Annotated in this window: 47 protein-coding genes and 1 tRNA gene (2 of these 48 running past the window's edge); 22 read left to right on the top strand and 26 right to left on the bottom strand. The window is 40.5% G+C overall.

Going from position 1 to position 57,671, the window contains the following annotated elements; all coding sequences use genetic code 11:
* Both ORI98_RS03805 and rmuC read right to left on the bottom strand, forming a co-directional pair.
* Positions 1-768 carry the start of a transglycosylase SLT domain-containing protein gene (locus tag ORI98_RS03805; protein ID WP_306134304.1) on the bottom strand. Its footprint begins 1,170 nt before the window's first position, so 768 of the gene's 1,938 nt are visible here — the first part of the coding sequence; its start codon is at positions 766-768; its stop codon lies beyond the left edge, outside the window.
* A gap of 114 nt (positions 769-882) precedes the next feature.
* Positions 883-2,373, bottom strand: a complete 1,491-nt coding sequence (gene rmuC, locus ORI98_RS03800) for a DNA recombination protein RmuC (RefSeq protein ID WP_306134303.1) — start codon at positions 2,371-2,373, stop codon at positions 883-885.
* A 179-nt stretch (positions 2,374-2,552) separates the two neighbouring features.
* Between rmuC and msrP the strand changes: the two genes are divergently transcribed.
* On the top strand, positions 2,553-3,587 hold the full coding sequence (msrP, locus tag ORI98_RS03795) for a protein-methionine-sulfoxide reductase catalytic subunit MsrP (RefSeq protein ID WP_306134302.1): 1,035 nt from the start codon (positions 2,553-2,555) through the stop codon (positions 3,585-3,587).
* Positions 3,587-4,189: a protein-methionine-sulfoxide reductase heme-binding subunit MsrQ gene (gene msrQ, locus ORI98_RS03790; protein WP_306134301.1), complete on the top strand. Its 603-nt coding sequence runs from the start codon at positions 3,587-3,589 to the stop codon at positions 4,187-4,189. The genes msrP and msrQ overlap by 1 nt, the downstream gene beginning before the upstream one ends.
* 39 nt (positions 4,190-4,228) lie before the next feature.
* Here the strand turns inward: msrQ and ORI98_RS03785 are convergent, their stop codons facing one another.
* The 6 genes from ORI98_RS03785 to ORI98_RS03760 all read right to left on the bottom strand — a co-directional run bounded on the left by ORI98_RS03785 (position 4,229) and on the right by ORI98_RS03760 (position 11,733).
* Positions 4,229-4,573, bottom strand: coding sequence for a hypothetical protein (locus tag ORI98_RS03785; protein WP_261298541.1), 345 nt, complete (start codon positions 4,571-4,573; stop codon positions 4,229-4,231).
* A gap of 351 nt (positions 4,574-4,924) precedes the next feature.
* The gene (locus ORI98_RS03780; RefSeq protein WP_306134300.1) at positions 4,925-5,167 is read right to left on the bottom strand and encodes a hypothetical protein; all 243 of its coding nucleotides are present in this window, start codon (positions 5,165-5,167) and stop codon (positions 4,925-4,927) included.
* A 158-nt stretch (positions 5,168-5,325) separates the two neighbouring features.
* A complete protein-coding gene (locus tag ORI98_RS03775; protein WP_306134299.1) occupies positions 5,326-8,523 on the bottom strand; it encodes an HD domain-containing phosphohydrolase in 3,198 nt (1,065 codons plus the stop codon).
* Between the two features lie 885 nt (positions 8,524-9,408).
* Positions 9,409-9,485, bottom strand: a tRNA-Pro gene (locus tag ORI98_RS03770).
* A gap of 177 nt (positions 9,486-9,662) precedes the next feature.
* On the bottom strand, positions 9,663-11,456 hold the full coding sequence (locus ORI98_RS03765) for a DUF3413 domain-containing protein (protein WP_306134298.1): 1,794 nt from the start codon (positions 11,454-11,456) through the stop codon (positions 9,663-9,665).
* A gap of 64 nt (positions 11,457-11,520) precedes the next feature.
* Positions 11,521-11,733 carry a YejL family protein gene (locus ORI98_RS03760; protein WP_261298545.1) on the bottom strand — a complete coding sequence of 71 codons (213 nt, stop codon included), beginning with the start codon at positions 11,731-11,733 and terminating at the stop codon, positions 11,521-11,523.
* Between the two features lie 154 nt (positions 11,734-11,887).
* Here ORI98_RS03760 and yejK point away from each other — a divergent pair, with 154 nt between their 5' ends.
* Complete coding sequence (gene yejK / locus ORI98_RS03755; protein ID WP_261298546.1) at positions 11,888-12,916, top strand: nucleoid-associated protein YejK; 1,029 nt, start codon at positions 11,888-11,890, stop codon at positions 12,914-12,916.
* A 252-nt stretch (positions 12,917-13,168) separates the two neighbouring features.
* Positions 13,169-14,116 (top strand): magnesium/cobalt transporter CorA, encoded by a 948-nt coding sequence (corA, locus tag ORI98_RS03750; RefSeq protein WP_261298547.1) that lies wholly within the window; start codon positions 13,169-13,171, stop codon positions 14,114-14,116.
* A 66-nt stretch (positions 14,117-14,182) separates the two neighbouring features.
* Here corA and ORI98_RS03745 read toward each other — a convergent pair whose 3' ends face one another.
* A complete protein-coding gene (locus ORI98_RS03745) occupies positions 14,183-15,436 on the bottom strand; it encodes an HD-GYP domain-containing protein (RefSeq protein ID WP_306134297.1) in 1,254 nt (417 codons plus the stop codon).
* Positions 15,437-15,578: 142 nt separating this feature from the next.
* On the opposite strand from ORI98_RS03745, the gene ORI98_RS03740 reads away from it, so the two are divergent.
* Positions 15,579-16,283, top strand: coding sequence for a 2OG-Fe(II) oxygenase (locus ORI98_RS03740; protein WP_306134296.1), 705 nt, complete (start codon positions 15,579-15,581; stop codon positions 16,281-16,283).
* Between the two features lie 21 nt (positions 16,284-16,304).
* Here the strand turns inward: ORI98_RS03740 and ORI98_RS03735 are convergent, their stop codons facing one another.
* The 4 genes from ORI98_RS03735 to ORI98_RS03720 all read right to left on the bottom strand — a co-directional run bounded on the left by ORI98_RS03735 (position 16,305) and on the right by ORI98_RS03720 (position 20,463).
* A complete protein-coding gene (locus ORI98_RS03735) occupies positions 16,305-17,657 on the bottom strand; it encodes an ATP-binding protein (protein WP_306134295.1) in 1,353 nt (450 codons plus the stop codon).
* The gene (locus ORI98_RS03730) at positions 17,648-18,322 is read right to left on the bottom strand and encodes a response regulator (RefSeq protein ID WP_306134294.1); all 675 of its coding nucleotides are present in this window, start codon (positions 18,320-18,322) and stop codon (positions 17,648-17,650) included. The genes ORI98_RS03735 and ORI98_RS03730 overlap by 10 nt, the downstream gene beginning before the upstream one ends.
* A 52-nt stretch (positions 18,323-18,374) precedes the next feature.
* Positions 18,375-19,046 carry a LysE family transporter gene (locus ORI98_RS03725; protein ID WP_306134293.1) on the bottom strand — a complete coding sequence of 224 codons (672 nt, stop codon included), beginning with the start codon at positions 19,044-19,046 and terminating at the stop codon, positions 18,375-18,377.
* A gap of 94 nt (positions 19,047-19,140) precedes the next feature.
* Positions 19,141-20,463, bottom strand: a complete 1,323-nt coding sequence (locus tag ORI98_RS03720; protein WP_306134292.1) for a dicarboxylate/amino acid:cation symporter — start codon at positions 20,461-20,463, stop codon at positions 19,141-19,143.
* Positions 20,464-20,687: 224 nt separating this feature from the next.
* On the opposite strand from ORI98_RS03720, the gene ORI98_RS03715 reads away from it, so the two are divergent.
* Positions 20,688-23,234: an Ig-like domain-containing protein gene (locus tag ORI98_RS03715; protein WP_306134291.1), complete on the top strand. Its 2,547-nt coding sequence runs from the start codon at positions 20,688-20,690 to the stop codon at positions 23,232-23,234.
* Between the two features lie 140 nt (positions 23,235-23,374).
* Here the strand turns inward: ORI98_RS03715 and astB are convergent, their stop codons facing one another.
* The gene (astB, locus tag ORI98_RS03710) at positions 23,375-24,709 is read right to left on the bottom strand and encodes an N-succinylarginine dihydrolase (protein ID WP_306134290.1); all 1,335 of its coding nucleotides are present in this window, start codon (positions 24,707-24,709) and stop codon (positions 23,375-23,377) included.
* Between the two features lie 357 nt (positions 24,710-25,066).
* Between astB and topA the strand changes: the two genes are divergently transcribed.
* The 4 genes from topA (at position 25,067) to ORI98_RS03690 (ending at position 30,544) form a co-directional block, all read left to right on the top strand.
* A complete protein-coding gene (gene topA / locus ORI98_RS03705) occupies positions 25,067-27,712 on the top strand; it encodes a type I DNA topoisomerase (RefSeq protein WP_306134289.1) in 2,646 nt (881 codons plus the stop codon).
* Between the two features lie 134 nt (positions 27,713-27,846).
* Entirely contained in the window at positions 27,847-28,560 is a 714-nt protein-coding gene (locus tag ORI98_RS03700; RefSeq protein ID WP_306134288.1) for a hypothetical protein, read from the top strand.
* Positions 28,561-28,667: 107 nt separating this feature from the next.
* Positions 28,668-30,065, top strand: coding sequence for a molecular chaperone (yegD, locus tag ORI98_RS03695; RefSeq protein WP_306134287.1), 1,398 nt, complete (start codon positions 28,668-28,670; stop codon positions 30,063-30,065).
* A gap of 5 nt (positions 30,066-30,070) precedes the next feature.
* Complete coding sequence (locus tag ORI98_RS03690) at positions 30,071-30,544, top strand: CreA family protein (protein ID WP_261298596.1); 474 nt, start codon at positions 30,071-30,073, stop codon at positions 30,542-30,544.
* Between the two features lie 222 nt (positions 30,545-30,766).
* On the opposite strand, the gene ORI98_RS03685 is transcribed toward ORI98_RS03690, so the two are convergent.
* The 3 genes from ORI98_RS03685 to pdsR all read right to left on the bottom strand — a co-directional run bounded on the left by ORI98_RS03685 (position 30,767) and on the right by pdsR (position 34,957).
* Positions 30,767-31,954 (bottom strand): cystathionine beta-lyase, encoded by a 1,188-nt coding sequence (locus ORI98_RS03685; protein WP_261298559.1) that lies wholly within the window; start codon positions 31,952-31,954, stop codon positions 30,767-30,769.
* Positions 31,955-32,053: 99 nt separating this feature from the next.
* On the bottom strand, positions 32,054-34,252 hold the full coding sequence (pdsS, locus tag ORI98_RS03680) for a proteobacterial dedicated sortase system histidine kinase (RefSeq protein ID WP_306134286.1): 2,199 nt from the start codon (positions 34,250-34,252) through the stop codon (positions 32,054-32,056).
* A gap of 15 nt (positions 34,253-34,267) precedes the next feature.
* Entirely contained in the window at positions 34,268-34,957 is a 690-nt protein-coding gene (pdsR, locus tag ORI98_RS03675; RefSeq protein WP_261298561.1) for a proteobacterial dedicated sortase system response regulator, read from the bottom strand.
* 220 nt (positions 34,958-35,177) lie between these two features.
* Here pdsR and pdsO point away from each other — a divergent pair, with 220 nt between their 5' ends.
* The 3 genes from pdsO to ORI98_RS03660 all read left to right on the top strand — a co-directional run bounded on the left by pdsO (position 35,178) and on the right by ORI98_RS03660 (position 38,759).
* Positions 35,178-35,927, top strand: a complete 750-nt coding sequence (pdsO, locus tag ORI98_RS03670; protein WP_306134285.1) for a sortase-associated OmpA-like protein PdsO — start codon at positions 35,178-35,180, stop codon at positions 35,925-35,927.
* 68 nt (positions 35,928-35,995) lie between these two features.
* Positions 35,996-38,113, top strand: coding sequence for a marine proteobacterial sortase target protein (locus ORI98_RS03665; protein WP_306134284.1), 2,118 nt, complete (start codon positions 35,996-35,998; stop codon positions 38,111-38,113).
* Positions 38,106-38,759 carry a class GN sortase gene (locus ORI98_RS03660; protein ID WP_306134283.1) on the top strand — a complete coding sequence of 218 codons (654 nt, stop codon included), beginning with the start codon at positions 38,106-38,108 and terminating at the stop codon, positions 38,757-38,759. Before ORI98_RS03665 ends, ORI98_RS03660 begins: the two co-directional genes overlap by 8 nt.
* Positions 38,760-38,768: 9 nt before the next feature.
* Here the strand turns inward: ORI98_RS03660 and ORI98_RS03655 are convergent, their stop codons facing one another.
* The 3 genes from ORI98_RS03655 to ORI98_RS03645 form a co-directional block, all read right to left on the bottom strand.
* Entirely contained in the window at positions 38,769-39,794 is a 1,026-nt protein-coding gene (locus ORI98_RS03655) for a GGDEF domain-containing protein (RefSeq protein ID WP_261298565.1), read from the bottom strand.
* A gap of 110 nt (positions 39,795-39,904) precedes the next feature.
* Positions 39,905-40,810, bottom strand: coding sequence for a hypothetical protein (locus tag ORI98_RS03650; RefSeq protein ID WP_306134282.1), 906 nt, complete (start codon positions 40,808-40,810; stop codon positions 39,905-39,907).
* Positions 40,811-41,228: 418 nt separating this feature from the next.
* Positions 41,229-41,675 carry a DUF413 domain-containing protein gene (locus ORI98_RS03645; RefSeq protein ID WP_306134281.1) on the bottom strand — a complete coding sequence of 149 codons (447 nt, stop codon included), beginning with the start codon at positions 41,673-41,675 and terminating at the stop codon, positions 41,229-41,231.
* 106 nt (positions 41,676-41,781) lie between these two features.
* On the opposite strand from ORI98_RS03645, the gene ORI98_RS03640 reads away from it, so the two are divergent.
* On the top strand, positions 41,782-42,627 hold the full coding sequence (locus tag ORI98_RS03640; protein ID WP_261298568.1) for a LysR family transcriptional regulator: 846 nt from the start codon (positions 41,782-41,784) through the stop codon (positions 42,625-42,627).
* Positions 42,628-42,710: 83 nt separating this feature from the next.
* On the opposite strand, the gene ORI98_RS03635 is transcribed toward ORI98_RS03640, so the two are convergent.
* Positions 42,711-43,082: a diacylglycerol kinase gene (locus ORI98_RS03635; protein WP_261298569.1), complete on the bottom strand. Its 372-nt coding sequence runs from the start codon at positions 43,080-43,082 to the stop codon at positions 42,711-42,713.
* A gap of 124 nt (positions 43,083-43,206) precedes the next feature.
* On the opposite strand from ORI98_RS03635, the gene ORI98_RS03630 reads away from it, so the two are divergent.
* Positions 43,207-44,127 (top strand): DNA ligase, encoded by a 921-nt coding sequence (locus tag ORI98_RS03630; RefSeq protein WP_306134280.1) that lies wholly within the window; start codon positions 43,207-43,209, stop codon positions 44,125-44,127.
* Between the two features lie 35 nt (positions 44,128-44,162).
* Positions 44,163-44,639, top strand: a complete 477-nt coding sequence (locus tag ORI98_RS03625; protein WP_306134279.1) for a low molecular weight protein-tyrosine-phosphatase — start codon at positions 44,163-44,165, stop codon at positions 44,637-44,639.
* 537 nt (positions 44,640-45,176) lie between these two features.
* Here ORI98_RS03625 and ylqF read toward each other — a convergent pair.
* Positions 45,177-46,118: a ribosome biogenesis GTPase YlqF gene (ylqF, locus tag ORI98_RS03615; RefSeq protein WP_261298572.1), complete on the bottom strand. Its 942-nt coding sequence runs from the start codon at positions 46,116-46,118 to the stop codon at positions 45,177-45,179.
* Between the two features lie 102 nt (positions 46,119-46,220).
* The gene (locus ORI98_RS03610; RefSeq protein ID WP_261298573.1) at positions 46,221-47,060 is read right to left on the bottom strand and encodes an isopenicillin N synthase family oxygenase; all 840 of its coding nucleotides are present in this window, start codon (positions 47,058-47,060) and stop codon (positions 46,221-46,223) included.
* Between the two features lie 170 nt (positions 47,061-47,230).
* On the opposite strand from ORI98_RS03610, the gene ORI98_RS03605 reads away from it, so the two are divergent.
* The gene (locus tag ORI98_RS03605; RefSeq protein WP_261298574.1) at positions 47,231-48,154 is read left to right on the top strand and encodes a bifunctional methionine sulfoxide reductase B/A protein; all 924 of its coding nucleotides are present in this window, start codon (positions 47,231-47,233) and stop codon (positions 48,152-48,154) included.
* A gap of 101 nt (positions 48,155-48,255) precedes the next feature.
* Here the strand turns inward: ORI98_RS03605 and ORI98_RS03600 are convergent, their stop codons facing one another.
* Positions 48,256-49,812: a SulP family inorganic anion transporter gene (locus ORI98_RS03600; RefSeq protein ID WP_261298575.1), complete on the bottom strand. Its 1,557-nt coding sequence runs from the start codon at positions 49,810-49,812 to the stop codon at positions 48,256-48,258.
* 193 nt (positions 49,813-50,005) lie between these two features.
* Complete coding sequence (gene rne, locus ORI98_RS03595) at positions 50,006-53,311, bottom strand: ribonuclease E (protein ID WP_306134278.1); 3,306 nt, start codon at positions 53,309-53,311, stop codon at positions 50,006-50,008.
* Positions 53,312-53,973: 662 nt separating this feature from the next.
* On the opposite strand from rne, the gene rluC reads away from it, so the two are divergent.
* Positions 53,974-54,930 (top strand): 23S rRNA pseudouridine(955/2504/2580) synthase RluC, encoded by a 957-nt coding sequence (rluC, locus tag ORI98_RS03590; protein ID WP_261298577.1) that lies wholly within the window; start codon positions 53,974-53,976, stop codon positions 54,928-54,930.
* A 42-nt stretch (positions 54,931-54,972) separates the two neighbouring features.
* Positions 54,973-55,620: an HAD-IA family hydrolase gene (locus ORI98_RS03585; protein ID WP_306134277.1), complete on the top strand. Its 648-nt coding sequence runs from the start codon at positions 54,973-54,975 to the stop codon at positions 55,618-55,620.
* Positions 55,621-55,662: 42 nt separating this feature from the next.
* On the opposite strand, the gene ORI98_RS03580 is transcribed toward ORI98_RS03585, so the two are convergent.
* Entirely contained in the window at positions 55,663-56,274 is a 612-nt protein-coding gene (locus ORI98_RS03580; protein ID WP_306134276.1) for a nucleoside triphosphate pyrophosphatase, read from the bottom strand.
* A 235-nt stretch (positions 56,275-56,509) separates the two neighbouring features.
* Between ORI98_RS03580 and yceD the strand changes: the two genes are divergently transcribed.
* The 3 genes in view from yceD to plsX are tightly spaced (at most 18 nt apart) and all read left to right on the top strand, a layout consistent with a single transcriptional unit that may run on beyond the window.
* On the top strand, positions 56,510-57,034 hold the full coding sequence (gene yceD / locus ORI98_RS03575; RefSeq protein WP_261298580.1) for a 23S rRNA accumulation protein YceD: 525 nt from the start codon (positions 56,510-56,512) through the stop codon (positions 57,032-57,034).
* An 18-nt stretch (positions 57,035-57,052) separates the two neighbouring features.
* The gene (rpmF, locus tag ORI98_RS03570) at positions 57,053-57,223 is read left to right on the top strand and encodes a 50S ribosomal protein L32 (protein ID WP_011636967.1); all 171 of its coding nucleotides are present in this window, start codon (positions 57,053-57,055) and stop codon (positions 57,221-57,223) included.
* 15 nt (positions 57,224-57,238) lie between these two features.
* Positions 57,239-57,671: the 5' portion of a phosphate acyltransferase PlsX gene (gene plsX / locus ORI98_RS03565; RefSeq protein WP_306134275.1), read on the top strand. Its footprint extends 596 nt past the window's final position; 433 of the gene's 1,029 nt are visible here — the first part of the coding sequence; it begins with the start codon at positions 57,239-57,241; its stop codon lies off the right edge, out of view.

The following is a 57,671-nucleotide window of genomic DNA, read 5'->3' as shown; positions in this document are numbered from 1 at the left end:
GGCTAGTTTCCTTAACCCCGCATCGACAATATCGGCCACGATAGGCTGCGAGCTTCGAAAGCGTTTAGTGTGTCTTAAGGTGTTAGGATCTTTATATACTTTTAGCAATAATTCAGCATCGTCGCGGTGCTTAGTTATTTTGTTGCTTAAATAGCTGAGAAGACTAGATTGCCCGGCATTAAAGCTCAGTAACATACGTCCCCAGATAAGTTCTTGAGTGCGATAACCCTCTTTTGCCCATTGGGTAAATAAAGGGTCACATTCTTTGGGGCGTGAATAGCCATGAAGCCACAGTTTATCCGCGCCTTTATAAGCTGCTTTTTTATCACCTGTGGCTAACTGGGCCCTCAGGTAATAACACTGCAGGCGCATATCGTTGGGGGAGTTAGGCGACACAGCTAAAAAATCTTGCCAACGCGACAGACTGCCTGTTTTCATCAAATAGCGATATCTTGCCGAATTATAGAGCGGCATAGTATTGAATTCTTCGATAGCAGTTCTGGCTTTTGCACCCGGCATATTAAGGATATGGTCAATTTTGATATGGTAATCTAGATAAATGGCTAAAGGATAATCGCCGAGTTGAGTTCTTAATTGTTGATAGCGAACCATTTGTTTTGAATCTAAAGCTTTTTTTGTATCCAAATAAAGTTGTTGTTCGGGGGTATAAGCGTTGGCAGTGTTAGTCAATAACGTAGGTAAAACCAAAACAACTAGGGTAGTTGTTAGTATTTTTGATAAACATGCATGGATCCATGTAGTACGCATTTAAATGAGAATCTCCGCCTCAATACATCGTTTGCGATTAATTTTTTTAATTAGATTTTTTTACACTAAACATTCATACCGTAACACCATTAAATATTGATTAAATCCGCGTCATTATCCTTCTGGTTTATCCAGTGACTCATCTAGGGCACGATTGAGTAACTGTTTATCTAATTGTTTACTGGTATCTACACCTAAACGCTGCAAGGTATGTGCCTGACGAATCAAGTTACCTTTACCCGAGGATAATTTACCCATAGCTTGCTGGTAACTTTTATCTGCGGTTTCAAGCGCCCGACCTAGTTTTTCCATGTCATCAACATGGCTGCATAATTTGTCATAAATTTTAGCCGCTTGCTTCGCAATCGTTTGCGCATGTTGATTTTGATATTCATAGCGCCAAATATTGTTAATGGTGCGTAATGCTACAAGTAAATTGGTTGGACTAACTAACATTATATTCTGCTCTAATGCAAAATTTATCAAGCTGGGATCATATTCAATTGCCAGTAAAAAAGCGGGCTCGACAGGAATAAACATTAGCACATAATCTAAGCTTTTTAGTCCATGTAATTTATGATAATCCTTTTGACTGAGCCCTTTAATATGTTGGCGCATTGATAAGGCATGATCTTTAAGTGCTTGTTCACGAATGTCTTCATCATCACTGTTAAAATAGCGCTCGTAAGCGATTAAAGACATTTTGGCATCAATGACTACATCTTTGCTTTCAGGTAAGTGGACAATCACATCGGGCTTAAAGCGTTTACCGTCATCGTTTTTTAAATCTTGTTGGGTGTCGTACTCATGGCCTTCTCGTAAGCCACTTTCTTGCAATACTCTTTCTAAGATCACCTCGCCCCAATTACCTTGCTGCTTATTGTCACCTTTAAGGGCTTTGGTAAGGTTGATGGCATCTTGGCTCATTTTCAAATTGAGCTCGCGCAAATGATTCAACTGGTGCTTTAACGCACTGCGCTCAGATTGTTCATGATTGTATGACTGTTGTATTTGCTGTCTAAAACCATCTAATTGCTGTTTTAACGGCCCAAGAACGCCATCAATTTGAGTGACATTTTGCTGCTTAAAGTTTTCACTTTTTTCATCAAATATTCGATTGGCTAGGTTTTCAAATTGAATTTTTAACCTTTCTTCAGCGGTTTCAAGTAAGCTGATTTTATCTTCAAGTGCCTGATGTTCAGCCGTACTTTTCGCTATGATGGTTTGTTGCATAGCATTTGATTTTGAAAGGTTTAACTGCGACTCCAACACTTTGCGGTTGCTGTCTTCGAGTTGTTGCTCTAAATGAGGAATACGCTCAACTTGCGCCTGTGCTCTGGCCAGTTGGCTAATGTAAGATTCAAGCTTTGATTGTAGATGGTTCAAATTATCAATTTTATCATCTAACACATCTTGAATTTGGGTCACTAAACGCTGTTGTTCAATAATCGTCTGTGTGGTTTCAGCTTCATATTGTTGTTTTAATTGTTCCCAGCGCTGACGGGTTAATCTTTGGTTTAATAGTGCGCCAATCAGTAAGCCTAACAATGCAATTGCTACCATAGCGGCAATTTGAGGTGGGGTGAAATCAACAGCGAATGGCATAACCTAACCTTTTGAAATAGAAACTGGATAAGGTTCGCATGACAATGTTTACCCTGCAAGTATTATGATTAACAAATCAGTATTTTTTGATTGATTAGCTTATTTTTAAATCGAAATGAAATTTTATTGCGTATTAACCTGTCTTATGAATAACTTGCCAAATTAACCGAGGGAATAACATGACGCATAACACACGCTTTACCAAAGGGATCAAACGTCAGTCAGCCTGGGATTTAGCGGATAATCAGGTGACCCCAGAAGCGGTATTTAAAGACCGTCGTAATATTGTTAAAGCTTTGGGGCTGGGAGCTTTAGGGGCCAGTATTCCTGGTTATGTGCAAGCTGGTTTATTTGATTTTGGCAGCAATAAATCTCCCTCTACATTTGCCACTTCGCCATTGCAATTTTCGCAACCTACTGCCTTCGCTATCCCTGAACCCTTAACGCCTGAAAGTAAAGTCACTCGTCATAACAATTTTTATGAATTTGGCACCAGTAAACAGGATCCATTCGACAATGCCCAAGGGTTTAATGTTAATCCTTGGTCTTTGCAAATAGATGGGTTGGTTGATAAACCCATTACCTTAGATTTGGATGACCTAACCAAGCGCTTTGCATTAGAAGAGCGCCGCTATCGTTTACGCTGTGTTGAAGCTTGGTCTATGGTTGTGCCCTGGGTTGGGTTTTCATTAGCCAGTTTATTAAAGGAAGCGGGAGTAAAGTCATCTGCAACACATATAGCATTTGAAACGCTATTTGATCCTGACCAAATGCCAGGGCAAAAAAATCGTCTAATGGGCGGCGGTATTCATTATCCTTATGTAGAAGGATTAACTTTGGAAGAGGCTATGAATCCATTGGCATTTCTTGCCGTTGGTTTGTATGGTAAAACCTTACCACCGCAAAATGGCGCGCCTATTCGTTTAGTTGTACCGTGGAAATACGGTTTTAAAAGTATCAAATCAATTGTCAAAATTCGCGTGATGGATAAGCAACCGCCAACTAGCTGGAATCAACTTGCGTCGCATGAATATGGTTTTTACGCCAACGTTAATCCTGAGGTGGATCACCCAAGATGGTCTCAGGCATCGGAACGCAGCATAGGTGAGGGAGGCTTGTTTTCAGCTAAACGCATTCCAACGCAAATGTTCAATGGCTATGGTGAGCAGGTAGCTGGGCTATATAAAAACCTTGATTTAAGGAAGTACTATTAATGCGTCTATCTCCACGGGGATTGTGGTGGTTAAAAGGCGGTTTACACATCGCCTTTATTTTACCGATATTGTATTTGACCTATTTAGTGTTAAGTGACAATGCTGGTGGCGATCCTGTGCAGTATATTATTCACTTTACTGGCATGGGGGCTTTAAATAGTCTGCTGGCTGTGTTGCTGGTTTCACCTTTGGCAAAATACTTCAAACAAGGGCTGTTATTGCAAACACGGCGGCTGATAGGCTTATATGTATTTGCATACGCCACTTTGCATATCACAGCATTTATCAGTTTAGATTTATTGTTTGCGTGGGCCTTTTTGCTCGAAGAAGTGATAAAGCGGCCTTATATACTGGTGGGCGCACTGGCGTATAGTATTTTGCTTTTGCTCAGCGTGACGTCATTTATGGTGGTTAGAAAGAAGATGGGTAAGCGTTGGCAACAACTGCATAATTGGGTTTACCTAGTGGCTTTATTGGCACCCATTCATTTTTATTGGTCAGTAAAATCTGAAATTATTGAGCCCAGTATTTATATAGTGATTTGTGTGGTGCTGGTATATTTACGCAAACAAAAGCTAGCAAAATACTTACCGCAGGGCTAACTGTTGTTAAATAAGTCGCTTCATCTTTAGTGTTGCGGCTTAATAATATAAATGTAATCCTTTGTTGCGTTTTGTTAAGCCATTGCAGCAATAGGCTGCAAATAAAGTAAAAGTCATCACGCCACCCATAATACACGCCAGTCTAATCCAGGGCGCATCCATTGCCATACGCATTTGCACAAAATCAACCGTTGATACTCCCCAAACAAAAATACAGCTTAAAACTAAACCTAACTGTAATAATCTGGTCACAACGATATGTTTTATAAACATCAAGCTCGGTAACATTGCCGCAGTAATGGCTAATTCAATCTGGTTGAATCGAAGAAAATGCGCACCAATTAATAAATAGGCGATTGAAATAATCAACACTCTCCACCACATAAATCCCCTCCGCAATCAATTTTTGGTTATTCTACGCCCGATTAAAGCAGTATTATGTTTGCTTGTTCACAATTAATGGTTTTACTTCAATTATTGCAATAAAAAATATTGATGATTTTTTTGTAAAAGTATTTAAAATCAGTAATTTATGTGTTAGTGGTGCTGTTTTTTTAGGTGTGTTTAATCGTAAATGCTACGAATGAATTGTGTAGTTAACAATGAAAACAAAGGCGAGGGGAACTTTGAAAAGTCAAACCAACAATGCAAAACAGGTTCGCTTTATGATGAACCTGTTGTGATCAGTTGTCGTAAGTGCGTTAAGCTAAAATTGTGCCGTTAAGCTCGGGTAAACTATTCTGGCTTACAGTATGCCTCAACATTGCTTTGATTATGTTCAAAACCCGCTTGTTCAGCTAGCTCCCATGGTCGTTCACACTTATTGGTTTTCGCACACCACATATAACCTGCCGAGGCGATACACCCATGTTCATCTTTATCTGCCCCAACGGCAGCTTGGCCTGTGGTTTCAGCATTTTCACTACATCCAATTAAAGATGCCATTAATATTAAGCTTAGTAGGCTGATTTTTTTCATTTGTATGATCTCCTTAGTCCATTAGGGGGAAATAAATGCTTTTTAATATACATTTCAATAGAACAACTAAATCATAATATCGTGTTAAATATTTATGATAATTCGTGCTGCACCGATATCAATTATTTTAATGTTTTGATCGTTAACTCTGTTGATCGTTAACTCTGTTGATCGTGTGGCGCATTATTTAAATACTGATTAATGTCCACATCATCTATCTGACTTGGGGCTAAAAACTTTTTGGCGTACTCAAGATAGACGCCGCTAGTGAGAAACAACTTAAACACCTCATAATCGATATGCTGATCTAATGCCATCTTGTGTAAAATATTAATGGCGACACTCATCGGCTTAGCTTTTTTATAAGGTCTATCAGCTGCGGTAAGGGCTTCAAATATATCCGCTAATACTAGAATTCGCTCTGGAATTGATAGATCTTCGGCACTCAGTTTTCGCGGATATCCTGTTCCCTTAAGGGTTTCATGGTGAGTGGATGCATAACGCGGAACCTTAGCAAGCTCTGGCGGAAACGGTAAGTTCTCTAACATTTTAATCGTACTGGTGATGTGCTCATTAATCTTAAATCTGTCTTCGGCGGTGAGTGTACCTCGCCCGATGGATAAGTTGTGCAGCTCACCTTGGTTATAAAGGTGTTCGGGGATCTCCATTTTTATGCCAAATTTTTCATCAAAATGCACCGGAAAATCGCGCTTAATAATGTGTTGTGGTTTATTACTCAATAAAGACTCAGTCACAGGGAGTGATTCTTCGTTTTTAGGGTAATTGAGTTCTTCGACAGGTGAAAGGCCTAGCTTGTCACTGAAATGCCTAACCCACTGAATTTTTGCTAGCTGATTTAATTTATCAATGTGAGCCTGATCCATAAATTCACCGCCTACATTGGCATTGGCTATAAAGGTAAAATCTTCTGTCAGCTTGATAAAGGCTTCATCTAGTTCTGCCTTATGTGTTTCCTGCTCATTCGTATTTTTAATACATTGGCTGTAGTAATGGATTTGTGCGTCACGCCAAAGCACTTCAAAGCGCATTCTAATCTCATGAATACGGTTATAAATGACCTCTAATTTAGTGCCTTTATCGACAATATGTTCCGGTGTAGTAATTTTACCGCAATCATGTAGCCAGGCAGCAATTCTAAATTCTCGTTGTTCATCTTCATTTTTAAATCTAAAATCTTTAAATGCTGGTGACTTAGACTTTGAGGCTTGTTCAGCCAGCATTAACCCTAGTTCTGGCACCCGGTTACAGTGACCTGCGGTATAAGGGGATTTATCATCAATGGCCTGTGCAATGAGCTTAATAAAGGCTTCCATCAGCTCTTTTTGATTTTGCTCGTGTACTTTTATTGATTCAGACATGTCCACCATAGAGTAAGCTAAGTCATCAATCTCTTTAATGAAAGATTCAACTCTCACTACATCATCATATTGACGATGCTTAATTTTATTATTTTCTAGCGCTAACAAATTGATTGGCTTGATAATAGGTGAAGCAAATAGCCAAGACAGTGGCAATACCAACAGTAAACAAACTCCAGTCACTAAAATCGATTTTTTTACCTTGTCATGTGTCGATGCTAGTAACACATTGGTTGGCACTACAATAGCAAAATACTCGTTTTGTGATGCGGCATGCCCCAAGGGAGTAACGTAGACAAATCGTTCAACGCCATCAATTTTTTGTACGTTTAATTTTTTTTGCAAGTTCGGGGTAGCCGCTATTTCGATAAGCTGCTTGTAAGGAACGGTTCCTTGAACTATTTCTGGCGCACTTTTTTTGCCATGAGAAAACCACTTATCACGAAGAGCTTGAAACTGCGCAGGAGTAATATTTTTGATTGCTAAATTTATTATTTCAACCAACTGTGCATTTTTAGGTTGCATAACAATGCTAAGGCCGGATTCTATTTGGACTGGCGAGTAATCAATGGTTTCGTGAAATTGTAAATTTTCAATAAAATAATGTTTTGCCGTGTAGTGCAGCACAATACTGTTGTCTAAGGTGGCAAACACCTGTTTTTCTTTAACGGCCTTTAAAGTATCTAAAGTCGATAGATACTCGACCACCTCAATTCGGGGAAAGTGCTGCTGAATCATTTTTATGATTGACCAGCCCTTTGGGATTGCGACTCTTTTGTTGTTAAGTTCACTTATGTTGGTAATAGGGCCGACACCATCTTGAGTGACGACCGCAAAAGGCAAACTCAAAAAAGGATCACTAAACACACCTAAATTGGCATTTTCTTCAATTTTCATCATGGAATGCAAGATATCTATCTCACCCTTTTTGAACTTCTCAACAAACTCAACCCAAGTAAAACCATTATTGTATTTGATGGTCAATCCGGTCATTTGCGCCACAATATTGAGCAGGTCTATGCTGTAACCTTGGGGCTTACCTGCAATAGTAAAATCAATCGGTGGCCAGTTGGTCTCGTTTGATGCAATCAATGGCAAAGTATTCGCTATGAGTGACTGTTGCGCTTCAGTTAGTTGTAATGGTACTGAGGGAGGGATCTCCATGTCATTAATGGGTTCAATATTTGAGGCAATAAGATCACCGCTAGCCTCAAAGATAAATAGTTCTTTGGTTTTGTCGCCTTCCGTGTTTTTACCTAATCTATTTAAATAATCTGACAGGCTAGATAAGGCAATATCCACTCCTAATACTGCATTACCTTGGGATACTGGGATCGAATAGGTTATACCTGGGGACTGTAAATTTTGAAAAAGGTAAGGCTCGGTTTTAGTGACAGTATCTGCAACCGCATTGATGTACCAAGGACGAAGTGTTGCATTAAATTCGGCAGGTTCGCTGTTCATTGTTCTTAGAGTAAACTTATGATCATAAAAGCGCTTATTACGCACTTTTTTACCTTGTTCATTTTTAATATCAATAATGACCCAACGATCTGAATGAGATGCGCCAAGTTGATCTCGTACAATTGGGTGCGCATTGAGGTTAACTAATTCAAATAGATCACCATTGTTAGAACCAATATAAATGGCGTAAATAAATGGGATTGAGCCCATCACATCGGCAAATATATTCAATGATTCCAGCGTTAAACCATTGTCGTCATATAAGGTATTATAATGCGCCAAAAGACGTGTCGTATTAATGGCTTGGTTATCGACTTGCACGAGGAATGAGCCAGTGCTGTTGGCACTGTGGTCATACAACTTTAGTGCAGCCTCAGTTGCTAGGCGTTGGCTAAAATAAAACTGTAATCCGATAGCAATAGTGGCTGTAAATAGGGTGGCAATAATAAAAATGCTCACAACAGTAAACCGTATCGTTAACCGTTTGTATTTTCCTGCTGTCCCTGCGTTCATCAGCTATTCCTATATGCTTGCAATCTAAACTCGTTCAAATAGTATAACAAGTTGACAACAAGTCAATGAATTATGTAAAATAAAACAATAAAATCAATAGCTAAATGGGTATGTAGTTATCCATGCCATAAAGGTTTATCGGGGCGTGAGATGGCTGTTAAACCGAATAATTTGAAATATTGGTGTTTATTGACACTTTGCATAGATAGCTGAAATTGATTGTTATTTGATGGATAAAAAGCCGCCAAATAATTAAGATTTGGTTATTGATAGGTTTAGCCACAGTGTTTCAACCAACAACATGACGACCCAGAGCTGCATGATGAATTCAGTAAAGACATCGCTCTTGTTATTCCATTGATACTTACCTTAGAAATGAACATTATCGACATTTGATATGGCGTCAATTTTAGACACTAAATTCATATTATGAGCAATAATTAGCGGGGAGCTGAGGTGAAGATAAATGTGGCCTCTAACTTAGATATGTTCTAGTTCGCATTTGAGTAAATTCAATGTAGCTCTTAACTAGAAATTCGCTGTTAATGCTGTCAATTTGAAGAAATATGTAGCTATAGTTAAAGGTATCAAGAATAGTGATGTGGTAGTTAAGCGGGTAAGGATGATTTAAAGGGGTCTTATGTAATATGCTCACTTCAGGCTATACAAAGCATTAACTCCATGAAGGTAAATGTTCAAAACAATGTTCCTTTTGGTTCATGCAAGTGACAGTGGTGAAGCAGTATTTTTGAATGAATTGTTAGCTTTGTTTCAGCGGTATATCGCGCGGCCCTGTAGCCAGATCTATGTCTTGCGAAACAGGGGGGGCCGAATCTGTCATGTTAGAAAAGCAAGAAGCCAGCTATTAAGCTGGCTTCTTTAATTTGGTCGGTATGAGAGGATTCGAACCTCCGACCCCTTCACCCCCAGCGAAGTGCGCTACCGAGCTGCGCTACATACCGAATTTTGTTGCATTACTAAGTTTCAAATTAATGGGGTAAACCTAGCGAGAAAGCACTTTAGCAATTGCCAGAGCTTGACGCAAGTACTTCGTTAATCAGTAATTATTGACTGATTATTATCTATGCAACTGACTAGCAAAAGATAACAAAAACAACCTAAATTGCCCTTGAAAACAATTAGTTTTGGTACAGCCGTCTGCCTTCGCGCATCACTTGAATCAGTTCTGGAGCACTCATTTTTTTGTCTAAACGCTTATTAAAATCTAGATTGTAAATGCGATATTTACCGTAACGACTAAGCACAGTGATCTCGTCTTTTTGGTAAATGGCAAACTCACGGCTATTTCCTATATATATCCAAGATTCACTATTGGGCTCTAAAAGACTTCTGCCTGAACTGTATTCTTCACTAGGAGTGGTACAGCCTAATACTTTGCTTAAAATGGTTGGCGCGATACCGTAATGGCTTGTACGGTAGTTTATTTCGCCGTTTTGCATTTTTGACCAATGAATTATCAACGGTACCTTCACATTACTTGGAGATAAGTCGCGTCGTGCATCTTCAATATCACTGGTGAATACTTGTCCGTGGGTACCAGTAATCAAGACTATAGTATCTTGGGGCAGGGTAGGTAAAAGTTCACTGAGTTGGTTATCAATAAACTTTAACGACTGGCGATACTGATTAAACAACACTTTTTGCGCAGGCTTTAGGGGCACTGGTGATTTAACTGTTTCAATCCCTAAAAATCCCACTGGCGTATCGTAATCTTGTGGTGCGCTTAAATTAATAAGGCTAAACCAGGGCGAGGTTTGAGTTTGTTGCCATTGGTTAAACGCGGCAATATTTTTGAGATCGGTTGTTGCTGTACCGTCATCACTTTCACTAATTGTGGGAGTAAAACCGTTAAATATGGCTCCCATTGAGGCTAATTCAGTTGCTGTGCGTCCAGTAAACAAACCTAACTGGTAGCCCTGACGTGTGAGCTCTTGGTTCATTACGGGAGCGATAATATCAAAATCTTTTTTATCGCTATAGTTGCCCTGTAGTCCATACATCAAAGTAAACATACTGCTGTCAAACTGAGTTCCACCACTATAATGCTGAGTGAATTTGAGTGATTTATCAGCATATTGGCTTAAAAATGGCATAGTGACATCATCAACCATGTCGGCACGTAGACTATCAATGGTCAGTAAAAGTATATTGGGTTGGGCTTTTTCAGCTTTACATTGTAATGGCACAATTGGGTATTGTAAGTTTGATGTTTTGTGCACCTCAGTTTCATCCATGTCGGCTTGGCTGTCTACGCCATGGTTTTCCATAAAGCTTCTTGCAGTGGCTGGATAAGAAACCGGATAGGCATCATCAAAACGGGTTATGTCAGTTACGTTGGCTGCATCGGCCCAAATGTGCACCAAATGACTACTCACAAAACATATGCCGACAAACAGTACAACTTTATTACCCCATTGTTTCTTTTGGATTTTATCGATTCTCTTCCAAATAAAGTTGGCTGCGGTGAGTTCGATTACGATAATTGCAAGTGGGGTAATGATGTAAGACGTGCTGTGTAATAAGGCGTTTAAATCTTGCCAGGCAAGGTCAAATGCAAATGGACTAAGGTGGATACCGTAATCGTCATAAATGATGGTGTCGTATAACAGAATATACAAACCCATCGAGGCAATGAAAGCGGCATAACCGCGCAGGATTTTTGAATAGGGCAAAAGTAGGCTGATTGGAAAAACAAACAGCACATAAACAATAAATGCTAAAAAGGTGAAGTGGCCAATAGTGCTGAGGGCAAGATACCCCCAGCTAATTAGCGAGTCTGGTTGGCCTACACTACTGATGTAACGCGAGCCGATGATCATGGCGAGTAAACCATTAAAGAAGGCAAACCAGTGCCCCCAATTAATCAGACGCGAGACGTTGTCTCGAGTCATCTGTTTTCTGCGCTCGATCATGGGTTAAATCATCCCTAAATTATCAACAGTAGAATAAGGCAAATAAAAATTCACAATCAATTCGTTACTTAAGTGATTGGGTTAACGCTTTAGCAAATTGTTCTGCTACCACTTTACGAGACTCTGCTGGTACTTTCTTTTCTAAAAGATGCGTTACGCAATTGCCTAAAACCATTAAGCTTAAATCGGTTGGGGCTTGATGCTTGTTAAGTAGCGCTAACATTTCGGTGATTAGGGCTTCTACTTGGGTGTTACTGTATTTTGATTGAATGGCCATAATATTTACTAGTGTGAATGAGTTATCAATTAATCCATATGATAACGGATTTCAATCAAGCTCGCCTCATGTTTTCTATACCGTCGTGGCTAAAATCGTTATATCATAGCCGACTTCCTTAACAATATCTTGGTCACTAAAGGTTAGCGGATTTATGACGATTAGTATCGAACAAGCCATTATTCATGAAATTTCACTCGACAGTCAGGGGCAAATGGCCTGCCGATTACGTCCACAACCTTTACTAAATAGTCAGGCTGTTGAGGCTATGCTTGAGGAGTTACATCAAACATACTCAAGCAAAGCGGGTAAAGGTTTTGGCTATTTTGGTGTGCCGAATGAAGATGGTGATGCTAATGATGCCTTTGCTAATGCGTTAAAGGCGTATCGTGATGGGCAATCGGGTTTTGTTGACTTTACTGTTGCCGCCAGCCAATTGCTGCAAGCCGAATTAGCTAAGTATGATTTCTCGCAGGGCGGATTTTTGCTGATGTCTTGCTATTCAGCTATGGCAAGTGATTATCTTTTTGTTGCCTTGTTAAGTGCTAAATCATCGATGACGGTGTTAGATGATATGGAGCTATCGCAAAATAACCACCTTGATTTGAATAATATTCAGCTTGCTGCACGTATTGATTTAACTGAACTACAGGCAGATAAAGCTTCGAAAAAATACATTTCGTTTATTCGTGGTAGAGCAGGGCGCAAAGTTGCCGACTTCTTTTTAGATTTTATGGGCTGTGTTGAAGGGGTAAATACCAAAGCACAAAATAAAACCCTTATTCATGCCGTTGAAGATTTTGTCGCAGGAAGTGAGTTAACCAAAGATGAAAGACAGCAATGCCGTGACAGAGTATTTGAATATTGCTCAGAGCGTGCTGAAGTGGGTGCTGATATTGAAGTAAAAGATTTAGGTGACACCCTAGCTGATCAAGGAATGGACTCATTTTATGATTTTGCCTGTGGTGGCAACTATGAGTTAGATGATGAGTTTCCTGCAGATAAAGCCAGTCTCCGTAGTTTGAAAAAGTTTTCGGGTACGGGGGGCGGAGTAACACTCAGCTTTGATGGCGGCCACTTAGGCGAACGAGTGATTTACGACCCTATCTCAGACACTATCTTAATTAAAGGTGTTCCGGCAAACCTTAAAGACCAATTAGATCGTCGTTTAAAAGGTGAGTAAGCCTCAACGGTCTGTACTGTGAATAAAGCAGTGAACAAAAAAGCATCTTTTTTAAATTAAGCACCGACTAAAGGTGCTTTTTCTTATCGATAAAGTGGCAAAATACTGCTTTGAGGCTAAATTTAGGCATAAATCGATTTAATTCACGCTTTTTACTTTTCATTGCATTCAAAATTAGTAAACTAGCGCCAGTTTTTACCAACACCTTTGTGTTATACATCTGTGTGCACCACATGTATATGGGGAACTTCTATGATCACCGCTTACGCTTATCAAGACCGCAAACTCACAATCACTGAGCTGTCTGTTCAAGACATTTTGCCAGATAACACTCTATGGCTAGACTTATACAAGCCCAATGATGAAGAGCGTAATTGGTTACGTCGATTTTCTGCAGAGGAAGTTCCCGACGAAGAAGATATCAAAGAGATTGAAGCATCTGCGCGTTTTTTCCAAAATGAAGATGGCTTGCATATTAACTCATTATTTCCGCAAAGAGCCGGTTCTGATGTACGTGCTGTCAACGTGTCGTTTAACTTGCGTGAACATTTTTTACTGACCATGCGTGAAGAAGACATTGGTCTTATTCGCTTGTTACGTAACTATATGCGCTTAGGCCGCCTTGAGACCGAAACGCCTGAAGGATTATTGTTAGAACTGTTTACACTAAAGGTAGATTACTTATCTGACTTAATTGAAGATGTTTACACTGTGCTGGATAATGTAAGTGAGCAGGTATTTAGCGACGAAGAGCTTGATGCCGTGTTTAAACAAATTACATTGCAGGAAGACTCAAACGGTAAAATACGTTTAAGTTTGCTGGATACCCAGCGCTCGTTAAGGCATTTACAGCGTTATTATCGCAAACATTTGTCTGATGAAAACTTAAAAGACATTCGTGAAATGCTGTCTGACATTGAGTCACTTATGCCCCATAGTCAGTTTATTTTTGATAAGTTGAAGTTTTTATTGGATGCGGCAATGGGTTTCAGTGGCTTGCAACAGAACAAGATTATTAAAATTTTCTCGGTTTCTGCTGTGGTATTTTTACCGCCAACGTTAATTGCGAGCAGCTATGGGATGAACTTTGCGTTTATGCCTGAACTTGCCTGGCAATATGGCTACCCATTAGCGGTAGGATTGATGTTTGCCAGTGCTGCGGGGACATATTTATTCTTCCGTCAAAAGGGCTGGTTGTAACTTCACCGGTTGTTATAGCCCCAGCATAGAAAAACGGACACTGTTAAGTGTCCGTTTTTTGTTAGGCTAACCTTTGCCAAAGGCATAGCTAATATTGTTTCGTGGACTTAAATATTTATGGATTTTTTCAGGCAATGCAGCTGCAGGCAAGCTACGAACAATACTCATGCCTTCTTTTTCTAATTCAACTATTGGTGCTTGCGCAACGGGGACGATAGGATCATAAGCTATGATGGCAGGGTAGAGAATATTTTTTAGATTGACAGACATTACCATACCAAAATGACCGTTAGATAATTCAACGACACTGCCGGGTGGATAGATCCCCAGTAACTTAATCAGTTTTTGAACGTATTCTAAATTGAGTTTCTTTTGATAATTTTTATACAGTAGCCCAAGCGCCACGCTAGGTGTTTTGGCTTTTATTAGCAAACTGCCATTACACAGGTTGTCATATTCATTTACTACGGCAAGTAGCTGAGAAAACTTATCTAACTGTTCAGCCTTTAACCCTTGAGGCGTGCCACTACCATCTAAAAACTCATGGTGGTTGGCTATCATAGGCTTGGCTTCTTCTGGGAAGGTATCGGCCAATTTTAAAAAGTTCAGGCTCATTAAAGGATGCTGCTTAACCAGATTTTCTTCTGGCGTTGATAATGGCACCACTTTATTCAAAATACTCGATGGAATTTTGAGCTTGCCGATGTCATGAAATAGACACCCAATACCGATCAATTCAATTTCTTCTCGGGTCCAATTTAATTCTTTGGCCATTAACATGCACATCATCGACACATTCAACGAGTGGTGATGAATAACATCGGATGAATTGGCATCACTCATTAAGTGCAAGGCAAGGTTGTCTTCATCAAGTAGCATATTAGTCAAGCTACTGATTAAATCTTTGGCATCATTAATGGCATTAAGAGGGCGACTTGACACTTTGCTGACCATTGAGCGCATCATTGAAATAGAGCGTTCAAATTGTTTTTCAGTTTTTTTAATATTGCGCTTTAGTTGTTGTTGTTTTTCAATTCGCTCTGATTTGTAATCGAGCATTTCTTGCCTGATACCCTCTAGCGATGTTGTATCAACAGGTGCTGAAGCATTTTGGTTTTCAGTTGTCGTTGGCGAAATGTCGCTACGTTGTGGGTCGTAAAGTACTTCTTTTACGCCTAATGATTTTATTAATTCAATTTGTGTTTGTGAGGTAATTTTGAACTTACTAAAAAGAAAAGGATGATCTTTCCACGATACTGGCAGGCTGACATAAACCCCAACTTTGAGTTCTGAGACGGCGATTTTTACATTTTTTTTCATAAAGATGGGTGATTAGGCTCAGGTCAAATACATTCAAAAATTGGGTTTAACTTCAACTTAGTATAAAACTTCGTCTGACTTTACAAATTGGTCACTTACATGCAGCATATTAACATTAACTTTGGAAATTAAGCAGTGAAATATGGACTTTATTGAAGTATACCCGAATGCAATCAGCGATGAACTATGTAACAAGTTAATTGATGCAGTAAAACATCACCCAAGTGTTATTCAAGGTGTAACAGGCAGTGGTGTTGATGTTACTAAAAAGTTGAGCCGAGATTTAATGTTAGATCAACACCCTGATTTAGCCGATCTTAAAAATGAATTACTGCAACTGACACTTGCGAACAGTGTGGAATATTTTAAAAAGTACGCCTTAGCTTTAATGGGGGCGGTATCTGTATCGGTTAATGATGAAAATGGCCAAGCAGTTGCGTTGCAACCTGATAATTTCGATAAATTGGGGGCGGATAAAGTCAATGCCATTGTACGTTATCTATTTCGCAGTGGCACAATTAACGTACAGCATTATCAGCAGGGTAAAGGTGGATATCCGCATTGGCATTCAGAACAGTTCCCTCAGCAAGGGCACAATGAAGCTTTACACCGCGTAGTACTGTATATGTTTTACTTAAATGATGTGGAAGAGGGCGGCGAAACCGAGTTTTATTATCAGCAACGCAAAATAAGCCCGAAAAAGGGCACAATGGTGATAGCGCCTGCAGGTTTTACCCACAGCCATCGTGGTAATGTGCCTGTTAGTGGTGATAAGTTTATTGCGACCTCCTGGATTATGTTTAACCGAGCAGAGCAGCTATATGCAGCGATTTCACCCAGTAAGTAAGGCCCTGTGAATAAATGCCAATTACCCCTTATAAGGCAGCTGAATAATAAAGGCTGCTCCTTGTAAATGGCTGGTTTTAATTTCAAATGAGCCGCCGTAACTGCTGACAAGTTCCACACACACAGCTAAACCTATGCCTTGTCCTGCATACTGTGTATCTGCACGAACACCTCTTTGGGTGACTTTTTTACGATAGTGTTCATCAACACCCGGGCCGTCATCGTCTACCTGTAACTTAAGTAAGCCATTTGTTTGTTGCTGCGCCGTGATCTCAATGGTGCTTATGCAAAATTTGGCGGCATTTTCTATCAAATTCCCACAAAGCTCCATTAAATCGCCTTTACTGACAGGAAAAGCCAAATTGTCAGGGCAATGTATGATGAAGTTGATATTTTTATTCTGATACAACTTAGACAACATTTGGATAAGCTGGTCAAGAACAGGCCTAATGTCGGTATACTCTTTTAATAGTCCTTGTCTACCCATCATGGCTCGTTTCAATTGATACTTAACAAGGTGGTCCATATCTTGAATCTGTTGCTGTATTTGTTGGTCTTTGTCTTGTTGTGTTAGAGATGAATCATCAATTAATGCGATACTTGCCGCCAAGCGTGTTTTCAAGCTATGGGCAAGATCATTCATGGCATCCTGGTAACGACTTTGTCGTTGCTGACTTTGAATAATCAATTGGTTGAGTGCCTGCGTGATCTCTTGTAATTCAACGGGGTAATCATCGGACAAACTTTGCTGTTTGCCTTGCTTTAGTTTAAGTAACTCTTGCTTAAGTTGCTTTAGCGGTAGCATTCCCCAATAAGCGGCACTGATTAACAAAAAGAGGGCTGCACCTAGCACAATGGCAAGACGAAAATAGGTTAATCGATTGAACTTTTTTAATTCAGAGGTGATGTTTGCCGCATCTTTTAGGATTAATAAATGAAATGCTTTACCATCGATAACCGTGCTGAGTTTAAATACCAGATAAGAGGGTAACCCATCAAAATCAAGATAGTAGGCTTGGTAATCATCTTTGATGTCTGAATATTTTTCGCAAATTTCAGTAAGCTGTAAATCTTTTGCCAGCTGTGAACGCCATAGGCTGTTAAAATGGTTATTACAGGTGGCCATGATGTAACTGGTTTCAATGTTGTCATTATCTTCGGCTTCGGTGATGGGGATTAAGTTGTTTTCACGAAATTCAGCAGCAATAACCGGTAGTTCTGCGATATATTCGGCGGTAATTTGGGCGTAGCGATTTTGGGCATGCAATACCGTTACCGACCACGCAAAGCCAAAGCCCACAAGCGCGATAATGCTAAGTGATGTCACAAACATTCTTGTTAAAAGACGTTTTTTCGGCTTGTAAATTAATTGCATGGTAAGTTGAATTTATATCCTTGGCCACGAATGGTCATAATGGCATCTTCAATACCCCCATTGGCTAGTTTTTTACGTAAACGACTGACCATCACCTCAATCGTATTTGGGTCGCCTTCTTTGTCACCGTAAACCACATCTAATAATCGTTGTTTTGCAACCACTTCATTACAGTGACGCATTAGGTATTCCAATATGTTGTATTCAAAGGCTGTAATGTCTAAATGCGCTTCATTTAGACTCACCTGTTTACTCGCCAAATCAACAGATAAAGTGCCGCAGCTGATCATAGGTTTTACAAACCCCGCGCTTCTGCGTACCAATGCGTCTAGCCTGGCAATCAACTCTTCTTTTTGAAAAGGTTTTACTAAATAGTCATCCGCGCCAGCGTTTAGGCCTTCTACTTTATCCTGCCAGTTAATTCTTGCCGTTAGAATCAGCATAGGAGCGGTCACTTTGGCTTCTCGTAGTGACTTAATCAGGCTGATGCCGTCTTGATCTGGTAATCCTAAATCGACAATCGCAATATCAATAGGATAATTGGTTGCTTGAAAGAAGCCCTCTTTGGCGGTAGAGGCAACCTGTACCTGATTGCCAAGTTCAGTAAGTTGTACGTTTAAATGATGAGATAAAATGGCATCGTCTTCGATCACTAAAATTCGCATGTGCAACTCCTTGTACTGAAATATGGTAACTGTAGATAAAATAACGTGTGGCTTAAAAACTGCTTATTAAGCTGATGGCAATAGTGAATGACACACCGATAAAAATGATCCCAACTAACGCATCAATAATATGACTAACGTTGAGTAACTTTACTTGAATGCTGGGCTTGGATAATACCATGGCTAACAGACTAAACCATATCAGCGATAAGGAAAACAACAGTACAGTTGCCGCTGTTTTGGTTATAAGGTTGACTTCAGGAGTAATCAGCACAGTAAATAACGTGATAAAGAAAATTAATGCTTTAGGGTTAAGTAAATTGGTTAACAAACCGACTTTAAATCCGTTAAATACTGACTTTTGTGGAGCATCAGGAACAACTGATGTAACAGTTTGAACTGGCGCGTGTGTAGAGGCTGCAATAGCTTTGAAGCGTCCTATAGCTGATTTCAGTGCTTGAAAGCCCATCCAAGCCAAATAACTCACACCAACACATTGAACTAAAGTGTAAGCAAGAGGAGATTGACGGATCATTAAACTGATCCCAACAAGCGATAACAGCGTGTGGATTAAGATAGCTATTGAAATACCCAATGCGCATGCTAATGCGGTTTTACGATGTTGTTGTGTGGCCATTTTTACAATAATGGCGAAATCAGGCCCTGGACTTATTAATGCGATGCAATGAATAACAGCCAAGCTGGCTAATAGGGTAAAGTCCATTTATGTTCCTGATTGTAATAAAATTGTTTTATTCTTTATAAAGTAAAAATAAAAAAGGCGCAACCAGTGCGCCTTTTAAGAGTGCCTAACTGTGTTAGGTTTTTGAATTTGCTTTTGCATTCAAGACTTGTTCTTCAAAACTTGTCGCAGCTTTACCTGCTTGTGAGTCATTGAACACCTCTTCGTTGAAAGCACCTTCTGATTTAGCAATAATAACTGTTGCGACGGTATCACCAGTAACGTTGACAGCGGTTCTTAACATATCAAGTAAACGGTCTACACCAATGATCAAGGCAATACCTTCTACAGGCAGTCCGACCTGGTTTAATACCATTGCTAGCATAATCAAGCCTACACCTGGCACACCAGCGGTTCCAATTGATGCTAAGGTTGCAGTTACAACGACCATAGCATAATCAGTTAAACTCAGTTCGATACCAAATACTTGAGCGATAAATACGGTCGCCACCCCTTGCATAATCGCCGTGCCATCCATATTGATGGTTGCGCCAAGTGGCAATGTAAACGAAGCAATTTTGTTATCAACACCCATACGATGCTCAGATGCTTCGATTGTTACGGGTAACGTGGCATTCGAACTTGCGGTGCTGAAAGCGAACAGTTGTACGTCACGCATTTTACGTAAAAACATTAATGGGTTTAATCCCGAGAACACTTTTAACAGTGCTGGATAAACCACAAGCGCTTGAATTAACAGCACAGCGACGACCAGTAAAAAGTACTTCACGACACTGCCGAAGGTTTCCATTCCTAACGTTAAACTCAGTTTCGCCATTAACGCGAATACACCATAAGGTGCTAACTGCATCACTAAGGTGACAACGCGCATGATGATTTCGTTTAAATCGTTGAAGAACAGAGCCACTCGTTCGCCACGTTCACCAATATGGGAAATAGCAAAACCAAAAATGACAGCAAATAAGATAATTTGCAGCATGTTACCTTGTGTCATCGCTTGAATGGGGTTGTCAGGGACGATATTGATGATCACTTCAGATAAGCTTGGAGCCTCTTTTACCGTGAACTCCATAGTTGAACTCACTAAGCTAGCATTGCCAGGATGAATCAAAATGGCGGCCACAATCGATATGGTTAATGCAATAGCCGTAGTAAACAGGTAAAACGAAATGGTTTTACCGCCTAAGCGACCAAGCTTAGAAGGGTCACTTAATGAGCAGGTACCACAGACTAAAGAGACAAACACTAACGGTACAACTAACATCTTTAAACTTGAAATAAATATTGCGCCGATAACGTGCAATAATCCTTCAGTGATGTAATCTTTAACAAATAAACTATCAGGTAAAAGGTTTCGTAGAAGCAAGCCAAGTAAAATACCTGAAGCCATGCCAATTAAAATTTTACTCGTAAGTCCGAGCTGTTTTTTATTGCTCACAATCGATCCTTCCAATTATTTTTCTAAGTATTTGGGGGCTAACCCGCTAAAGCCTAGCAGGAAAGGGTAACTTATGAAATGGTATAAAAGTTAAAGTTTATGTCTAAATGTGCCGATTAAAGTGTTCAGGTTGTGGCATAGTTATCAGATATTTGTGTATTATTGTCTAATAGGTAACTATTATAAATCATAAGTATTATTCTAATGTAACAGGGAGCCTGACAATGAGGTCAGCAATTAAAGTTTATTTAGCGTTAATTTGTTCGTTCTTACTCGTCGCTTGTAGCGGTGGTGGAAGTATTTCTGAAGACGGTGGAGGAGGCACTCCGACACCGACACCAGTAACTATTTCAGTTGCTTTATCTGTCGATAATACTCAAGTGTCAGTTGCAGAGCCTGCAAATTTAACGGCAACAGTGACAGACTCTGATGGCAACGCGATAAGTACTTTAGTGACCTTTGAGTTGAATGATGACTCGTATGGCACTTTCTCGCCTGCTACTGGGCAGGTTTCAACTAATCCAGATACTGGTATGGCAACGGTTAAGTTAAATACCGCATCGATTAATACCGGTGCAACAGTAACTGCAACCACCTCAACAGGTGAGTCGGCATCTGTTAACCTAACCATGGTTGGAGATGGCGGCGATATCGGGGAAGGAGGCGGTGCACAAGTTACTTTAATTCTAGCTGATAAAAGTGGTGTTCCTATTCAATCCATTAGTTCGCTTATTCCTGGTAAGTTAATAGCTACGGTTACCGGGATATCCAAACCAACCATTGTAACATTTCAGAGTGATATTGGTGAGCTACCGATTCAAACAGCTGTAACTGATGAAAATGGTATTGCCACGGTCGATATTTTAGCGGGTGGACGGTTAGGTGCTGGAGAAGCGAGTGCGTCTCTGTCAACAAAAGAATTTGGTAAGACTATCGTTGTAGTTGGTGCAACTAATATTCTCATGGGAAGTGGTGAGCCTTTTCAAAACGGTGTTGCGAATATCAGTACCGATACCGTTTCAGCAGGTGGTACTGCATCTGTATCTATAAAGCTACAAGATGAACAGGGCAATTTATTTTCTGAACCAGTTGATGTGATTTTTACCTCAACTTGTTCAAATAAATCAATTCCTGAAGCAGAGTTAAGTAGCCCTGTTACGGCAGTTAGTGGTTTAGCTACAAGCACTTATTTAGCTAAAGGGTGTGTAGATACCGATAACATTACAGTAAGTGCAAGTATCGGCGGTAAAAGCCTTACTGCAACAGCAAGTATAAAAGTATTTCCTGCAAATGCAGGAAGCATCGTTTTTATTGATGCTGCCCCTGAATATATAGGTATTAAAGGCACCGGTATCGATGAGTCTTCAACACTGCGATTTAAAGTGTTAGATACTAATGGGAATCCTGTAGCAAATAAAGCGGTGAGCTTTTCATTAAATACTACAGTTGGTAACCTCAGTATTTCACCTACTAATGCTTCTACAAATAGTGAGGGTATTGTCCAAACAGTTGTCAATTCAGGAACCGTAGCGACGACAGTTCGGGTTACGGCCAGTATTGATAAAACCTCTCCTCTAATTGCAAGTCAATCAAGTGTTTTGGTTGTTTCAACAGGTAAGCCAGATCAAGATAGTTTCTCTTTATCCGCTTCGACGCTCAATGTTGAAGGGTGGAATTATGATGGTGCAACTGTAGAAGTTACAGCAAGACTCGCCGACGCATTCAATAACCCAGTACCCGATGGTACGGCGGTTATTTTTACAACGGAAGGTGGTAGTATTGGTGATTCTTGTACAACAATAGATGGCGTTTGTAAGGTTGTTTGGACTAGTCAGCATCCAAGACCTGTTGGTACTGACTCTAATGGCCCGTTGTTAAATGCTAAAGGTATTCAAGACCAAAATCCTGATTCAGCGCTTAATGCTGAAGTTAATAGAGCTGGTGGTACATATTATGGTAACAAATATGGCCAACCTTATGGTGGCAGAGTGACTATTACCGCAACAGTCATTGGTGAGGAATCCTTCCCTGATTTAAACAGCAATAATATTCTAGATTCCAAAAAAGAGTTCGAGTTGTTTCGCGGAACTGTCGATGATAACGAAGGTGTTATAGCTTGTGGCCGTGATAATAGCGGTGATTGTTATGATCTAAGTGAAGCTTTTGTTGATCATAACGAGGATGGAATATATACGCCTTTTTATGATGATACTAATCCAAACGATAGCTCTGGTAATAGAGAAACCTTTACTGATTTTGTTGATGCAGTAAATCCTGAAGGCGTTGGTGAATTTGATCTTGCGGATGGTCAATACAGCGGTGTGTTATGTGATGAAAGTGTGGATGGTGTGAAATGTAGTCCACAAACCTCAATCTCTGTTAGGCGAACATTGGTGCTGGTGATGTCGGGTAGTGATGCTTTCGCAACTAAGCTTACCGATGTATCAGGAGTTGTTGATGGTAAATTAACTATGAAGACTGAAGAAAATGCGTCGGTCAAATTTACTATTTCTGACATTAATAATCAGCAAATGCCATCGGGTACAATGGTTGATTTTAAACCTTTAGGTGCTGTTACCATATCTAATGACCAATTTATTTGGCCTAGTTCAAATCATAATGGTGGCAGACCTTTTGTTGTGAATTTAATTGGAGATAAACAACCAGGAGTAGGTTCTCTTTCTGTTCTGGTTACAACTCCTGGTGATGTTAAAAAAGGAATTTTGCAAACCACCACTGAGGTATTGAATATTCCTATTGTTGTTGAGTAATACTTTATAACTGATAAAACCGCAGGTGTTTTGTAGGCTTGTTAAACATTTAAAAAGTTACTACACCGATAGTTAGATACAAAAATGCCGCTAATGACTAATTAGCGGCATTTTTATTGGAGTTTGTTGTGCTAAAAAAACTACTTTTGGAACTGATACACGCTGCCCAGTTTCAATATTTGAGTTAGCTCATCTAACGCGGTGCGTGACTCCGTAATTAATTGTGGGTCGGCTAAATCTGCTACTGTTAACCTGTCACGGTAATGTTTTTCTACCCATGTATTTAATCGGCCAAATAGCATGTCATTCATTAACGTGTTTTGATTTACTGCGGCCACTTCAAGCTCATTCATTGCCACGCGTAAACGTAAACACGCTGGGCCTCCACCGTTTTGCATACTTTGTTTTACATCAAAGTACTTCACTTGCTTGATTGGTGTACCCAATGTGGTTAGCTCATTCAAATAAGCAAATACAGCGGGGTTTTCCTGACAATCAGTTGGTGCCACTATAGCCATTTCACCGTTTGGTAAGGTAATAATTTGCGTATTGAACAAATAACTTCTTACGGCATCATCAATCGATACTTGCGCTGTAGAGACTTTTATAAAATGCATTTCGGCGTTCATTTTTCGGCGGATCTCTGCAAATTTTGACTCGGTGTCTAAAAATGCTTGTTCATGATAAAACAACACATTTTGGTTACCGACAGCAATCACATCGTTATGAAACACGCCTTGATCAATCACGTCAGGGTTTTGTTGCATAAACACGCAGCTTTCATCTTCCAATTGATGTAATCGAGCAACAGCTTGCGAGGCCTCTAATGTTTGACGGGCAGGATATTTAACAGGCTTTGGTGCATTAGGGTTGGTTGCACTTTGACCGTATACAAATAACTCCACACCGGCTTTACCATAGTCACTGCATAAACGTGTATGGTTTGCTGCCCCCTCATCACCAAAGTTGGCATGCTCAGGTAGATGTAAGTGATGTTTGAAATGACGATCATTATTAAATGTGGCTTTTAAAATATTACCGGTAGTCAGAGGTTCAATACTTCTGTGCAATTTATCAACAAGGTTGGCTGGAGTGAAATGCACTTTGCCATCTCGGGTGTCAGCGGAAGGTGACACTGTTGCCGCATTCGCGGTCCACATGCTTGAGGCGCTACAACAAGCGTTGAGTAACGCAGGAGCCTGCTTAGCGGCTTTTTGTAACACTTCTGCGTCAGATCCACTAAATCCAATTCTACGCAAAGTATAAAGGTCTGGTCGCTCTTGAGGAGCAAGCACACCTTGTACCATACCTAAATCCGCAAGCGCTTTGGCTTTTTGCAATCCTTGTTTGGCAGCAGCCTTGGGGTTAGAGGCTTGGGCAGCATTAGAATAAGACGCTACATTACCAAAAGATAAACCGGCATAATTGTGCGTGGGTCCTACAAGGCCGTCAAAGTTTGCTTCAAATTGCTTCATGGCTAATCCTTCTTGATTATAGTTATTGTGATTTCGACATGGAAATAACACTCAATTTGCATGTAAGAAATGACTAAATTACCGCAAGTATACGCAAGCTAAGCAGGTTAACAAACTGTTGGTTTTTTGTGCTCAGCCCCATTTTTGACTAAAAATGCACTCAATCAGCTTTCAAAAGTGTTTTATTGAGAAATTAGTTTTAAAAATCGCATATTATTTTTTCCATTTTTTTATTTTGGTAGAAAAATCACTCACAAATGCACATAAAAAGCAGATTTACTTGAAACTCTTGTCCTAACACTCTATATATGGAATCAATTTTGTTACTTTCTGAGACTATTTGGCGCAAATCAAACTATGGGTAAATCGTTAGTTATTGTCGAATCGCCGGCCAAAGCCAAGACTATTAATAAATATCTTGGTAAAGAATTCATCGTTAAGTCGAGCGTAGGTCACATCCGTGACTTACCGACTTCGTCCACTTCTGATGGCACTCCACCAGCTAAAACAGCTGCTGAAGTGCGTAAGATGTCACCTGAAGCTAAAGCTATATATAAGCAGGCAAGAGATAAACAAGCGCTAGTTGGCCGTATGGGGATTGACCCTGAAAACGGCTGGGCTGCGAAATATGCCGTATTACCCGGTAAAGAAAAAGTGGTCAAAGAATTAAAGACCCTTGCAGAATCCGCTGACCAAATCTATCTCGCAACCGATTTGGACCGTGAAGGAGAAGCTATCGCCTGGCATTTACAGGAAATTATCGGTGGTGACGCTTCACGGTATCAACGAGTGGTATTTAATGAAATTACTAAAACTGCAATTCAAGATGCTTTTAGTAAACCGGCAACATTAGACACTAACATGGTTAACGCGCAGCAGGCTCGTCGATTCCTCGACCGCGTTGTTGGCTTTATGGTTTCGCCGCTACTTTGGAAAAAAGTGGCGAGGGGATTATCGGCAGGTCGTGTGCAATCGGTTGCCGTTAGGTTGGTGGTTGAACGCGAGAGTGAAATTAAAGCGTTTGTGCCAGAAGAGTTTTGGGACATACATGCGGATTTAAATACCAGCAAAGCTGAACAGCTTAAAATGCAGGTAATGAAATTTCAATCAGCTGCTTTTGAACCCATTAATGAAGCCCAAGCTAAGGTTGCTGTGGATGCGTTAAAAGGAGCGTCTTTCAAAGTTGCAAATCGTGAAGATAAAGCAACCTCAAGCAAACCTTCAGCCCCTTTTATTACCTCTACTTTGCAGCAGGCAGCCAGTACGCGCTTAGGTTTTGGGGTGAAAAAGACCATGATGATGGCGCAACGTTTGTATGAAGCAGGGCATATCACTTATATGCGTACTGACTCAACAAATTTGAGCCAAGAAGCGCTTGATAATGTCCGAGAGATGATTGCTAACGAGTTTGGTGACAAGTATTTACCTGCTGAACCAATCCGTTATGGCAGTAAAGAAGGCGCCCAAGAAGCGCATGAAGCCATTCGTCCATCCAATGTTGCCATTCAATCGGCAACATTAACGGATATGGAGCGTGACGCTCAACGTCTTTATGAGCTGATTTGGCGTCAATTTGTAGCGTGTCAGATGACACCTGCGCAATACGATGCAACTCGATTGACTGTAGTTGCTGGTGATTACGAATTAAAAGCCAGTGGACGTACATTACGCTTTGATGGTTGGACACGCGTTCAGCCACCTATGAGTAAGAAAAATGACGACACCAGCACCTTACCTGTGGTTGAGATCGGTGACAGCTTAAGTCTTGAACAATTACTGCCTAAACAACATTTTACTAAACCGCCAGCGCGTTATGGTGAAGCGTCATTAGTAAAAGAGTTAGAAAAGCGTGGTATTGGGCGCCCGTCTACTTATGCGACCATCATTTCAACCATTCAAGACCGAGGTTATGTACGGGTTGATAACCGTCGTTTCTTTGCTGAAAAAATGGGTGAAATTGTCAGCGAGCGTTTAGTTGAAAGCTTTAAAGATTTAATGAGCTATGACTTTACAGCTAGTATGGAGCAGACATTAGATGATGTTGCCCATGGAAAGCTGGATTGGAAAAAAGTACTTGATGGTTTCTATGGTGATTTTACCAAGCAATTATTAATGGCTGAATTGGATCCTACTGAAGGCGGAATGCGTCTGAACGATCCGGTTTTGACAGACATCGAATGTCCAACATGCCAACGTAAAATGGGTATTCGTACCGGTTCTACTGGTGTGTTTTTAGGCTGTAGTGGTTATGCATTACCGCCAAAAGAGCGCTGCAAAACAACGGTGAATTTAACCTCTGGTGATGAAGCTATCAGTGACAATGAAGATGCTGAAACAGATGCTCTTCGTGCTAAACATCGTTGTGGAAAATGTGGCACCGCAATGGACAGCTACCTAATTGACGAATCGCGTAAATTGCATGTCTGTGGTAATAACCCAAGCTGCGATGGCTACGAGATTGAAAAAGGTCAATTTAAGATCAAAGGTTATGAAGGCCCGCTCATTGAGTGTGATCGTTGTGGCAATGATATGGAATTGAAAAACGGCCGTTTTGGTAAATATTTTGGTTGTACCAATAGCGAATGTAAAAATACTCGTAAACTGCTGAAAAATGGAGAAGCTGCGCCACCAAAAGAAGATCCTATCTTCTTACCCGAGCTTAAGTGCTCCAAGTCAGATGCACACTTTGTGTTACGTGATGGTGCAGCAGGGATATTTTTAGCGGCCAGTACTTTCCCTAAATCGCGCGAAACCCGTGCTCCTTTAGTGGAAGAGTTAGTTAAATATCGTGATCTACTTTGGGATAAGTATGCATTTTTAGCTGATGCCCCCGTTGAAGATGATGACGGTAATAAAACCGCTGTTAAATTTAGCCGTAAAACTAAAGAGCAATATGTTGCTACTGAAGTAGATGGTAAAGCGACGGGGTGGTCTGCCAAATTTGTTGGTGGAAAGTGGGTCAGTGAATCGACTAAAACACCAAAGAAAAAAGCAAAAAAGTAAGTTAATACTTTTCGCATAATATAAACGCCATCATTTTGATGGCGTTTTTGTTTCAGCCCAAAAACTTAATCATTGACAAGCCAACGATTGAACTACAATGAGAATATGTACTAATAGCCTAATAGTTGTTTATTGTGATCTATCGTATTGTTGTGTTGCTTACATTTTTGCTTTTATCTGAGTTTGCTGCTGGGCAAGACTCCTTCACTAATGACAGCGTGAATACGGTGCAGCCTGTTGGTGATTTTGAGGTGATTGCTGTTGAATATCCTCCCTTTACGACCATGGAAGAACCCGAACATGGTGTTAACTTTGTGTTGCTCGATGAGTTAATTATTCGGCATGATATGCATAAACTGACACCATTATTTTTGCCTCCTGCTAGAGCACAACTGCAAGTACAATCAGGGAGATGGTGCTTAAGTTTTTTTCCTCCACCGGAATATTTACCTAGTACATTTTTACCATTAAGCGATCAAAAAGTGATTTTGGGTCTATTTAGACGAACGGAATCATTAATGTTTGACTGGCAACATCTTTCAGATCTCAAAGGTCAGAAACTCGCTATCATGCGATACAAGCGTGAAGGGGCATTTCATAAACAGTTTATTGATGCGGGTATTGAAATTGTGCAAGTCGAGTCGTTAGCTCAAGGCTTTAAAATGCTGCAGTACAATAGAATCGATTTGGTTTTTTCAAATCAGTTTCCTGATTTTTTAAAGCACTTATCTGAGTCAGAAAGAGCGCTATATCAGTTTTCAAACACGTCGATAATGGAAGTTAGTGTTGGTGTTTATATAAACAATAAATGTCTAGAACAGTATCGAGCATTGCTTCCTAGCACATAGTTCTGTCGTAAAAAACATCAGTTGACCCTGATTAATCCCCATAAATTATCTTTTTAATCCCTTGATGTGGTAATTTGTTCGTTTGATTTTTTTAAACGGTAGATTTCATGATTGTTGGTTTTGATTACGGTAGTGCTAACTGCTCAGTGGGAATATGGGAAAATGAACAAGTTAAACTACTTCCACTGAGTGTTGATTCTAACTATCTACCATCAACACTGTATGCAATGGACCGAGAGCTCATAGCTGAAGCGGTTTACGCTGGCTTACCCGATAAGTTAAAGGCTGAATATTCTCATTTACGCAGCTCACAATTAATGCGCGCTAAACAAATTCGCCATGAACTTGATTTACTTCCAGATGAACAAGTCGTGTTTGTTGGTCAATCGGCAATCGAAGCCTATCTAGAGATGCCCGAAGAGGGTTTTTATGTTCGTTCCCCCAAATCATTTTTAGGGGCAACAGGTTTACGCCCAGAACAAGTCGCCTTATTTGAAGACATTGTGACACTGATGATGATGCACGTGAAGCAATTGCTTGACCAGCAGCTGGTTGCTAAGGGCCTGCCATGTGCAACTCACGCCATGATAGGTCGTCCGGTTAACTTTCAAGGCATTGGCGGAGAACAAAGTAATCAGCAAGCTGAAGCCATATTGACCCTAGCAGCAAAACGCGCTGGTTTTAGTGACGTGGGTTTTTTATTTGAACCATTAGCTGCAGGAATGGATTTTGAATCAACCTTAGTTGATGCTGCTAATGTGCTTGTTGTGGATGTTGGCGGGGGCACAACCGATTGTTCTTTAGTTAAAATGGGCCCCGACTTAATGGTAGCTGGCCAACGAGATAAAGACTGTTTAGGCCATAGCGGCCAGCGTATTGGGGGAAATGATTTAGATATTGCCTTAGCCATGCAAGGATTTATGCCAAGCTTTGGCAGTGGCAGTAAAATGCTTGACGGTAAGCCGATGCCGTCAAATCTATTTTGGAATGCAGTCGCAGTTAATGACATTAGTGCCCAGCGTGATTTTTACCAATTAGCGAGTAAAAAGTTAATTGAAGTGTTGATTAAAGAGTCGCAGACACCTCATATGATTAATCGGTTGCTCATATTGCAACAAAACCAAATGAGTTTTCAATTAGTGCGTCAAGCAGAGTTAGCCAAAATCGCCTTGACTCAAGCCCCCCAGCATCAGACCTATTTAGACTTTATCGAAGATGATTTTTCGGTAGAGGTCAGTGTTAAACAGTTTGAGCAAGCCATTACACCCTCGTTGAACAAAGTGAGTCAATTAATGCAACAGGCAATGACCAGTGTTGATATTGACGGCAAGCGTTTAAATAGTCCTGATATTGTGTATATTACCGGAGGGACGGCACGCAGTCCGGCTATCTATAATCAAATTGCCAACGTTTATCCTGATGCAAAAGTGGTTGTTGGTGACCATTTTGGATCTGTCACTGCGGGATTAACCCGTTGGGCACAACAATATTTTAAGGTAACTTAATGAACATGAAACTAACGTTAATATCCGTTCTTACACTTAGCAGTATGTTAATGGGGTGCAGTGATGATGTGGGCAAAGTCAGTTTAGGATTGTTTACCACGAAAGATGTGATTATTGATGCGAAACATGATCCTAAAATTCCAGGTGTGACTTGCCATATAAGTCGAATTAAAGCTGATTTAGATTTTGCTGACCCATCCGATATGGGGATCAGTTGTCGCCAAACAGGGCCTATTAGTGCCAATGATCTTGCTGATATTGACATGAGTAAAGGCGGCGAAATTGTCTTTCAAGAATCGTTAAGTATTTTGTTTAAAAGCTTAAAAGTAAGACGTATTTTAGACAAAGAAAATCAAACTTTATTGTATTTGTCATATTCTACTAAAGAAACCAATGGCAGTCATAAGCATGCACTTTCAACAGTACCTTTATATGGCACCGAAGCTTGGAATGCGTTAAACCTTGATGTTAAAAATTAATCGCATAAGTATTTGATCATCATATGAAAAATAAAGTGTTCAACATAGGGTAATATGAGCATTTTTCAATAGTATTTTCGGATTATTTATGATGTTTGTGCTTGATTAACCGTCTGCAGTTGTCACTAAACAGAATAGTAAACAAATCGTCCAGATTTGCATATCAAAAGGCTACGATTAACGTAGCCTTTTGACTTGTTTGACGTTAGTTTTTAAAGTCTGTTACTTTAAAATCTGATGATAGCGCTCAAATCCTCGTTCAAGATCGGCTATTAAGTCCTGGGTATCCTCTAAACCAATATGTAATCTGATAAGCGGTTTTGAACTGTCCCATTGGGTCGCGCTACGAATTTTATCAATACCAAACACGCCCAGAATTAAGCTTTCATATCCTCCCCAAGAAAAGCCCATTTTGAAGTGCTGCATGTTTTCAACAAAGGCTGTGACACTGCGTAAATCACCTTGCTTCAATACAAACGAAAACAAGCCATTTGCAGAAGTGAAATCTCGTTCAAAAAACTCATGTCCTGGGCAGGTATCAAATGCCGGATGACGAACATGATCAACTTCTGGCCGTTGTGCTAACCATTTCGCCACGGCTAAGCCATTTTTATGGTGTTGTGCCATTCGCACACCTAAGGTTCGTAAACCTCTAGCGGCTAGAAATACATCGTCAGGAGAGGTTGTTTGGCCCATCAAGTAGCTGTTTTCACGCAGTTGTGGCCAGTAAGTCTCATTTGCTGTTGCGGTACCCATCATCACATCTGAATGGCCAACGATGTATTTTGTCGCTGCTTGAATAGAAATATCGACCCCCATTTCAAAGGGGCGTGAGTTGATAGGAGATGCCCAGGTATTATCCAACATTACAATAATATTGCTTTCGTGTGCTATACGACAAAGCGTGGGTACATCTTGAACTTCCATGGTAATCGACCCAGGGGACTCTAGAAATAGCACTTTTGTATTTGGACGAATTAGCTCGCGAATGCCTTCACCTATCATAGGGTCATAATAGGTCGTTTCAATACCAAAACCTGCAAGCATTTTGTCACACAAATCTCGGGTCGGCTCATAGGCGGTATCGACCATCAACAGATGATCTCCCGATTTTAAAAATGACAATAAAGCGGCACTTATCGCGCCAGCGCCGGATGGGTACAAGGCTGTACCAGCACCGCCTTCAAGTTCTGCAATCGCTTCTTGGAATGAAAAATGGGTTGGGGTGCCACGGCGACCATAAAAAAGCTCACCATTAGTTTTGTTTTTAATGGCAAAACGCATGTCATCCATAGTGTCAAACACCACAGTCGATGCTCTAAACACTGGGGGATTAATGATGCCCTTGGTGTATTTCTTGTCTCTGCCTAAACTTACAATTTGAGTCGCTTGCTTACCATGTTTTGCCATTATGACTTCATCCCTTTTAACTTTATTTGGCCATCCTACCATCTATACGGCTAAATGAAAGGGGCAACAGTTGGATTTAATATTTTTACTTCGATTGAATCAGGTGCTTTCGATAATGGGCAAGGTTAAACACAGCTCAACGCCATACAGGGATGAACGGGAACCTTGATCACTTTCGGTAAAGGAAGATACATTAGTCGCTTTTATCGTACCTTGGTGAAAGTCTGTAATTAACCGTGCAATATACAAACCTAAGCCAAGATGAGGTTTATTCGACGGCGCTTGTGGTCTAATAGACACCATGGATTCAAAAATTTGTTCGCTCATATCTTGTGGCAAACTAGAGCCCCAATTGGTGACTTTAACGATGGCCTGCTTATTATGTTGATGTAAAATCACAATAATTGGACTGTCAGGCAAGCTAAATTCAATGGCGTTACAGATTAATTTGTCCATCAATTGGGCTATGTATTCAGGTACACCATCACACAGCATGCTTTTCTCTTCAATGGCTACGCTAAATATCTGTTCAGGGTAGGTCATTTGATAACCTTGCATACATCCGCTGATGACTTTATTAAGTGGGAACACACTGCGCTCGGCATGGCCTAAGCTTGCTTCAAGGTTGGTTGCTTCCGTTAAATTATTCAAAATAAGGTGAAGTTGATTGACACCATCTTGAGCTCTATCAACATATTTTTTACTCGACTTTTCTAAAGATTGGTTGCCTAGATGCTCCAAAGAACTGCGAACAACGGCCACTGGAGTACGTAACTCATGTGACAGACGAGATGACATGTTTTCTAAGTAATGCGTGTATTGTCCTAGCCTACCGACAATATTGGCAAAGCTGCGTGATAAATCACCGATTTCATCGCGGTTTCTTGAGGGGGTAATTTGTTGTCTTACACGTCCTTGACTATCAATCGCCAATTCAGCTTGATCGCGTAAGCGTCTAATGCGACTAGATATACTTGAAGCAAAAATAAACAAAGCTAAAGTGCCCATACTCATAATGGTGAGAATAACATTAAATAGCTTTTCTAACGCTCGGTTACGTAAGCTTCGAATACCGTGGGTCGTTTCTTCGGCGATAACAACCCCCATCACTTTGTCATCAATCCAAATGGGACTGGCTGCAGCTAATACCACCGCTTTGCTGTCTGGCGTTAATCGCCAAGTTGAAGCGGGTTTACCTGCTAGCGCATTTTCAATATGGCTGCCACTTAATTCAGTCGAATCTTGTAATGAGTCAATAAAGTCCTGTGGCGGGCGAGTAAGAATTTTATAATATAACGGCAATAAGTATTGTTTATGAAAATGCGACCAGGTGCTTTCGGTTTGGATATCATCTAAATCAGAGTCCCAGGCGTTATTTGATGCGCGAATATCACCAGAACGGGCTAATACTCTGCCATGGTTATCAACCACCCAAATACGTGAGCTATTGTGCCCCATGCCTTTAACGATACTTTCAATTTCAGGAGAGGGAACTAACACTGTGCCTAACTCCGCAACTGAATTGGTTGCAGAGGTACCGACAATATTTGCTAGATTGCGTGTTTCGATGTCATCTACATTATGAATGGCAAAACCAAGCTTACTGCCGATCATGTCTAACGGTACCCTGAATTCGATGATGTAACCATTGGGTGTTTTTTGCCATTGCCCTTGAATGCGATTCTCTGGAGTAACGGGCATCGATTGCGTTGGGTCGTCAGGGAGTTTAAATGCACTTAACCAACCATCTTGAGTATTGGCAATCACGTATCGGGTGAACTGATTATTCGGCGCTAACGTTGCAATCACTAAGTGATCGTTTCTGTCTACCCTTAAGCTGTTTTTACCTCGGTAGATAACCTTGTCATCATTCACTTCAAAAAAACCATACAAATAGCCTGCATATTTACCCACCATATGGGTAAAATTTAGCTTTACGACTTGTTCCTCATTTTGTTGGTAAACCACGTGTTCATTGCCATATTGCAACATGCGGTGACGATAAAGTTGCCAGTCATCTAATTTTCCGTCCAGTCGGATAGGGCCGGATAAAGGGTAAGCGTATAGATCTCGACCTTTTTGAACTTGAGTTAAAAAGCTTGCCTGATTATCAAATAGTTTTGGGCGCTCATGTAATGCTGTCGCTAAAGCCTGAGTAGTACCTTCAAGGGTTTTTTCTTGGCCATGGCGTAAGTATTTTTCCATTTCCCATACATATTCATACCCTAACCAAGGAAGGCAGAGTAAAAATAATGACAAGACAATGACTTTGGCCCTAAGCCCTAACGGCAAATACATAGTGAATTGCTTTCCTTACAGACTGTCCCAGCGATAACCCATTCCATAAACGGTATCGATGCAATTAAACTCGCTGTCGATGGCAATAAACTTTTTCCTGATCCGTTTGACATGCGATGTGATGGTGCTGTCGTCGACAAAAATTTTAGCTTCTTGCATCAAATCCTGACGACTGCGTACATGGCCTGGGTGTTTAGCCATGGCATGCACCATCCAAAACTCGGTCACGGTTAATTCTATGGGATGCTGTTTCCAGGTAACCTGAATACGGTTACCGTCAATTTGTAAATGATTGCGTACCATCAAGTTGTCTTCAATCGGGCTTGAGCCTATTAATTCTGAACGACGAAATAACGCGGCGATACGAGCTAACAAATGTGGAAAACTCACATCTTTAGAAAGGTAGTCATCAGCGCCAAGACGTAAACCACAAACGGTATCAAAATCACTACTGCGCGCGGTTAAGAAAATAATTGGTATGCTACTCGACATGGCTCTTAGGGATTGGCACAGGGTAAAGCCGCCATCAATCTCACCTTCAAGGCCGATATCAATAATGGCTAAATCGGGTAGGCGAGCATTAAAGGCCAGCATCGCTGTTGGGCGATTAGGGTAGGCTTGAACGCTGTAACCTTGTTGCTGTAACACTTCTTTATAGTTGTCACGAATAGCCGCTTCATCTTCCACAATGGCAATACGTTTCATCAATCAATTACTTCCCGTTAGCAGTTTATTGTTGTGACTATACAGCAATTTATTGCCGGTTAAAGTGTGCTAAAGCAATTGCCATATTGTTGCCACAATTGACCTTTAGATTGCCATATTTGCTCCCATAAAAAGCCATTTATTTGTTGTTTAATGATTTCATCGAATCGATAGCGACTGATATCCATCGATTTTTAACATCAATTAACAGGACACAATTATGAAAAAGCACATGATCAACGCCGCAATTATTTCATCTTTACTGATGACCAATGTAAGTTATGCCACCTCGACTAAGACCACTGAAACGCTAAAAGATCGCGAACACACTGAAGAGCTTGTTGGCCTGAGTTCAGGAGCTATTCTAGGCGCTGTGATTGGTGGGCCAGTTGGGGCATTCATTGGTGCATTAACTGGAACCTTTATTGGAAAATCTGTCGGAGATGAATCTGAAATCAATGCTCAAAAATCTATATTAGAACAACAGCAATTTGCCCTAAATGACAAAAATGCCAAATTGGCCGAGATGGATAAACAGCAACAAACACTCTTTGAGGTACAAACCGAATTAGCCCGAATTCAAGCCCATCAAGAACAAACTTTAACGGAACTGAGCATTGGCATGAATGTGCAGTTTAAAACTGGGTCAGCTCAAATTGAACCTTTGTTTCAGCAACAGCTTGATAACGTCGCTTACATGATGGCATCCATGCCAGATTTGCATGTCAACTTAATGGGCTACGCCGACCGTCGAGGCAATGATGCCTTTAATCAAGCCTTATCTGAGCAACGTTTGCTGGAAGTCATCAATTATTTGGCTGCCCAAGGAATAGATAAAACAAGATTAACAGGCCAAGCCTATGGTGCTAGCGCGCCTATGCATGAGGAACAAAATTTTGAGAATGATTTCTTTGACCGCCGAGTCACATTAAAGCTCATTTCTGAAACAGAACAACTTGCTGCCAATTAAGCATCCGTAAACTCATTTAATTAATGGAATAAACCAAAGGCATCCGAGCATGCCTTTAAGGAGCGGTTATGTTTGCAAAATTGCCATTTTTGTTTGGTTTAATTGGGTTGTTGTTACCAATTGTGACCAACGTGAGTGAAGCCTCACAAAATAGATATGTAGATGCTAGCAAGCTATCAGATGAGATAACCCAAGGCGTGGTAAGTTATCGCATTAATGGCCAAAGTAAGCAGATATTAGCTTTAGATACTCAGGTTGAAATGACAGTATCGGGATTAATCAATCGGGTTACCGTGAAACAAATTTTCAATAATATTGAAGACGGTTGGATTAATGCAAAATATGTATTTCCATTGCCAGATAATGCAGCAGTGGACGGCATGAATCTGTTGATTGGTGAGAGGGCAATTAAAGGCGTTATCAAACCTAAACATGAAGCGAAAAAAGAGTTTGAGCTTGCTAAACAACAGGGAAAACAAGCCAGCCTTATTAGCCAACAGCGCAGTAATATTTTCACTACTCAATTAGCCAATATTGGGCCGCAGCAGCAAGTCGTGGTTGAAATTACTTATCTAGAAACGCTTAGCTATCAAGATAGTATGTTTAATTTACGATTTCCTTTGGTGGTAGCGCCGCGGTATCGGCCTGATTTTCAGCGTAATGAGTATTCTAAAACACAGCAGCTAGTCGCGCCTATCCTTAATCAAGTTCAGCAACCGTCACCAAGCCATAAAGTGTCGATGAATATTAACATTGATAGCGGGTTTGGTCAGATACAGTTATCAAGTCTTTATCATGATATTCAACAACATCATCAAGGCCGACTCACTAATGTTGTGCTACAAGGAAATATACCGCTAGATCGAGATTTTGTGCTGCAATGGCATACGGATGTCGGTGAGGAAGTTGCCGCTGCAGTCTTCTATCAAACAGGTCAAACCCATCAGCTTAGTATGGGAGAAAAAGCTGAAATTTCTGATGATATTTATGCCATGGCATTGCTATTGCCTCCCAACTTAGTGCGTAAACCGCAGCATCAAATCAACCGAGAATTAATATTAGTGATTGATACTTCTGGCTCAATGGCTGGAGAGTCAATCAAGCAAGCTAAACTGGCCTTGAACTTAGCGTTAAGCACACTTAACCCCAAAGATAGCTTTAACATTATTGATTTTAATTCAAGTGCTCAATCGTTATTTGCTCAGGCACAAGTTGCAACTAACGCTAACTTAATAAAAGCTAGCCGATACATTGCTGCGTTACATGCTGACGGTGGGACTGAAATCGCCCCAGCCTTGGACAAAGCTTTGGCATCCACAATCAATATTGAACAGCAACAGCCGAAATTAAGACAGGTTATTTTTATAACTGATGGCGCAGTGTCAAACGAAGCGCAATTATTCGAACAAATATCCCATCAATTACACGACGCACGTTTGTTCACAGTGGGTATTGGCTCTGCACCTAATTCACATTTTATGAAAAGAGCGGCGACGATCGGCAGAGGCACCTTTACTTACATTGGTAAGTTAGAAGAAGTTGAACTGCAAATGACTCAGCTGATTGAAAAAATAAGCCAGCCTGTGCTAACCGATGTTGAGTTATATCATCTCGATGGCAGTATTCCTGATTATTGGCCTGCTGATATTAAAGATGTTTATCAACAGTCTCCTGTAGCGATAAGTTTTAAACTTCCAGCAGAACAATTACAGCCGGTGATTATCTCAGGACAAATTAATGGTCAATATTGGCAAACCCAACTGGATTTCAATACCGCTGAAGCCGCCGTTGGTCTTGATTTGGTATGGGCAAATGCAAAAATTACCTCGTTAGAAATGAGTCAAGACTCCGTTAATCGCTCACGTGTCGAGAAACAAATTGAAGCATTGGCATTGCAGTATCATCTAGTGAGCAGCGCCACCAGTTTATTGGCCGTGGATGTCACGCCAATAAATCCTCACCATGTAGATAAAGGCGAGCATCAGCTGGGACAATTAATGCCCGCAGGTTGGCAAATTAACTCTATTCAACAAGGATTTTTACCGCAAACCGCAACGGCCAGCAAATTATGGTTACTGGCTGGGTTAAGTTTATTGGCCTTAACCTTGCTGTTTGGTTTGTGGTTAAAAGGCAAGTTACCCGGACAATTATTTATTATTCAGTCTTTGGATGCAGACCATGTTTAATTTGTATTTAAAACAGTTGTTTAGCATGAAAGGTGAAAGGGGCAATACATTACAATGGCTAGCTTTTGGCATTTTGTTATTGCTTGCTTCGATAATGATAATTAAAGGCGGTTATATGCAGGCTAAAGCACATTTTGCTCAATATTTAATTGAACGAGCATTTATACAAACATTAGTTGATAACAAACCCCATAAACCTTGGTCTTGGGCTGATACACACCCTGTGGCTAAAATGCGTTTTATGAACCCTAAGCTCAAGTCTGTTGAAAATGATCTTTATATATTGGCAGGAATGTCAGGACGCACCCTAGCTTTTGGCCCAGGTTTGTTTTTAGGTGGTGCGGGAGCTGGTGAGCAAGGCAATACCATCATTGCAGGCCATAGAGACAGTCATTTTTCTAGACTTAAATATTTGCAACTGGGAGATGTCATCGAACTGCAAAACACCCAAGGCAATTTAACTCAATATCGCGTGACAGATCTACGAGTGGTACACGAGTCGCAAGTAGAGGAAATGGCAAAAACAGAGGATAGCCGATTAACATTAATTACCTGCTATCCATTTGAGTCTTTATCCGCTAATGCAAACCTTCGTTATATTGTTGAAGCCAAGGCTATGCCTGCAGGACCTAAAAGTTGGATCTAAAGGATAGATTTAACTAGAAATGGGCATCACACGATTACGGCCAAGACGTTTTGCTTCATATAGCAGTTTGTCAGTGGCTTCAATCAGTTGACCGGCATCTTGTTTTGGTTGCCACTGTGCAACGCCAAAAGAGGCAGTGATAGAGTCAATGACTTTGTCGCTGCGTCTATCTTTTACACTGAGTTTTTCCAGAGCTCTTCGAACGGCTTCTGCAAGGTGACGGGCGACTCTTAATTGGCTTTTAGGGACGATAATAGCAAATTCTTCACCACCAAATCGATATAACTTTATGCCATCGCGACACGCTTCTTGAACACGTTTTGCAACCGTTTTTAATACTAAGTCACCCAGCTGGTGGCCAAAGTTATCATTAAATTTTTTGAAATGGTCAATATCAATCAAAATCAGGCAACAGCCCTCAGGAGCCAAGTCTATTTGAGCATTAATATCTTCATCAAAAGCACGCCGATTAAGTACATTGGTAAGCGCATCATATAATACATCTTTTTCAGACTCAGCGAGGCGGGTTTTAAGTGAATCAATTTCAGATTGCGCTTTTTGTAATTGCTGGGTAAAGCTTACCGTACTAGAACGAATGTTAGCTGACTCTTTAACGATATTTCGGACAACACCAATCACCTGTTCCAATGAAAAACCTTGATTTTCAAGATCGGCTAAACGCGTAAAGTCCTTATCAATTTGTGCTTGGAATGTCGCTGTATCTGAATTGGTATCTTTAAGTGATTGAGATAAATCACATACCATAGCATCAAGATTTTTACGCATATCACGAACGTCAAGCTCAACAGGGTCGGCAACATGCTTACGGAACAATAACTCACTTGTTACAGGCGAACAGCTTTGATTTTGTTTAATGGTGGCATCAAGTTCAGCATTTAATTGGGGGTTTTGCTCACTGACATAAGCATACCAAAGGGCATAGTTAGTGGGTGTGGTAGGAATTTGATATTTCAGCATTAAAGGAACTGCTTTTTTTAAGTTCGCAGCTGCAAGCTGTAAAAGCGAAGTTGACATATTGATTCTCTAATTGCTTATATAAAACATATTAAAAATATAGCAGTAAAACAGTCAGTTGTAACGGCAAAAAAAAAGCATCCCATGATGCTTTTTATAAAAATAATGGCTTAGAATGTGTATTGCACTGAAATCATTGGCCCTGTGAAGCTGTAATTAATATTGTAGTCTGCAATATTCACATCTTGTTCCAATACCGATAACGTTTGTTCATAATCAACATCAACTTCATAGTAGTTAAAGCCTGCCGTTAATGACCACTCATCAGATATTTTTGTTTCGACAATGGCGCGTACATCAATGAGTGATCCTTTCACTTTATTATATTTTAATGCGAAATATTGAGCATGGGCTTTAAATACCCAGCCTGGTGAAAACTCATAAAGGCCATACAAACCAATATCAGGCAAAGGTGCCGTTACACTGTTATCTACTACACGTGGCGTGCTAATGACTTCATCACAATATTTTGCTAATTCGCTATTAGGGACACATATACCTATGTTGCCTTCAAATGCTGTTTTCACAAACATGGTATGCAAGCCAATGCTTGCGCCTACAATATAATTACTGCCCTGAATAAAATCATAGCCATAACCTAAACGCAAAATATCGAGGTCTAATGTTGTACGTAAACTGATACCCGCTTCTACATCATAAACAGTGTCATCAATAGTGACTTGAAAATCTTTTTCAATAGAGGGTGATTGAGCGGTACGATGCAGTGATTTCCAATCGAGATAGATATTATGTCTTTGATTAAATGAATATGTGAATTCAAAAAAGGGTAAAAACTGTTTTTCTTTGAGGTTTAAATCATCCTCAAAATCTAATGGGAAAGTACCGCCATTTTTAGGATTAGTGACGACCATGTAAGAGTCAGAATTGGCGTAAAAACCACCGATGTTAAATGTGTATTGGTCAGGTAATTTAGCCGGTTCAGAACTGTTATCTGCACTTGCCCATACCAATGAAGGTAAGATGAGTAAGAGACAGGACATCAGGGGTTTGAACATAAATAAACTCCGCATTTTTATTATTATGGTTATTGCTCTTTGGACAATAATCTTTTTGTTTACTTGCCGAGTGTTTCGAACTAAGTCGAAAGTGCATTAAATAATGCAAAACTCTAAAAATGTAACTGCAAGGTAGTAATTGTTAAAGCAGATGATGATTAAAACATCACTAGAACACGCTAATCATATTAGCATTATGTAAGAAAGTGTAAATGATTTGTTTCGATAAGATTGCTTTAAATCAATGTTTTTGAGTATTTAATCATCAAATGGTGATGTGTTAAGCATTTTTTAATAAAAAGCGCTATCTGCAAAGTGCAACATTGCCTAGTTTATTAGTATTGAAGGATTTCATCGCAATAAAAAAGAGCTCTAGAGCTCTTTTTTGTAGGTAAATTTTAAACATCATATGAAGCAGTTAATCGTTACTATCGGTAACTTCTTCATCGTCTGCAGCATCATCAGAAATATCATCAAAATCAAGTTCAATCTCTACTTTAGAAGACTGCGCTGGTGCATGAATTGTACCTACAACTGCATAAAAAGGTTTCCCTTTAGCAAGTTTGGTGTATTTTGCCCACAATAACTCTAAAGGTGTTGTTGGTAGAAGTTGACCTTGTGCGACTTGAACAAATTGATCTTCGTCAGCTGTACAAGGTCGTTGGGTACCTTCCATTAAGTTCTTCAATGCTTGTCCATGTTGCTCAAGCAATTCAGCCTCTTTATTGGTAAAGTCTCCACAACGCTTAAAACCTTTAGGGAAATTAGCATCATCGTAAAAACGTTTGTTGCTGGTAAAACTAGCACTGCCATTGGCTATAGCGTCAATACTGGCAGCGATATTGGTATATGATTGCTGTGACATGGCATTTACCTATAAGATTGAGTGAACAAGGATTTCAATTGGATTATTGGTCAGGTTGGAATTTTTTTAAATCAAAATATTTTGACCATTTCGGTGAAGAATTTTTATGGATACGGATTTATTAAAGACCTTTCTTGAGGTGTCAAGAACACGCCACTTTGGTAAGGCTGCTGAGAATTTATTTCTTACCCGCAGCGCTGTGAGTTTTAGGATAAAACAATTAGAAAGCATTCTAGGTGTCGAGTTGTTTGAACGCTTGCGTAACAATATTCAACCCACTCCGGCAGGAGAAAGAATGCTTGGTCATGCAGAGGCTGTGCTTACCGCCTGGGAAAGAGCTAAACAAGATGTTAGCTTGCATCAAAGTCATTCTTCACAGCTTTCGTTAAGTGCTGGACATAATATTTGGGATAGCTATTTACAGCATTTTTTTCAGCCTTTGCATCAAGGTCTACCTGGTATATCACTAAGAACTGAGGTCATCACTGCGCAAGCTATGACTCGTCAACTATTAGAGCGAAGTGTTGATATAGCGATTAGTTTTGACCCTCCAAAACTAGAAGATGTTGAGATTATTAAGTTAATGGATGTGAGTTTGTGCCTTGTGTGTCATCAACCGAACATGTCCCTTAATGATATTGAAACCCTCAATTATATAAAGGTTGATTGGGGAACTGCATTTAACATTACCCATGCGCAGAGTTTTTCAATGTTACCTGTTCCTGCACTGCATACTACCTCTGCCAGAATTGCGCTAGATTTTTTGTTGAATAACGGTGGCAGTGCTTTTTTACCGAGTAACTTTGTTGCGCCTTATTTAGCGTCTAAGCAATTATATGAAGTGAAAGATACCATCAGCATTGAGCGTAACGTATATGGTGCATTTTGGATTGGGAATGAACGTCGCGTTGCAATTGAAAAGGCTTTATTAATATTAAAAGGGGCGATTTAAAATGGATTACGCCTGCTAGGACTACTTTACCGAATGAAACAAAAACCGTTAAGGTAATTTTTGGGTTTCATTCATAAAAAGTATTAAAAAAATACTGGTCCTAAAATAGCAATCCAGCTAATCGCACAAAAAACTAAACTTAAGAAAACGGCAGCAGAGGCGATGTCTTTAGCTTGGCCACTTAATGGATGAATTTCACCACCAAATCTGTCAACAACCGCTTCTACGGCTGAGTTGAGTAACTCAACAATTAACACTAAAAAAAGCCCTAAGATCAGCATTAAACGTTCAACGGTGCTGACATCGACTAACAAGGCTACAGGCAGCATAATCACGGCTAATGCCAACTCTTGCCTAAATGCTGCTTCACATTTAAATGCAGATTTTAACCCCTGTATTGAAAAGCCCGTCGCTCTGATTATTCGTTTAATTCCATGATTATTCTGAGGTTTCATTTAAGCCTACATAATGTACTACACTAAATTATTGGCAAGTATGCCATCATTACTAATAATTGTTAACTAGGGACTCATCCTTGTTAGATTTTGTTAATAACTACAATAAAGCAAAGGACTGCTAATGACTATTTTATTCATAAAGCGACTGCTAGGTTTTAGGATCCTACTTTGTAAATTTCAATTGTTAAATCTTGCCATTTTATTACCTGTATTTTGTGTAATACCAAGTTTTACTTTTGCACAAACATCAATAGTTGAAGCATCTTCAAAGCCATCAATTCAATTAGCAAAATCGGTCGAAGGAACATTGAATATCACTGACTATTTAGTCAGTGAGAAACTCGATGGCGTAAGAGGTTATTGGGATGGGCAACGTTTATTGACCAAAAGTGGCAAGCAAATAAATGCACCACTGTGGTTTACGGCAGATTTCCCTGATGTGGTACTTGAAGGAGAGTTATGGATTGGTCGTGGACAGTTTGAATTGGTTTCTGGTCTAGTTAGACGTAAAGTTGCAGATGATAACCTTTGGAGCAAGGTACGTTTTATGCTATTTGATTTACCTCAATCCCCGTTACCGTTTGAGCAACGTTATGCCGTTTTACAACAACTCGCTAAGCAATCATCTTCTTTAAAGGTAATCACTCAAATCAGCTTATCCTCAGAAATTGAATTGTATCAGCATTTGAACAGAATTGTTTCAGAGGGAGCTGAAGGCCTTATGCTGCACCGGAAATTAGCTATTTATACTGTTGGTAGAACAGATAATATTTTGAAATTGAAACTTAAAAGCGATGCTGATGCAATTGTTATTGGTTACAGTGAAGGTAAGGGTAAATATAAAGGGGCGATGGGGGCGTTAAAAGTCAAAATGGCCGATGGTGTGATATTTGAAATTGGCAGTGGTTTTACTGATATCCAGCGCCAGCACCCACCTCAAATTGGCTCGTTAATCAGTTTTTATCACATAGGTTTTACTAGTAATGGGGTGCCAAGGTTTGCAAGCTTTTGGCGAGTAAGAGATGACGAACCATTGCAATAGATATTCAAAAATAGTGAAAGAGGTGATTTTAAAAAATGAGCATCATTAACTCTGTATTATTTGTCTGCATGGGCAATATTTGCCGTTCTCCAACAGCTGAGGCGGTTTTTAAGCAAAAAGCACAGCAATATAAGTTAGATATTTTTATTGATTCAGCAGGCACCATAGCTTATCACCAGGGCAATCCACCAGATCCTCGCAGTGTTAAAGCGGGCGAGGCGCGTGGGCTAAATTTTACGGGCATGACTGCTAGACAGATAATAGATAAAGATTTTAGTCAGTTCGACCTTATTTTGGCCGCAGATCATGCAAATATGAAGGAGCTTATCGCGCGCTGTCCACCTGAATACAAGCATAAGCTGAATATGATCTTAGCATTTGGTAATACAGGTATCGAGGAAGTACCCGATCCCTATTATGGTGGTGAACGCGGTTTTGAGACCGTTATTGATTTACTTGAAAATAGTTTGACAGCATTAGCTGAAAAATGTCAGCGAACTAACCCATCTTGATGCATAGAGTAACGTTTTGATTGCAAGATTTTGAGTTAAAATCAAAGATTATCAATGGATGTTTCTAAACTCTCTGGTTAGCAGGGTTAGCAGGGTTAGCAGGGTTAGCAGGGTTAGCAGGGTTAGCAGGGTTAGCAGGGTTAGCAGGGGTATGATAATAGCGTTTCACAAGCTAAATTAGAAAATATTGATATCGGCATCGCTAGGGTCTGTTGATCTTTCAAGGTTGTTTTTGCAGCGAATTGTTGGCCATTTATACAAGGCAGAGGCTTTGCTGTGTAGTTATTCTACATAATAAGCCGATAACGTAGTAAAAATGGCCAACAAACGCTGTCCGAAGGATTCGGCTAAAAACGAATTACGCTTTGTTGAGTGAACTTTGCTTAGATTGCTAGGCATCAATCCATTCGCCTCAATTAAAACGTTTTAACTCGAACAAAACTCAACCAGCAAAGTTCGACAGGCCCTAGTCAATCTCACTTGCTTTGCATCTTCTTAAGCATGCATCGCAAGTGAACCGCTGTTTAGTCATCAAAATTAACCTTGATGGCGTTTACCTGACTGTTTTAGCTTACTTAATTCAAGTTTTTTCAATCTTGCCTGTTCTTTTTCAGCCATGATCCGTTCAACTTCAATCTTTTCGATTTCAGCCATAGCTGGCGTTTCCAAGCTCAATTGGCCAATTTTACCCGAACGAAATTCGTGTAGTAATAGTTCAGAAGCTTTATGTAAATCAATACGACCACCAGGTCTTAACGCACCACGTTTGCGCCCAATTTCTTCAAGTAATTCAAAATCTGAGTTGGGTAAATTATCGATTTTATATCGCTCGCAGATCATTTCAGGATAGGCTTTTAAAAAATACTCAGCGGCAAACATAGCTACATCCTCATATTCCATCGCCGTATCTTTAATTGCGCCTGTTACAGCTAATCGATAGCTACTTGCTTCGTTGTCTACTTTGGGCCATAAAATACCTGGGGTATCTGATAACACAATACCATTGCGTAAATTAATACGTTGCTGGGTTTTGGTTACAGCAGGCTCGTTGCCTGTTTTGGCGATGACACGTCCAGCTAAGGTGTTGATGATGGTTGATTTACCTACATTCGGGATACCCATAATCATGGTGCGAATATCTTTTTCAATCACATCACGATGGGGAACTAACTTACGGCATAAATCAGGGATCATTCTGACCATTGCAGGTTGTAGCGTGGTAATTGCAGAAGCTTTTACACCTTGTTCACGTTCTAAATACTCAATCCATTGCTCGGTGACTTTAGGGTCTGCTAAATCAGATTTATTCAGCAGTTTAATACAAGGTTTGTCACCACGTAATTGAGCAACCATGGGATTTTCACTGCTGTACGGAATACGTGCATCTAGCACTTCTATCACCAAATCGACTTGAGGCATGACCTCTTCAATCTCTTTGCGTGCCTTATGCATGTGTCCTGGATACCATTGAATTGCCATGATCTTGCCTTTTACTACTGTTAACAATGGTAATATTGTACCTTGAACCATAGTGAAAAGCATAAAAAAAGCGCCCTAAGGCGCTTTGTTTGGCTTAATCGTTTAAATAACACCTAACTCACGTAGGCGTTCCATCAAGTAACTGTCGGCTGTATGGCGCTCTGACAATACCACCTCAGGGTTTGGGTGAAGGAACAAAGGTAATGAAATCCGTGATTTGGTTTTATCTGTGCCTTCAGGATTGATGACGCGATGAGAAGTTGATGGGAAATAACCGCCAGAGGCTTCCTGTAACATATCGCCGATATTAATGATGATATTACCAAAATCGCTTGGCACATCCATCCATTCGCCAGATTTGTTTTTTACTTGTAAACCTGGTTCATTAGCGGCAGGTAGAATTGTGATAAGGTTAATATCTTCATGTGCAGCCGCGCGAATGGCACCTAACTCTTCGTTGCCACTCATTGGAGGATAATGAAGAATACGCAGTAATGTTTTTTGGCTGTTATTGATCATTTCAGATAATTGAATCGAATATTTTTCAGCAACCTCTTGAGGTGAGTACTGTTCTATCCAACCAAGTAATTCAGCCGCAAAAGCATTAGCTTGTTGATAGTAGGCTAAAATATTGTCGCGAAGTGAATCAGGAATCCGGCCCCAAGGATAAACGTGAAAATATTCTTTGATATCTTTTACGCTATGGCCTTTTGCTGTTTCCGAAATTGACGCAGGGAAAAAACCATCCTGAGTTTCTGGCTTGAAGAGGTAAGCTTGTTTTTCGTCGCTATTAAAAAACGCATACCATTCTTGGTATATTTTTTCGACTAATGCCTGTTCTATAGGATGATTTGATAACACCCCAAAACCGGTTTCGTGCAATGAAGTTACAAATTGTTGTGCGCTGTCAGCAGCTCGATAATCAATGGTTTCTAGTTTCATCTTAGTTTCTTATTGGTTTGTTATTTGTTTTGACCCTGTGCAATGGTAACGCTTGCTATCAAATGCTGCAATTTTTTGCATGTTTTAACGGTCTTTAAAGTGAACGAATTGATTTTAACTAGCGTAGAATAGCTTTAGCAGAAACAGGTTTGACGAGAGTAAATTAAAAGATGAAAACATTAACTGAATTCGAAAAGTTTGTTATTGAGCAAAAAGGCACAGAAAGGCCTTTTTCTGGTGAATATGTCGATCACGATGCTGCAGGATTATATCGTTGCAAGAAATGTTTAGCACCCTTGTATAAAAGTGAGCATAAATTCAATGCACACTGTGGTTGGCCAGCATTTGATAATGAAATACCTGGCGCGGTCGATAGAACACTTGATGCCGATGGTCAAAGAGTCGAAATTACCTGTCATCAATGTGGCGGCCACTTAGGGCATGTTTTTGAGGGCGAAAGACTCACGCCAAATAATATACGCCATTGTGTTAATTCTGTTTCTATGGTGTTTGAAGCAACACCAAGTGAGCCAAATACTGCAGATGAATATGAAAGTACCCAGTTAGAGCAAGCTACATTTGGTGCAGGATGTTTTTGGTGCGTAGAAGCCATATTTGCGGCACTAAATGGCGTTGTAAAAGTGCAATCGGGATATGCCGGTGGTGAACAAAAACACGCAAACTATGATGCGGTTTGTTCAGGTAGAACGGGTCATGCTGAAGTTGTTCACATCACATTTGATCCTGCGGTAGTTACATTTGACGAACTGTTAGAAGTGCTATTTAAAAGCCATAATCCTACTACGCTAAATCAGCAAGGTAATGACAAAGGTCCGCAGTATCGCTCGGTTGTATTTGCACATACGGCTGAACAAGTAGACAAAACCAATAAGATGATTTCATCCTTGCAAGAGGCAAAAGTATGGAATGATCCTATCGTAACGGAAGTCTCTGCTTTTGAAACGTTTTACCCCGCTGAGAATTATCATAATGATTATTTTGCAAAGCATGGGGAGCAGCCATATTGTCAAATGGTGGTGAAACCTAAATTTGAAAAATTTAAAAGCCTATTTGCTGATAAGTTAAAGCGGTAATTGGGGCATTTTGAAGCGATAAAAAAGGGCGGCAGTTTCAATACTGTCGCCCTTTCTGTTGAATATTCACCTTACTTACATTTGATATACCAATTCAAATGCTAATCGAGTTTGTCGTCAGCCACTTTGTAGTGTGGATCTTCAATCAAATTCACTTCAACTAAGTCACCCGCTTTATGTAATAAAGCCACACAATCTTGACTCAAATGACGAAGGTGTAATCGTTTGCCTGCATTAACGTAACGTTCAGCTAAAGTATCTATTGCATCTAAAGCAGAGTGATCAGCAACGCGAGAGTTTTGGAAATCAACAATCACATCTTGAGTATCGTTTTGTGCATCAAACAACTCTAGAAAATGAGCAACGGAGCCAAAAAATAATGGACCGTTTAAGCGATAAACCTTCCAGCCATTTTCATCTTCACTGATATCAACATTGATGTGTTTTGCATGCTCCCATGCAAAGACTAATGCTGAAACAATAACACCGACAAATACAGCAAAGGCTAAGTCAGTAAACACGGTAACAGTGGTAACCAGTACAATCACAAAAGCATCATGTTTAGGTACTTTGCGCATCACTTTAAAACTCGCCCATTCAAATGTGCCCAACACCACAATGAACATCACGCCAACCAAAGCGGCAAGAGGAATGATTTCAATAAATGCTGAACCAAATAGAATAAAGGCCAATAGAGCAAGAGCCGCTGTAATCCCAGATAAACGACCACGCCCACCAGAATTAATGTTGATCATTGATTGACCAATCATGGCACAACCACCCATAGCACCGAAGAAACCACTAGTAATGTTACCTACACCTTGACCAACACATTCTTTGTTACCTCGACCACGAGTATTGGTCATTTCATCAATCACAGTTAATGTCAGTAATGATTCAATGAGCCCAACAGCAGCCAAAATACAGGCATAGGGCAAAATAATGTATAAGGTGTCAAAGTTGAATGGCACGCTTGGAATCGAAAAACTTGGTAAAGAGCCAGCTATCGTTGCTGCGTCGTTACCACTCATGGTTTTTAAGAAGTCCAATACATTACGAGTATCCATATCTAACCCGACAACAATGGCTGTCACGGTTAAGATGGCTACCAAGGAGGAAGGAATGGCAGTAGTGATTTTCGGTAAAAAATGAATAATTGCCATGGTCAGAAGAATTAAACCAAGCATGATCATCAAGGGTTCCTGCGCCATCCACACCATATTCCCAGCAGCATCTTTGACTTTGAACTGCCCTAATTGGGCTAAAAAGATCACAATGGCTAAACCGTTAACAAACCCAATCATGACAGGGTAGGGAACAATACGAATAAATTTACCGAGTTTAAATACACCTGCTAATATTTGAATAATACCGGCAAGTACGACGGCAGCGAACAAATATTGCACTCCGTGCTCAACCACAAGCGATACCATGACAACCGCCATAGCTCCTGTTGCGCCAGAAATCATCCCCGGGCGTCCGCCAATCACAGCGGTAATTAAGCCCATGATAAACGCAGCATATAGCCCGACCATTGGTTCAACATGTGCAACAAATGCGAATGCAACAGCTTCTGGGATCAGTGCGAGTGCAACAGTTAAGCCGGATAAAATATCTGCCTTACTACTGGCAGTTTTATGACGAATGATATCGAACATTTAGCCTCTATTAAGTTTATTTTAATGATAATTAGGGGCGCGATCTTAACAAAAATCATACCAGTTCTAAACCAAAAAACTGACATGTGTGGCAATTAATAACAAAGCGTTTGCATGTTGAGCCGTTTAAAGACGATTAAAAACAAAAAAGCCATGCATCAGCATGGCTTTTTGATTCTAGCGAGAGAGCTGATTACTGAGGTTTAGTCATTTCAGCACTTGCACTATTGGTAAAGCTTGATTTTACCGCAACGGATTTTTCTGCGTCGGCATAGCTTTTACCCTGCGGTACAGCTTGCTGTTCACGTACTTCAACTGTTGGTTTAGTGGTTGTAGAACTCACCATAGAACCGAAACGACTGTTACCAGCAGGTTTTACAGCCGCAGCTTGTTCTACTTTAGGCTCAACTGACGCTTCAACTTTCGGGTCAGATGTTTTTTCAACAACTTTACGAGCAATTGCTGCCGGTTTGGCCATAGGGGCATTAACGACAGTTTTAGCGGGTTTAACTTCAGCCTTAACTTCAACCACTGCTTCCACTGGTTTCATCGGCGCAGGCTCTGCAACGGGTAATTCAACCTCAGCCGTTACTGTCGATGGCTTAGTTTCCACTTTATCGACAACGGGTGCACTTTCAATGATTTCAGCTGCAACAGGAGTGGTTTCTACTGCGACTTTAGCCTCTGTTTGAACTTCAACAACAGCTGCAGAAACAGTTTCAACTTTGGCTTCAACTGCAACAGCTTTAGTTTCAACGTCAGCGGCAACAACTTCTGCTTGAGGTTTAACCGTTTCTGCTACAGGCGCAGATGCAACATCGCTTTCAGTCGCTATCGCGGCTTTAGTTTCTGGTGCGGATTGAGCTAGCTCTTCTGTTAACTGTCTATCGAGCTCATCAACTGGGGTGAACACTGGAGCTGCATCAGATGCAGTGCCATCTTCATCGCGGCGACGGCGCTGACCAGCAGCACGTAGGTGACGAGGACTACGGCGGCTACGACGTTGACCTTCACGTTTATCATCATCAGATTCATCTGGATCCGCAGTTGTATCAGTGGTATTCACGCTATCTTCTACTGATACCTGAGTGGGAGTTTCTGTAGTAGATGCAACCGTCGTTGACGCATCGACGTCAGCCTTAACAGCTTGTTCCGTCGTTTCTACTGCATTACTTTCATCAGTTGGCTCGGCATTATCAGTCGTTTTAGTTTCAGACACTTTTTCTTTACGTGGCTGACGTTTGCGTGCTGGTTTAGCCTCTTTTGTTTCAACATCATTTTTATCAGTTGTTTTTGCTTCAACGATAGCGTTAGTTTCAACTTCTTTGGCTTTAACCTCTGTACAAGTGTCTTTTGCCGGTGTTGTTGATTTGGCAACCTTAGCATCGTTATTTTGAGTTACATCTAACGCTGCCGCATCTTGGGTCTGTTCGTTTTCGATACGCACTTTTCTGCGCATGTTACGACGTTGACGACGCTCACGAGCGGCTTCCTGCTTTGGTGTTTTCTCTGCAGTTACTGGCGCATTGCGTTTATCGTCATTAGCGTTATTATCAACCTTTACTGGTTGTTCAGTTTTGTTACTTTGCTTAGCATCATCCTGATCACGATTGCGTTTATTACGGCTGCGTGGGTTTTTGCTCTCAGTACTAGATGCATCTTTATCCGTGCGTTTACGGCGGTTATCGTTACGACCTTCATTGCGATTGTCGCTACTGTCATTACGACGGTTATTACGACGGTTATTGTTTCTATCCTGTGGCGCTTTTTTCTCAACCGGATTTTCTTTTGTTTCAGTAGTCTCGCTACTAAAGAATGCGCTGATAGCTGAAACGATACGGCTGAAGAATCCTGGTGCCGTTGCTGCAGGTGTACTGTTTACGGCTTGTGGCGCTTCAACTGTTTTTTGTGGTGCTGCAAAGCCTTTTAACGCGGGCTCGGTAACGGCTGTGCGTTCTAGTTTGCGAGGCTCATATAATTCTGACTTAGGGGCTTCAACACGCTTAAAGCTTGATTCGGTGATTTCATCATCGTTTTTACGACGGATAACACGGTACTCAGGCGTTTGCATGTGTGCATCTGGAATAATGTACACTTCAACTTCGTGACGTTCTTCTGTAATGCGAATGGCTTTGCGTTTTTCGTTAAGTAAAAATGCGGCAACATCAACAGGAACGATAGCTTCGATTTGAGTGGTATGCTCTTTAATGGCTTCTTCTTCCATTAAACGCAAAATAGATAGCGCTAGAGATTCTGTGCTGCGGATGGTGCCTTGACCATGACAACGAGGACATAAGTGCGCGGCAGACTCTTCTAATGACGGACGTAGACGTTGACGTGACATTTCCATCAAGCCAAAGCGTGAAATACGGCCTAATTGAACGCGTGCACGGTCATGATGCACAGCATCACGCATGCGATTTTCAACTTCACGTTGATGGCGCACTGGAGTCATATCGATGAAGTCGATAACCACTAAACCACCTAAATCACGTAAACGTAATTGACGTGCAATTTCGTCTGCGGCTTCAAGGTTGGTGTTTAATGCCGTTTCTTCAATATCACCACCTTTGGTAGCACGGGCAGAGTTGATATCGATAGACGTTAATGCTTCTGTTGGGTCAATCACGATAGAACCACCTGAAGGTAGGCGCACTTCGCGTTGGAAAGCTGACTCAATTTGAGATTCAATTTGGAAGTGTGTAAATAACGGCACTTCAGACTGGTACATTTTAACGCGTTCAACGAAATCTGGGCGAACTAAACCAATATGCAACTTAGCATCTTCGTATATACGAGGATGGTCGATTAGGATCTCACCCACATCACGGCGTAAATAATCACGAATAGCACGAACAATGACGTTACTTTCCTGATGAATTAAGAAGGGTGCAGGTTTAATTTGTGCCGCTTCTTGAATCGCATCCCAATGATGTTGTAGAACTTTTAAGTCCCATTTTAATTCAGTTGCTTCTTTGCCAACACCTGCGGTACGAACGATTAGGCCCATTCCGTGGGGGACTTCTAGCTCAGAGATCGCTTCTTTTAATTCTGTGCGCTCATCACCTTCGATACGGCGAGAAATACCGCCAGCACGCGGGTTATTTGGCATTAACACCAAATAAGATCCAGCAAGGCTAATAAAAGTGGTTAATGCTGCGCCTTTGTTGCCACGTTCTTCTTTGTCGATTTGAACGATAACTTCCTGACCTTCAGATACCACTTCTTTGATATTTGGGCGACCTTGGAACGAGTAACCTTTTGGGAAGTACTCACGGGCAATTTCTTTTAAAGGAAGGAAACCATGGCGATCTGCACCATAATCAACAAAAGCTGCTTCTAAAGAGGGTTCTACGCGGGTGATTTTACCTTTGTAAATATTTGATTTTTTCTGTTCGTGGCCTGGGCTTTCAATATCCAGATCATACAGCTGTTGTCCATCTACAAGGGCAACACGCAACTCTTCTGATTGAGTTGCATTAATTAACATACGTTTCATGATGACATCATTCTTCTATAAAGGTCATCAAACAACAATTATTTGCATTACGGGCCTGCGAATAATTAGCAGCCTCACGGCTTGTTACAGGCAATTTAGGCGCGCAGTACGACTGTTAGACGCATTCTCTGCGTGTCGCGGCCTAATTTATGGCTTATTTTCTAGTGTTTACAAAAACAAGGAATCCGTTGCTGAGCAACCAACCCCATAAATATCAGTCTTTTTCCAGTAATGCCTTATCGAATCGGTTGTTTGATAACAAGCTAAAATATTGTTCGAATTTGGCGGTGAAATCAGGCAGTTTTTACATTTTTTTAAGATGAAACTTACGGTTTAATTATAAACACGTACTTTTGACGTTTTCAAAAGTTTATAATTTGCAAATCAATGGTTTGCTACCGATAAAGTTCATGTGTAAATTGCGCTGAGTCTCATTAATGCATGAGGTTGTGAACACTTTATCCACTGTTTGTCCTCATCCAATGCGCAAATATAGCAACATTAGCTAAGTTCAGCAATAAAAAGCCATTAATCTTTTAAATTGGGGTCATTTTTTATCGCGCTTGTACCGCGATAAAAATTACCGTCACTAGGGATAGCTTTAATAGCCAATTTTTATTGAAATAAGTTACAATAGCCACGTTCTCACAAATTGGCGCATCATGAATACTGAAACTACTCCCCAAGTTCAACTCGTCACGATTGACGAAGATAACGTTGAACAACGCATCGATAATTTTTTATTAACTAAACTCAAAGGCGTTCCTAAAAGCATGATTTATAGAATTGTGCGCAAAGGAGAGGTGCGAGTGAATAAAAAACGCATCAAGCCAGAATATAAACTGCAAATTGATGACGTTGTTCGTATTCCTCCTGTCAGAGTGGCGGAAAAGGATTATCGCACTGCACCTTCGCCTAATTTATCGCGGGTCTCGCAGTTAGAAGATCGCATTATTCACGAAGACAAGCACCTTATTGTATTAAATAAGCCTGCAGGTATTGCTGTTCATGGCGGTAGTGGTGTCGATTATGGCGTGATTGAAGGGTTAAGATCTTTACGACCACAACAGAAGTTTTTAGAGTTAGTTCACCGTCTGGATAAAGATACCTCTGGTGTGTTACTCGTGGCTAAAAAAAGAAGTGCATTAAAACATTTGCATGAGCAACTACGCAGTAAAACAATGCAAAAAGATTATATGGCATTAGTAAGGGGCGATTGGCAGGCTAAAGATAAAGTCATAAAAGCGCCGTTATTAAAGATCACTCTAAAATCGGGTGAACGCATTGTCAGAGTTAACGCAGAAGGCAAAGAGTCTGAAACTCGTTACAAGATTATGCAGCGTTTTGATGGTGCGACTTTAGTGAAAGCAAGCCCCGTGACGGGCCGTACTCATCAAATTCGTGTACATTGTCAATTTGCAGGGCATGCTATTGCCTGTGATGACAAGTACAGCGAGCAAAAGTTTGATGACAGCATGCGCGCAATTGGTTTAGACCGTTTATTTTTGCATGCGGCTGAGTTGAAGTTTACTCACCCAGAAACAAACACCACGATGCAAGTGAGTGCGCCACTTGATGATGTTCTTATTAATACATTAGATAGACTTAAAAAAGTGTAATGATTTAGCTGTTAATTTAGCCAGCAATTTAAGAGTGAGTGGATGGTATTACAGAACAAATATGATTTAGTCATTTTTGATTGGGATGGCACTTTAATGGATTCCATTGGTGCCATCGTCAGTTGTATGCAAGCCGCAGCACATGATTTGGCTATTACCATTCCAAGTGAACGTGCGATCAGAGATTTGATTGGTTTGTCATTGCCCAAAATCTTGCATCTTTTGTTCGGTGATATTTCCCATCGGCACGATGAGATTGTTGAGCGGTATCGGCTGCACTTTTTGTCGTCAAAGACTATTAGTCCTTTATTTGATGGCAGCGAGCATCTTCTGCGGCAGCTTTCAAGTCATGGCTACACTTTAGCTATAGCCACAGGCAAGGGACGCCAAGGGCTAGACCGAGTCTTGAGCGAAAGTGGAATGGGGCATTATTTTGCGGCGAGTCGTTGTGCTGATGAAACAAAAAGTAAACCAGACCCATTAATGATCCATTCATTATTAGCTGAATTTAATGTACCAGCTCATCGCGCAGTGATGATTGGCGACTCAGTACATGATTTGAATATGGCCAATAATGCCGGGATTGCTGCTATTGGTGTTAGCTACGGGGCGAACCTTGTTGAGCAGTTACAAACAGCGAATCCAATAGCGATAGTTGATCATGTCAATAAACTCGCTTTTCATCTTTAAAATAGCGCCTCAAAATAAAGATGTATGCTATCTGGTAGCGGATTAATCCTCCGCTAATATCTCAACCTCATGCAAAGCCAATAGATCAATAAGCTTAATCAATGGCAGACCTATCAAAGTGTTTGGATCTTCACCTTCAAGCTTGTCAAATAACGCAATACCTAAACCTTCACTTTTAAAACTCCCTGCGCAATAGAGAGGTTGTTCTGTCTTTACGTAATAATGAATTTGTTTCTCAGTTAATTGCCTAAAATGAACTGTAAAAGGCTCGACACAGCTTTGCATGGATTTTGTTGTCGGACAATAAACGGCAAGACCGGTATAAAAGGTAATCGCCTGTCCGGAGGCTAACTGTAATTGCTTAATGGCATTAGCTTCAGTATGTGGTTTGCCAACAATCTCACCGTTTATCATGGCAACTTGATCAGAGCCAATAACAACACATTGGCCGTCTTTATCACTATTTTCTGTAATTAATTGACTACCCGCTAATGCTTTTAATTGGGCAAGGCGCTCGACAAGTTGGATTGCCGTTTCACCATTTATAGGCGATTCATCGATATTGGGATTTACCGATATAAAAGGGCGGTTTAATTTCGCTAATAATTGTTGGCGATAAATAGATGTAGAGGCAAGTACTAAGGATTTTGACATGAATTAGTCTCTAACAAGTCTTTGATGACGCAAAGTTTAACATTAATCGCTTAAATGGGCTAAATAAGCACTGCAAATGCTTGTGTCTATTAGGACTGTTCGGTAAAATTTGCCATCATTCAAATTCAATGTTGGCAGTAATTGAGAACTTAGACACACCCTAGGGTTGGTTTAACTGCATTTTGCAGAAATTTTCTTTGACTCCAGCGTTTTCAAACTATAATATGCGCGCCTTATGCAAACAGTAAAGATACCGGTTTCACTTGATCCTTTTCGTGCTGCGAGTAGCGGTCTTCGTTATGAAGGCATTGTTCCTAGTGGCAACAATAAGCGATTAAATGAGTTATGTGCCGGCGACTGTTCCGACGTAGTTGTGTCGTTGGAATGTGGTGTCGACTTACAGGGGATAGTCTACCTTCGCGGGAAGGCTGTGACGGAGCTCACTCTGCTATGTCAACGTTGCATGACACAATATGCTACTGAGGTTACGGTCGACTTTTGTTTCAGTCCTTGTAAGAATGAAACAGAAATCGATGAGCTCCCGGATGCGTATGATCCAATTGAGTGTAATGAAATTGGTGAAGTACGTCTGCATCAATTGATTGAAGATGAATTGATAGTCGCTATGCCGATTATCCCTATGCATGAAGATACTGATTGCAGTTCGGGATCAAAAGATATAGTTGTAGGCGAGATCGACCCCGCTCATGAGGAGCGTCCAAATCCGTTTGCAGTGTTAGAAAAACTGAAGAGCAAGTAATCGTAGGAGACAAGTCAAATGGCTGTACAACAGAATAAAAAATCTCGTTCAAAGCGCGGAATGCGCCGTTCACATGATTCATTGAGCACTGCTCAATTATCAGTAGACGCAACTAGCGGTGAATTACATCTACGTCACAACGTGACTGCTGATGGTTTCTACCGCGGTAAAAAGGTTATCAACAAGTAATTTGTTGACAACCTGATGACGAATCTGACGCTTGCGTTAGATGCGATGGGGGGTGATCATGGTCCCCACGTCACAGTGCCTGCAGCCTTGCAGGCACTGAAATCTAATCCTTCAATTCAAATTATCCTTATCGGCAATCAAGCTGATATCGAACCTTTGCTTTTGTCTGCTGAACCTTCCATTTTAAAACGCATAGAGCGGATCCATACCACAGAAGTGGTTACCATGGGCGACAGGCCTGTACACGCTTTACGTACGCGTAAAAATAGTTCCATGCGTATTGCATTGGAACAAGTGCGAGATGGAAAAGCCGCTGCATGTATCAGTGCTGGAAATACTGGTGCCTTAATGGCCATGGCCAAAGTGTTACTTAAAACCTTGCCCGGTATTGACCGTCCTGCATTAGTGACCTGTTTACCTACTGTAACGGGCAAACCAGTTTATTTAT

Origin of the sequence: Shewanella sp. ULN5 (genome assembly GCF_030731885.1) — a bacterium.
Lineage (GTDB): Bacteria > Pseudomonadota > Gammaproteobacteria > Enterobacterales > Shewanellaceae > Shewanella > Shewanella holmiensis.
This window is presented reverse-complemented; position numbering and strand designations above follow the sequence as displayed.

Coding starts and splice junctions, on each gene's coding strand:
- ORI98_RS03635 (WP_261298569.1), bottom strand. CDS start 43,082: ATGAAACCTCAGAATAATCATGGAATTAAACGAATAATCAGAGCGACG.
- ORI98_RS03780 (WP_306134300.1), bottom strand. CDS start 5,167: ATGAAAAAAATCAGCCTACTAAGCTTAATATTAATGGCATCTTTAATT.
- ORI98_RS03685 (WP_261298559.1), bottom strand. CDS start 31,954: ATGGCAAAACATGGTAAGCAAGCGACTCAAATTGTAAGTTTAGGCAGA.
- rpmF (WP_011636967.1), top strand. CDS start 57,053: ATGGCTGTACAACAGAATAAAAAATCTCGTTCAAAGCGCGGAATGCGC.
- msrP (WP_306134302.1), top strand. CDS start 2,553: ATGACGCATAACACACGCTTTACCAAAGGGATCAAACGTCAGTCAGCC.
- yceD (WP_261298580.1), top strand. CDS start 56,510: ATGCAAACAGTAAAGATACCGGTTTCACTTGATCCTTTTCGTGCTGCG.
- ORI98_RS03600 (WP_261298575.1), bottom strand. CDS start 49,812: ATGTTCGATATCATTCGTCATAAAACTGCCAGTAGTAAGGCAGATATT.
- msrQ (WP_306134301.1), top strand. CDS start 3,587: ATGCGTCTATCTCCACGGGGATTGTGGTGGTTAAAAGGCGGTTTACAC.
- ORI98_RS03645 (WP_306134281.1), bottom strand. CDS start 41,675: ATGTCACAGCAATCATATACCAATATCGCTGCCAGTATTGACGCTATA.
- ORI98_RS03630 (WP_306134280.1), top strand. CDS start 43,207: ATGACTATTTTATTCATAAAGCGACTGCTAGGTTTTAGGATCCTACTT.
- ORI98_RS03625 (WP_306134279.1), top strand. CDS start 44,163: ATGAGCATCATTAACTCTGTATTATTTGTCTGCATGGGCAATATTTGC.
- ORI98_RS03725 (WP_306134293.1), bottom strand. CDS start 19,046: ATGGACTTTACCCTATTAGCCAGCTTGGCTGTTATTCATTGCATCGCA.
- pdsO (WP_306134285.1), top strand. CDS start 35,178: ATGAAAAAGCACATGATCAACGCCGCAATTATTTCATCTTTACTGATG.
- ORI98_RS03715 (WP_306134291.1), top strand. CDS start 20,688: ATGAGGTCAGCAATTAAAGTTTATTTAGCGTTAATTTGTTCGTTCTTA.
- ORI98_RS03735 (WP_306134295.1), bottom strand. CDS start 17,657: ATGCAATTAATTTACAAGCCGAAAAAACGTCTTTTAACAAGAATGTTT.
- pdsS (WP_306134286.1), bottom strand. CDS start 34,252: ATGTATTTGCCGTTAGGGCTTAGGGCCAAAGTCATTGTCTTGTCATTA.
- ORI98_RS03760 (WP_261298545.1), bottom strand. CDS start 11,733: ATGGCCATTCAATCAAAATACAGTAACACCCAAGTAGAAGCCCTAATC.
- ORI98_RS03745 (WP_306134297.1), bottom strand. CDS start 15,436: ATGAAAAAAAATGTAAAAATCGCCGTCTCAGAACTCAAAGTTGGGGTT.
- ORI98_RS03610 (WP_261298573.1), bottom strand. CDS start 47,060: ATGAAACTAGAAACCATTGATTATCGAGCTGCTGACAGCGCACAACAA.
- ORI98_RS03765 (WP_306134298.1), bottom strand. CDS start 11,456: ATGATCGAGCGCAGAAAACAGATGACTCGAGACAACGTCTCGCGTCTG.
- rmuC (WP_306134303.1), bottom strand. CDS start 2,373: ATGCCATTCGCTGTTGATTTCACCCCACCTCAAATTGCCGCTATGGTA.
- yegD (WP_306134287.1), top strand. CDS start 28,668: ATGATTGTTGGTTTTGATTACGGTAGTGCTAACTGCTCAGTGGGAATA.
- yejK (WP_261298546.1), top strand. CDS start 11,888: ATGACGATTAGTATCGAACAAGCCATTATTCATGAAATTTCACTCGAC.
- corA (WP_261298547.1), top strand. CDS start 13,169: ATGATCACCGCTTACGCTTATCAAGACCGCAAACTCACAATCACTGAG.
- pdsR (WP_261298561.1), bottom strand. CDS start 34,957: ATGAAACGTATTGCCATTGTGGAAGATGAAGCGGCTATTCGTGACAAC.
- ORI98_RS03775 (WP_306134299.1), bottom strand. CDS start 8,523: ATGAACGCAGGGACAGCAGGAAAATACAAACGGTTAACGATACGGTTT.
- ORI98_RS03740 (WP_306134296.1), top strand. CDS start 15,579: ATGGACTTTATTGAAGTATACCCGAATGCAATCAGCGATGAACTATGT.
- topA (WP_306134289.1), top strand. CDS start 25,067: ATGGGTAAATCGTTAGTTATTGTCGAATCGCCGGCCAAAGCCAAGACT.
- ORI98_RS03785 (WP_261298541.1), bottom strand. CDS start 4,573: ATGTGGTGGAGAGTGTTGATTATTTCAATCGCCTATTTATTAATTGGT.
- ORI98_RS03655 (WP_261298565.1), bottom strand. CDS start 39,794: ATGTCAACTTCGCTTTTACAGCTTGCAGCTGCGAACTTAAAAAAAGCA.
- ORI98_RS03660 (WP_306134283.1), top strand. CDS start 38,106: ATGTTTAATTTGTATTTAAAACAGTTGTTTAGCATGAAAGGTGAAAGG.
- ylqF (WP_261298572.1), bottom strand. CDS start 46,118: ATGGCAATTCAATGGTATCCAGGACACATGCATAAGGCACGCAAAGAG.
- astB (WP_306134290.1), bottom strand. CDS start 24,709: ATGAAGCAATTTGAAGCAAACTTTGACGGCCTTGTAGGACCCACGCAC.
- ORI98_RS03665 (WP_306134284.1), top strand. CDS start 35,996: ATGTTTGCAAAATTGCCATTTTTGTTTGGTTTAATTGGGTTGTTGTTA.
- ORI98_RS03605 (WP_261298574.1), top strand. CDS start 47,231: ATGAAAACATTAACTGAATTCGAAAAGTTTGTTATTGAGCAAAAAGGC.
- ORI98_RS03580 (WP_306134276.1), bottom strand. CDS start 56,274: ATGTCAAAATCCTTAGTACTTGCCTCTACATCTATTTATCGCCAACAA.
- ORI98_RS03640 (WP_261298568.1), top strand. CDS start 41,782: ATGGATACGGATTTATTAAAGACCTTTCTTGAGGTGTCAAGAACACGC.
- rluC (WP_261298577.1), top strand. CDS start 53,974: ATGAATACTGAAACTACTCCCCAAGTTCAACTCGTCACGATTGACGAA.
- rne (WP_306134278.1), bottom strand. CDS start 53,311: ATGAAACGTATGTTAATTAATGCAACTCAATCAGAAGAGTTGCGTGTT.
- ORI98_RS03730 (WP_306134294.1), bottom strand. CDS start 18,322: ATGCGAATTTTAGTGATCGAAGACGATGCCATTTTATCTCATCATTTA.
- ORI98_RS03585 (WP_306134277.1), top strand. CDS start 54,973: ATGGTATTACAGAACAAATATGATTTAGTCATTTTTGATTGGGATGGC.
- ORI98_RS03650 (WP_306134282.1), bottom strand. CDS start 40,810: ATGTTCAAACCCCTGATGTCCTGTCTCTTACTCATCTTACCTTCATTG.
- ORI98_RS03690 (WP_261298596.1), top strand. CDS start 30,071: ATGAAACTAACGTTAATATCCGTTCTTACACTTAGCAGTATGTTAATG.